41 protein-coding genes, 1 rRNA gene and 1 riboswitch are annotated in these 46,332 nt (G+C 39.1%); of the genes, 10 read left to right on the top strand and 32 right to left on the bottom strand.

Translation table 11 applies throughout. The annotated features are described in order from the left end of the window. Positions 1-75: ribosomal RNA gene (locus HNR53_RS21090) — 16S ribosomal RNA — on the bottom strand; the annotation flags it as partial. Between the two features lie 377 nt (positions 76-452). Here HNR53_RS21090 and HNR53_RS21085 point away from each other — a divergent pair. After that, a complete protein-coding gene (locus HNR53_RS21085) occupies positions 453-1,289 on the top strand; it encodes an SDR family oxidoreductase (protein ID WP_184529813.1) in 837 nt (278 codons plus the stop codon). A 93-nt stretch (positions 1,290-1,382) separates the two neighbouring features. Here the strand turns inward: HNR53_RS21085 and HNR53_RS21080 are convergent, their stop codons facing one another. The 15 genes from HNR53_RS21080 to HNR53_RS21010 form a co-directional block, all read right to left on the bottom strand. Continuing rightward, positions 1,383-2,711, bottom strand: coding sequence for an NCS2 family permease (locus HNR53_RS21080; protein WP_184529811.1), 1,329 nt, complete (start codon positions 2,709-2,711; stop codon positions 1,383-1,385). Between the two features lie 198 nt (positions 2,712-2,909). Further along, positions 2,910-3,011: riboswitch (purine riboswitch) on the bottom strand. A gap of 85 nt (positions 3,012-3,096) precedes the next feature. Continuing rightward, positions 3,097-4,635 (bottom strand): glutamine-hydrolyzing GMP synthase, encoded by a 1,539-nt coding sequence (gene guaA / locus HNR53_RS21075; RefSeq protein ID WP_184529820.1) that lies wholly within the window; start codon positions 4,633-4,635, stop codon positions 3,097-3,099. 262 nt (positions 4,636-4,897) lie between these two features. Next, the gene (locus tag HNR53_RS21070) at positions 4,898-7,090 is read right to left on the bottom strand and encodes a transglutaminase-like domain-containing protein (protein WP_184529809.1); all 2,193 of its coding nucleotides are present in this window, start codon (positions 7,088-7,090) and stop codon (positions 4,898-4,900) included. Continuing rightward, positions 7,087-8,304 carry a DUF58 domain-containing protein gene (locus HNR53_RS21065; RefSeq protein ID WP_184529807.1) on the bottom strand — a complete coding sequence of 406 codons (1,218 nt, stop codon included), beginning with the start codon at positions 8,302-8,304 and terminating at the stop codon, positions 7,087-7,089. The genes HNR53_RS21070 and HNR53_RS21065 overlap by 4 nt, the downstream gene beginning before the upstream one ends. Next, positions 8,301-9,242 (bottom strand): AAA family ATPase, encoded by a 942-nt coding sequence (locus tag HNR53_RS21060; protein ID WP_184529805.1) that lies wholly within the window; start codon positions 9,240-9,242, stop codon positions 8,301-8,303. The genes HNR53_RS21065 and HNR53_RS21060 overlap by 4 nt, the downstream gene beginning before the upstream one ends. A 214-nt stretch (positions 9,243-9,456) precedes the next feature. Next, positions 9,457-10,569: a 3D domain-containing protein gene (locus tag HNR53_RS23540; protein ID WP_184529803.1), complete on the bottom strand. Its 1,113-nt coding sequence runs from the start codon at positions 10,567-10,569 to the stop codon at positions 9,457-9,459. A 320-nt stretch (positions 10,570-10,889) separates the two neighbouring features. Next, on the bottom strand, positions 10,890-11,507 hold the full coding sequence (locus HNR53_RS21050) for a class D sortase (RefSeq protein WP_184529793.1): 618 nt from the start codon (positions 11,505-11,507) through the stop codon (positions 10,890-10,892). A gap of 139 nt (positions 11,508-11,646) precedes the next feature. Continuing rightward, positions 11,647-12,915 (bottom strand): LPXTG cell wall anchor domain-containing protein, encoded by a 1,269-nt coding sequence (locus HNR53_RS21045; RefSeq protein WP_184529791.1) that lies wholly within the window; start codon positions 12,913-12,915, stop codon positions 11,647-11,649. 32 nt (positions 12,916-12,947) lie between these two features. Then, positions 12,948-14,141 carry a hypothetical protein gene (locus HNR53_RS21040; protein ID WP_184529789.1) on the bottom strand — a complete coding sequence of 398 codons (1,194 nt, stop codon included), beginning with the start codon at positions 14,139-14,141 and terminating at the stop codon, positions 12,948-12,950. Between the two features lie 485 nt (positions 14,142-14,626). Continuing rightward, a complete protein-coding gene (locus HNR53_RS21035; RefSeq protein WP_184529787.1) occupies positions 14,627-15,595 on the bottom strand; it encodes an MBL fold metallo-hydrolase in 969 nt (322 codons plus the stop codon). A 184-nt stretch (positions 15,596-15,779) separates the two neighbouring features. Then, a complete protein-coding gene (locus tag HNR53_RS21030) occupies positions 15,780-16,028 on the bottom strand; it encodes a hypothetical protein (RefSeq protein ID WP_184529785.1) in 249 nt (82 codons plus the stop codon). Between the two features lie 200 nt (positions 16,029-16,228). After that, positions 16,229-17,629: a nucleoside recognition domain-containing protein gene (locus tag HNR53_RS21025; protein WP_184529783.1), complete on the bottom strand. Its 1,401-nt coding sequence runs from the start codon at positions 17,627-17,629 to the stop codon at positions 16,229-16,231. Between the two features lie 4 nt (positions 17,630-17,633). Next, a complete protein-coding gene (locus HNR53_RS21020; RefSeq protein WP_184529780.1) occupies positions 17,634-18,323 on the bottom strand; it encodes a FeoB small GTPase domain-containing protein in 690 nt (229 codons plus the stop codon). 2 nt (positions 18,324-18,325) lie between these two features. Beyond that, the gene (locus HNR53_RS21015) at positions 18,326-18,568 is read right to left on the bottom strand and encodes a FeoA family protein (protein ID WP_184529778.1); all 243 of its coding nucleotides are present in this window, start codon (positions 18,566-18,568) and stop codon (positions 18,326-18,328) included. A 196-nt stretch (positions 18,569-18,764) separates the two neighbouring features. Beyond that, positions 18,765-19,175 (bottom strand): acyl-CoA thioesterase, encoded by a 411-nt coding sequence (locus HNR53_RS21010; RefSeq protein ID WP_184529776.1) that lies wholly within the window; start codon positions 19,173-19,175, stop codon positions 18,765-18,767. A 375-nt stretch (positions 19,176-19,550) separates the two neighbouring features. On the opposite strand from HNR53_RS21010, the gene HNR53_RS21005 reads away from it, so the two are divergent. Both HNR53_RS21005 and HNR53_RS21000 read left to right on the top strand, forming a co-directional pair. Beyond that, positions 19,551-20,909: an arsenic transporter gene (locus HNR53_RS21005; protein ID WP_184529774.1), complete on the top strand. Its 1,359-nt coding sequence runs from the start codon at positions 19,551-19,553 to the stop codon at positions 20,907-20,909. A 509-nt stretch (positions 20,910-21,418) separates the two neighbouring features. Continuing rightward, on the top strand, positions 21,419-21,835 hold the full coding sequence (locus HNR53_RS21000; protein ID WP_184529772.1) for a DUF1284 domain-containing protein: 417 nt from the start codon (positions 21,419-21,421) through the stop codon (positions 21,833-21,835). A gap of 137 nt (positions 21,836-21,972) precedes the next feature. On the opposite strand, the gene HNR53_RS20995 is transcribed toward HNR53_RS21000, so the two are convergent. Both HNR53_RS20995 and HNR53_RS20990 read right to left on the bottom strand, forming a co-directional pair. Then, positions 21,973-22,740, bottom strand: a complete 768-nt coding sequence (locus HNR53_RS20995; protein WP_184529770.1) for a CsxC family protein — start codon at positions 22,738-22,740, stop codon at positions 21,973-21,975. Between the two features lie 200 nt (positions 22,741-22,940). Then, positions 22,941-24,134 (bottom strand): DUF7852 domain-containing protein, encoded by a 1,194-nt coding sequence (locus tag HNR53_RS20990; protein ID WP_184529768.1) that lies wholly within the window; start codon positions 24,132-24,134, stop codon positions 22,941-22,943. Positions 24,135-24,582: 448 nt separating this feature from the next. Here HNR53_RS20990 and HNR53_RS20985 point away from each other — a divergent pair, with 448 nt between their 5' ends. The 3 genes from HNR53_RS20985 (at position 24,583) to HNR53_RS20975 (ending at position 27,883) form a co-directional block, all read left to right on the top strand. Next, the gene (locus HNR53_RS20985; RefSeq protein WP_184529818.1) at positions 24,583-25,287 is read left to right on the top strand and encodes a CsxC family protein; all 705 of its coding nucleotides are present in this window, start codon (positions 24,583-24,585) and stop codon (positions 25,285-25,287) included. Between the two features lie 259 nt (positions 25,288-25,546). Beyond that, on the top strand, positions 25,547-26,773 hold the full coding sequence (locus tag HNR53_RS20980) for an ATP-grasp domain-containing protein (protein ID WP_184529766.1): 1,227 nt from the start codon (positions 25,547-25,549) through the stop codon (positions 26,771-26,773). A gap of 81 nt (positions 26,774-26,854) precedes the next feature. Next, a complete protein-coding gene (locus tag HNR53_RS20975) occupies positions 26,855-27,883 on the top strand; it encodes a YheC/YheD family endospore coat-associated protein (protein ID WP_184529764.1) in 1,029 nt (342 codons plus the stop codon). 254 nt (positions 27,884-28,137) lie between these two features. On the opposite strand, the gene HNR53_RS20970 is transcribed toward HNR53_RS20975, so the two are convergent. Beyond that, positions 28,138-28,668: a DUF6241 domain-containing protein gene (locus tag HNR53_RS20970; protein ID WP_184529762.1), complete on the bottom strand. Its 531-nt coding sequence runs from the start codon at positions 28,666-28,668 to the stop codon at positions 28,138-28,140. A gap of 561 nt (positions 28,669-29,229) precedes the next feature. Here HNR53_RS20970 and HNR53_RS20965 point away from each other — a divergent pair. Continuing rightward, positions 29,230-30,084, top strand: a complete 855-nt coding sequence (locus HNR53_RS20965; protein WP_184529760.1) for a malate synthase — start codon at positions 29,230-29,232, stop codon at positions 30,082-30,084. Positions 30,085-30,265: 181 nt separating this feature from the next. Here the strand turns inward: HNR53_RS20965 and HNR53_RS20960 are convergent, their stop codons facing one another. The 6 genes from HNR53_RS20960 to groES all read right to left on the bottom strand — a co-directional run bounded on the left by HNR53_RS20960 (position 30,266) and on the right by groES (position 36,130). Further along, positions 30,266-31,102, bottom strand: coding sequence for a protein phosphatase 2C domain-containing protein (locus tag HNR53_RS20960; RefSeq protein ID WP_184529758.1), 837 nt, complete (start codon positions 31,100-31,102; stop codon positions 30,266-30,268). A 534-nt stretch (positions 31,103-31,636) separates the two neighbouring features. After that, complete coding sequence (locus HNR53_RS20955; protein ID WP_184529756.1) at positions 31,637-31,954, bottom strand: DUF6241 domain-containing protein; 318 nt, start codon at positions 31,952-31,954, stop codon at positions 31,637-31,639. Between the two features lie 390 nt (positions 31,955-32,344). After that, positions 32,345-32,653, bottom strand: coding sequence for a hypothetical protein (locus tag HNR53_RS20950; protein WP_184529754.1), 309 nt, complete (start codon positions 32,651-32,653; stop codon positions 32,345-32,347). Between the two features lie 29 nt (positions 32,654-32,682). Beyond that, complete coding sequence (locus HNR53_RS20945; RefSeq protein ID WP_184529752.1) at positions 32,683-33,819, bottom strand: SEC-C metal-binding domain-containing protein; 1,137 nt, start codon at positions 33,817-33,819, stop codon at positions 32,683-32,685. Between the two features lie 328 nt (positions 33,820-34,147). Further along, a complete protein-coding gene (gene groL, locus HNR53_RS20940) occupies positions 34,148-35,776 on the bottom strand; it encodes a chaperonin GroEL (RefSeq protein WP_184529750.1) in 1,629 nt (542 codons plus the stop codon). A 69-nt stretch (positions 35,777-35,845) separates the two neighbouring features. Then, positions 35,846-36,130 (bottom strand): co-chaperone GroES, encoded by a 285-nt coding sequence (gene groES / locus HNR53_RS20935; RefSeq protein ID WP_184529748.1) that lies wholly within the window; start codon positions 36,128-36,130, stop codon positions 35,846-35,848. 330 nt (positions 36,131-36,460) lie between these two features. On the opposite strand from groES, the gene HNR53_RS20930 reads away from it, so the two are divergent. Next, positions 36,461-37,171, top strand: a complete 711-nt coding sequence (locus HNR53_RS20930) for a CPBP family intramembrane glutamic endopeptidase (RefSeq protein WP_184529746.1) — start codon at positions 36,461-36,463, stop codon at positions 37,169-37,171. Then, positions 37,168-37,374: a YdiK family protein gene (locus tag HNR53_RS20925; RefSeq protein ID WP_184529744.1), complete on the top strand. Its 207-nt coding sequence runs from the start codon at positions 37,168-37,170 to the stop codon at positions 37,372-37,374. The genes HNR53_RS20930 and HNR53_RS20925 overlap by 4 nt, the downstream gene beginning before the upstream one ends. A gap of 58 nt (positions 37,375-37,432) precedes the next feature. On the opposite strand, the gene HNR53_RS20920 is transcribed toward HNR53_RS20925, so the two are convergent. Beyond that, positions 37,433-38,080: a redox-sensing transcriptional repressor Rex gene (locus HNR53_RS20920; protein ID WP_184529742.1), complete on the bottom strand. Its 648-nt coding sequence runs from the start codon at positions 38,078-38,080 to the stop codon at positions 37,433-37,435. A gap of 95 nt (positions 38,081-38,175) precedes the next feature. Next, complete coding sequence (gene moaC / locus HNR53_RS20915; RefSeq protein ID WP_184529740.1) at positions 38,176-38,688, bottom strand: cyclic pyranopterin monophosphate synthase MoaC; 513 nt, start codon at positions 38,686-38,688, stop codon at positions 38,176-38,178. A 405-nt stretch (positions 38,689-39,093) separates the two neighbouring features. Here moaC and HNR53_RS20910 point away from each other — a divergent pair, with 405 nt between their 5' ends. Continuing rightward, the gene (locus HNR53_RS20910; RefSeq protein WP_184529738.1) at positions 39,094-41,016 is read left to right on the top strand and encodes an ABC-F family ATP-binding cassette domain-containing protein; all 1,923 of its coding nucleotides are present in this window, start codon (positions 39,094-39,096) and stop codon (positions 41,014-41,016) included. 259 nt (positions 41,017-41,275) lie between these two features. Here HNR53_RS20910 and tsaD read toward each other — a convergent pair whose 3' ends face one another. From tsaD to HNR53_RS20885, 5 genes are all read right to left on the bottom strand, one after another. Beyond that, positions 41,276-42,304, bottom strand: coding sequence for a tRNA (adenosine(37)-N6)-threonylcarbamoyltransferase complex transferase subunit TsaD (gene tsaD / locus HNR53_RS20905; RefSeq protein ID WP_184529736.1), 1,029 nt, complete (start codon positions 42,302-42,304; stop codon positions 41,276-41,278). Next, positions 42,304-42,747 carry a ribosomal protein S18-alanine N-acetyltransferase gene (rimI, locus tag HNR53_RS20900; protein ID WP_184529816.1) on the bottom strand — a complete coding sequence of 148 codons (444 nt, stop codon included), beginning with the start codon at positions 42,745-42,747 and terminating at the stop codon, positions 42,304-42,306. Before rimI ends, tsaD begins: the two co-directional genes overlap by 1 nt. Before the next feature lie 27 nt (positions 42,748-42,774). Then, positions 42,775-43,476, bottom strand: a complete 702-nt coding sequence (gene tsaB, locus HNR53_RS20895) for a tRNA (adenosine(37)-N6)-threonylcarbamoyltransferase complex dimerization subunit type 1 TsaB (RefSeq protein ID WP_184529734.1) — start codon at positions 43,474-43,476, stop codon at positions 42,775-42,777. Next, positions 43,473-43,928 (bottom strand): tRNA (adenosine(37)-N6)-threonylcarbamoyltransferase complex ATPase subunit type 1 TsaE, encoded by a 456-nt coding sequence (gene tsaE / locus HNR53_RS20890; RefSeq protein ID WP_184529731.1) that lies wholly within the window; start codon positions 43,926-43,928, stop codon positions 43,473-43,475. The genes tsaB and tsaE overlap by 4 nt, the downstream gene beginning before the upstream one ends. A gap of 131 nt (positions 43,929-44,059) precedes the next feature. Further along, entirely contained in the window at positions 44,060-45,835 is a 1,776-nt protein-coding gene (locus HNR53_RS20885) for a DUF4153 domain-containing protein (RefSeq protein ID WP_343065369.1), read from the bottom strand. Positions 45,836-46,332 lie beyond the last annotated feature (497 nt).

The raw sequence follows: 46,332 nt of genomic DNA, 5'->3' as shown, positions 1-46,332 counted from the left end.
AAAAGTCCGCTCGACTTGCATGTATTAGGCACGCCGCCAGCGTTCGTCCTGAGCCAGGATCAAACTCTCCAATAAAGAGTATGAGTTAGCTCATATATTTGTGTTGTTATTAACAACAAGAATTAACGTTGACGTTTTTGTTTGTTTAGTTTTCAAAGAGCAATTTATATGCCGCTCAAAGGCGACTATATTAATTTACCACATCACTTTCAGAAAGTCAACAACTTTTTAAAAGTGATTTTATCTGCCGCGATTTCATTTTCATACCGTCTCGCAGCGACGTTCATTAATATATCAGGTAATTATATAAAGGTCAACCTTTTCTTTGAAATAATTTGGACATTATACTTACTGCGAAAATCATTCCTAGATTGTACACTACAATTAAATTCAATTTTATTTATCCTGATTTCAGAAAACAGTAAGTATCAATAATAGAAAAGGTGATGCTCATGAACAATAAGATAGCTATTGTAACAGGTTCATCAAGTGGATTTGGTATGTTGAGTGCAGTAGAATTGGCTTGCGCAGGCTTTATTGTTATAGCCGCTATGAGAGATGTAAAAAAGTCGGCACCTTTATTGGAACTCGCAAAGAAAAAACATGCAGCGGAAAATATTCGTGTGTCTTCACTGGATGTTACATCCGCCGAATCAATCGAACAGTTTAGATCCACGCTTAAAGAACTTTCATCAGTTGATGTGCTTGTCAATAATGCAGGATTTGCCCGCGGCGGGTTTAGCGAAGAACTTACAGTTGATGACTACCGTTCACAATTTGAAACAAATTTTTTCGGAGTGATTGCAGTTACTCAAGCTGTTCTTCCTTTCATGAGAGCTAGAAAGCAAGGCAGAATTATCAATGTAAGCAGTATTAGCGGGAGAATCGGCTTTCCTGGATTATCCGCTTACGTCTCCTCCAAACATGCACTTGAGGGATACAGCGAGAGCTTAAGGCTGGAGCTGAAGCCGTTTGGAATTGATGTCTCCCTGATAGAGCCAGGTTCCTACCAAACTAATATCTGGTCGGGTATGGGTCAAATTAAACTAAGGGAAACATCACCTTACCTTCCCTATATGAAAACCCTAATAAATAAAATTGAAAGTGGAAAAGCAGACCACGGTGATCCTTTAGAAGTAGCTAAGCTGGTCGCTTCAATCGCAGCCCAGCCTGCAGTGCCAAATCTCCGTTATCCTGTAGGGAAGGGGGTTAAAAAAAGTATTCTCCTCAAAACCCTGCTGCCTTGGAAACGGCTCGAATCCGCTATCCTTAAAAAGTTACGTCCATAGCAATTGATTTGACTTATACTTTTCTCTGCATCACATCTGCATAAAAAAGAACCGGCATAAATTCTCCAGCCGGTTCTTCATCAATGAACGTATTTATTTTAAGAAGATAAAATACAAAATAAAGATAATAAAGAACAAATACATAATAGGACTGATTTCTTTGCGGCGTCCGCTGATAATCATGGTAATCGGGTAGAATATGAATCCGACCGCAATCCCTGTGGCAATGCTGTATGATAAAGGCATTGTAATCATTGTTAAAAATGCTGGTACTGCCACTTCGAATTTTGGCCATTGTATTTTCCCCAAAGAAGAAACCATCAATACACCGACGATAATCAAAGCTGGTGCTGTTACTGCTGATGTGACAACCTCCAATAACGGGAAGAAGAACAATGACAATAAGAAACATGCCGCTGTTACCAGTGATGCAAATCCAGTACGCGCACCTGCGGCTACACCGGCAGATGATTCTACATAGGATGTCACCGTAGATGTACCTAAAATTGACCCTGAAACAGAAGCAATGGAGTCAGAAAGCAAGGCATTACCTGCACGCGGCAGTCTATTGTTTTTTACAAGCCCTGCCTGATTCGCAACCGCTACTAAGGTTCCCGCATTATCAAAGAAATCAACAAACAGGAAGGTTAAAATGATCCCCATCATTGTTGTTGTATAAAATGCCGGGTCATTGAATGATGTGAATACTTGACCAAAAGTTGGAGCAATACTCGGTACTTGATCAACGATTCCTGACGGCTTATGAATCAACCCGAAAATCATTCCTACAATAACCGTAATAATCATTCCATAAAAAACGCCGCCTTTAACTCCCTTGGTCATCAAAATGACCGTAACTAAAATTCCAAAGATAGAAAGAAGTGTATTCGGCTCGGTTAAATCACCAAGGCCTACAAGAGTCGCGTCATTTTTCACGATAATTCCGGAGGTTTGCAGCCCAATAAACGTAATAAACAAACCTATCCCAGCACCTATCGCATACTTTAGTTCTTCGGGTATAGCATTAATCAGTTTTTCGCGAAGCCCTGTTAAAGTTAATATTAAAAAGAACATACTTGAGATAAATACAGCGCCAAGAGCGTGCTGCCATGGAATGCCGCTTCCAAGCACTACCGTATAACCGAAAAATGCATTCAAACCAAGTCCTGGCGCAAGCGCAAGCGGGTATCTGGCGATCAATCCCATGATGATCGATCCAATTGCCGCAGATAATGCCGTTGCTACAAATACAGCACCATAATCCATACGAAGTGCATCGGGTAAATCCGGAATATCGGCTAAGGTTAGCGTAATTGGGTTTACCACTAAAATATAAGCCATTGCAAGGAATGTTGTTAATCCGCCAAGTATCTCCTGGCGATAACTTGTTCCAAGCTCTTCAAATTGAAAATACTTCTTCATGAAGCTCCTCCTATAGTTAGTCATGTGTAAGATGACTTTTGATAAACATGAATTTTTTCGTCATAGTAATTAGTATGTATAATACCCACGAATCCGCGCTATAACGCATCATGTTTTCACAAAATAAAAAGAGCACCCCGATAGCATATCGAAGTGCTTGACCACAATAATGAGAAATATTCCAGACAGACGTCACGAATCTCCTCATCATCAACTCGTAGTCAAGCTATTTACGGCAGCTTGGTAGAAACTTTTGGGCCATATCCCCAAGATTATACGAAGTTATTTTAAAATAATATTACAAAAAACATTGTACCACAGGCTCTAGAGGTGTCAATAGAAAAAGCGAACAATTACTATGTTCACTTTTCCATTGTTCGCATATTTATTCCCACTCAATTGTTACAGGCGGCTTGCTTGTTATATCGTATACAACTCTATTTACATGAGCGACTTCGTTGACAATCCTTGTAGAAATCACTTCTAATACTTCCCAAGGAATACGTGCCCAGTCAGAAGTCATCCCATCAATAGATGTGACAGCACGGATGCCGATTGTATAATCATATGTGCGTCCGTCTCCCATTACACCGACACTGCGGATGTTCGGCAGGACAGTAAAGTATTGCCAAATGTCACGTTCCAAACCTGCATTTTTAATTTCTTCACGCAAAATATAATCTGACTCACGCACAATCTCGAGCTTATCTTCCGTAATCTCACCAAGGACACGAATACCAAGACCAGGTCCTGGGAACGGCTGGCGCCATACGATTTCATCAGGAATGCCAAGTTCTGTTCCAACTGCACGTACTTCATCTTTAAAAAGCGTGTTTAGCGGTTCAATTAAGGTAAACTCCATATCCTCAGGCAGTCCGCCTACATTGTGGTGAGATTTGATTGTTTGTGCAGTAGCTGTACCACTCTCAATGACGTCAGTATAAAGCGTACCCTGCGCCAAATAATCAATGCCTTGAAGCTTTTTCGCTTCATCATCAAATACATAAATAAATTCATTACCGATAATTTTACGTTTCTTCTCGGGATCATCGATGCCCGCTAATTTCGAAAGGAAACGCTCTTGTGCATCCACTTTGATCACTTTCATTTTGAAGCCTTCGGCAAAAGTTTTCATAACACTATCCGCTTCACCTTTACGAAGCAAACCATTATCGACAAAAATACATGTTAATTGATCTCCGATTGCTTTATGGATCAGAACGGCTACTACTGATGAGTCTACCCCGCCGCTAAGCGCACAAAGGACTTGCTTATCACCGACAGTCTGACGGATTTTTTCCATTTCAATCTCAATGAAATTCTCCATAGACCAATTGCCTGTACAGCCGCAAACAGAAAACACGAAGTTTTTCAATAATTCATTTCCATAAACGGAATGGCGTACCTCTGGGTGGAATTGAACAGCATAAAGGTTTCTTGATGCATCGCTCATAGACGCAATTGGACATGAAGCACTTGTAGCATCAACAGTAAAACCAGCAGGTGTTTCTACGACCAAGTCACCATGGCTCATCCAAACAATCTGCTCTTTTGGAAGTTCACCGAACAGCTTAGAGTCCGTTTTCACTTGAATTTCTGCCTTACCATACTCACGATGTGCCGCTGGTTCAACTTTCCCGCCGAAATGCTGTGTCATCAGCTGCATACCATAGCAGATGCCCATGATTGGCAGACCAAGGTCAAAAATGGCTTCGTCACAACGAAAAGCATTTTCGTCATACACACTGTTAGGACCACCAGAAAAAATAATTCCCTTTGGATTCATTTGTTTAATTTCTTCAGCTGTGATTGTGTGCGGATGCAATTCACTATACACGCCGAATTCTCTGATTCTTCTTGTAATTAATTGATTATACTGACTTCCGAAATCAAGAACGACAACTATTTCTTGATTCTCTAGCATGGCCTTCCCCATCAGATTATTCACCCCATCATCATTTAATAACTTTAGTTTTCTCTAAAAAATAAAAATATATTTTTTCTGTTAAAACTACAAACAATACAAATAAAGAATCCCCCTTCCCGCTTTCGAGAAGGCAGAATTCTTTAATGCTCGTTCTCTGTCCTCACAGTAAAATCGCTAATCATTCAATTCGTACGGAATTCATACACGAAGGAATATTTTGTATTTCCGAACAATATTGTAGGACAGGTTAATTTTCAGGTCAAGCTATTGTCCTTTTTATTAAATATTCCCATAATTCCATCATTTCACTCCAACTACCCATTTCCACTCCCGTTCCATAGAGATACTGCTCATATCGAACTGTTAACATCGTCATTTCATCCGTGGAAAAATGCTTATCAATCATTAAAGCGTACTCTCTTAATGTTTGCCCCTTGTTCCGTTTTAGTCCACAACGCTGCAATTGTTTTAGTAAAATCACATACGCTTCAGGAAAACTTTCATCATTAACAGCGCGTTTAAAGCGCCAAATATAATAGTACGGAAGCCATTTAACCCGGAAGCGGAAAAGAAGAAGAACGAGAACCGCTGCGGTGATTCCAGCTGCGGCAAACCATTTCCAGGAACGTTCCGCGGCACCTTTCCAATTATGCCAAATTTGTTCAGAAGAATGGTCCTCCTCGGTTTTTGTTTTCTCCAGCGGCTGCTCTGCCTCCTGCTTTGGAGCGTCTTTCTCCGGTGTTGGCTCAGTGTTTTCCGCAGGATTTTTACCTTGCTCATCAGATTGAAATGAGACATGATTGGAAAACCCCGGAGTCGGTTCAAACGAAACCCAGCCTGCATCAGGGAAATAAACTTCCACCCACGAGTGGGCATTATCATTTGTAATTTCATACAATTGCAGATTCCTGTTCGATCCGTTGAATTCCCCTGCTGTATATCCCTTCACCCACCTTGCCGGGATATCAATCGATCGCAGCAGCGCAGCCATCGAAGAAGAGAAATTATCGCAGTATCCCCGCCTCGATTCAAACAAGAATTGATCAACATAGTCTTCATTCTTACCGGGAATTTGTACATCCTTTGTATCATAAGAAAAATGGCTTCCCTGTAAATATTGCTCAATCGCTTTCGCCTGGTCAAACCAATTATCTTTTCCGGCTGTTATTTCTTCGGCCAATTCCCTTACCCTGTGCGGAATTGTCTCAGGCAGTTGAGTGTAGCGATTCATAAAATCCCGGCTGATCCCGGAAGCATTTTCGACAGATGTTAAGTCACTCTTTTGATAGGCTGCTTTTTCAAAGGTTACGGAATAGCTTGGCAAGGCCACCGATTGTGAATCATCAACCGAATAGATTTTTTCTAAAGCAGGATCGAATTTAAATTCTGCATGATAATCTGATTGAATGCTTTTGACACCTAGCGGATAGATGATATGCGGGTAATCTTTTAGTTGATAAACAAAGCTTGTCTCAGCCTTTTTGTCTCTTGTATTCCTTGCAGCAAAAGAAGATACAGGAGTATCACTGTTTTGCGAAAAAGAAATCGCCTCTGCATCCTGAATGGATTGGATCCACCCTTTACCTGTATAGACATCCTTCGTTTCCACCTTCCAATAATGGCTTGATTCCACTTCAGTGCGAAAAACAACCGTGCTGTCTCCTGTAAAAGGACCACCGAGCCTCGAATCATCTGTTCCATAGCCAACACGCTGAACAGCGGCATGTTGATTCCCTTCTGTCTGGCTGCTTAAGCCTTGCATATAAGGAACGGGATCAGGCCAAATCGGCGCCTGTTTCGGCAGGGCAAATCCAAGCATAACACTTAAACTAAGCAGGACAGCTAAGGGGAACAGCCATTTACGAAAGGAAGTGAATCCCCCGTCCATGCCTTCACTTTCCCTCATCCGGTAAAAAAGAAGAACACCTAAACACAAGAAACCAATGATCACTGTTCGGACAATCGAATTTGCTGCTTCATACGGAGTAAAGGTATCCAAAACTGTAATATAGGCAATCGTCATAATAAAAAACAAGAGAATTCTCCTGCGCTGAATCAGCCAATAATGAAGCAGATAGGTCATCAGCCACAGCAGGATGAATAATAGCAGACTGCGAAAAAGATTCGATACTTCTGGTATATTAGCAGAAAATATGAACGCGATATTTTGCTGGATGTCTTGGAAAAACACCATCACCCAGTCAAGCTGCAGGAAACTGCCTTCAAAATAGAGCCAATGAAGCAGATACATGATGACCATTCCTTTGGCAGCAAGACTCCATATTAATGGAGTTCCGAGATAAGTAAGCAAAAAGGAAACTGCGAGAAAAACGATAAATACCCATATATTCGCAGTATCCGTCAAAACCTTAACCGGCCAGATCCACTCCGTTACTAATACAAATCCGAAACAATACAATAAGAAAGAAGCAAAGCCGTGATGATACCTCATTCTTTCACCGCCTTTTTCATTCCGGCAGACGGCAGCGGTCCATAAACGAATTGCACACTTATCCCTCTTGTCCGTGCCATTTCCATCATCGATATTTCCAGTGCAGTGACATGCTCTGTTGTACTTTTAATGACAAAAATGGTCACAGGGCATTTTCTTACAGTAAACGCCCGAGCAGCCTTAACGAGTTCCGCTGATATTTGCGCCGTAACTAGCAATAAAGGTACCTTTTGCTGCAGCAAATAACGGTCAGTACTGAGCACCTGTGCAAATGATAGCGGACACGTATCTTTCATTTTCGCTAAATGATAGAACAGCTGCCTATGACTGCTCTCGCCTCCCTGAGGCGGAAGGACAACGCATTTCTCACTGATAGACATAAAGCCCACTCTTGCCCCTCTGCGCAATGCATCATGCCCGATTGAAGCAGTATACTGGACTAGCAGTTCGAAAAACATGTGCGGGGTACAATCGAGGATCAGCAGCAAATCCTGCGATCTACTCTGTTCAAATTCCTTCATCATAATTTCGCTGCGCTTCGCTGATGCCTTCCAGTTAATCCAAGATAACCTGTCCCCCGGCTGATACTCTCTGATCCCGACAGCCATAGTGGTATCCCGCTGTAAGCGGTCATTGACCACCATCGCATCTTGCTCAAAATCATTTTCTCCCGCTTTGTATACCCATTCGCCGTAAGCCGGATACACCAATATTTTATCCTCACTTTCTATAACCGCTTCCTGATGAATCAACCCCAGCACATCACTTGTTACAAGCCTTAGCGATGAAAAACCATGCTCACCCCTTGGTAGTTTTTCCAGGCGGTAATTGAAGCTGAAACTCTTACGAAAACCGGGATAAAGGAAGACTTTGTTTCCTTTTCGCAAAACATGTTCTGATAGTTCCATTGTGAAACAATCTTCCACAATCAGAAACAAAAGAGGATAGAAGGAATTTCTTTTTAACGTCACCGTTACAGTTAGCGATTCATTTGCATGAAACTCCCGTTTTGGGAAGTGCCTTTCAATAGAGAACTTTCCAATTGGATAAAACGCGAGGCATACGGCATAAAGCGCAAAAGGCAAAAAGCTGTAAAACAAAAACCAGCTGACAAATCCCCCTTGGAACATCGCATATGAAAAGGTGGAGAGGATTAACAACACTAAAATGAATAACTTCCAGACACTGCGAACGACCTGGAATTTATTTCTCATCTTTTCACCCTCTGAATCGGAACCGATACAAGCTCCATCATATGTTCGATGATTTCATCTACTGATATCGAGGCAAATTTCGCTTCCGGGTTCAAAACAATGCGGTGTGTGAATACCGGTCGTACTAACGATTGAATATCATCTGGCAGGACAAAATCACGTCCCGCAATAAAAGCTTTAGCTTGAGCTGCTTTCATTAACGCAATGGAACCGCGTGGACTTACTCCTAAATAAATACTGCTATGATTTCTCGTCTTATGGGCCAGTTCAATCATATACCGCTTGATCGATTCCGAAACAAAAACCTCTTTAACCTGCCCCTGTAATTTTCGTAACTCCTCTACGGTAATGACAGGCTTCAATTCATTGATCGGCGGCTCTTTCTGCACCCGATTCAATATCTCTATTTCTTCCGCAAAATCCGGATAGCCCATCTCTAATTTTAATAGAAATCGATCGAGCTGGGCCTCAGGAAGCGGATAAGTTCCCTCATACTCAATTGGATTTTGCGTTGCCATTACAAAAAAAGGTGATTCCAAACGGTGGGTAACTCCATCAATCGTGAGGCTCTTTTCTTCCATTGCCTCCAGTAATGCGGACTGCGTTTTCGGAGAAGTACGGTTAATCTCGTCAGCAAGGATAATATTCGACATCAGCGGGCCGGGTCTGAATTGAAACTCCAGTTCCTGCGGATTGTAAATCGAAACACCTGTTACATCAGAAGGCAGCAGGTCGGGCGTAAATTGAATTCTCTTAAAATCAGCTCCAATTGACTTGGCCAGCGCTCTAACCATCATCGTTTTGCCGACACCCGGTACATCCTCAAGCAGCACATGCCCCTCCGCCAGTAACGCGGTTAAACTTAATTCAATTGTATGGCGCTTACCAATCATCACTTTTTCTATATTATGAATAATCCGTTCAATGATAGGATTCATATTAATTCCTCCTAATAAAAAGCTTCTTCAATCCTCTATCAATATATAGCATTTCTATGTTATATTCTATCAATTCCAGTTGTTACCTGTCGTTGTTTTTAGATTTTTCTTAAAATTTCTCTACGACAACAAAGACCCAACATTGAAATCCATAAAAAATGCCTGACTCCATCGTTGTTCCAATTGAACAGACCCGAAGTCAGGCATCATTTATTTAGTCTAAGATTACTACTTTCACTGTTTTACGTCCCCATGCCCTGGCATCAGCACCAGACGGCATCAGTACATCGATTTTATGTCCTTTAATCGCTCCGCCAGTATCCCCGGCGATCGCTTCACCATAACCCTCAACCCATACTCTTGACCCTAACGGAATAACAGATGGATCCACAGCAATTAATTTCGTATTAGGATTTGCTTTAATATTATGACCTGTGGCAGTCATGCCGGTACTGGACTCTTCATGACTGTAAGCAGTTGCTGTCACATACAGCTCTTTTCCACTTTCTGCATTTGAATTAACTACAGCAGGCTGCACCGCTGTTGGCTGTGCCACTCGATTAACCCTTGCTTCTGCTTCTTGTCTTTCTTGTGCAATCCTCTGCTGCGCCTGAGCAAGCTGTGCTTGAATAGTAGCTTTCTCTTGCTCGGCAAGCGCCAGTTCATTTACAACTTTATTATACTTTTCCTGAACAGCTGCGACCATTTCCTGTCTTTTTTGCAAATTTTGTTCTAAACCTGCTTGTGCAGCAGCTAATGTTTGATATTGTTGATCTAACTTTTTCTCCTGCTGATCAATCGCTGCCTTCTCTTGTTCGATTTTATTTAAATCATCCTTTTGCTGCTGCAGCAAATCTTTATCAGCGCTGATCAGTGTCGAAACGGCTGTGGCTCGTTGAATCAAATCATCTACACTTTTCGCATTAAGCAGCATTTCAATAATAAGACTGGCATTATCCGTGCGCTGAAGAGAAACTAGTCTTTCCGCCATAACGCCTTTTCGGGCAAGAACCTTATCCTCTAATACAACGATTTCTTCTTTCTTCTTTTCTATCTCTGCTTTAATAGTTGTTATCTCTTTTTCAACGACTGCCATACTATCTTTATTTTTTGTTACTTCATTTTCAACGGACTTTAACTCATTTTGCAGATTTTGCAATTCTTTTGTAACATTCGCTTTTTCAGTTTGTTTTTGGTTAATCAATTCAGCTTTTTGTTGTAGCTCACTACCAGCTGCTTGACTTGTTTCTGCATTTGCCATGATTGTAGTCGACAGCATAATCATGCTTGCGATTGAAATAGCAACTACTCTCTGTATAAAACGCATAAAACAACCCCTTTCTCATGTTTAATTATGCCATAAGAAAACAGCTGTTAGATTACAAGACTATTAAATTCTCAATACAATTCTCGACGTTTATTAAAAAAGATCGTACTTTTCGACTGTCTAATTTGAAAAATATGACAAATGGGGGCATCCTTTACTACATGGAATTTGCGAAGAAGCGGGATATTTTCCGTAATTTGGAATGTTGGATAGCTTGGAAGTGTCAATATGACAAGAAAGAAAAAAATATGACAAAGAAAGTATAAGAGGAGGAAAACAATTCTCCATTGAAAAAAATTCTTCGCTCCTCGACTTTTCAGTTAGTTTTTTAGGAGTGCAGCAAATTCACTGCCATCCAGCGTTTTTTCTTCGACTAATTCACTAAACAGAACAAGTCTTTGGGCATCTGAATATTCAGGATAACAAGTAATTAGAGTCACGACTGATTTTCCTTTTATCGGATTCACAACATCTACATTGGTTGGCTGAACAATTTTTTTATCAAATACTTGATAGGTTAGAACTTTGTTTCTTGCGTAGACAACAATCTTATCATCATTTTCTACCTCATCTAAACGGTTGAAAAACTTTCCAAATGTATAAGAACGATGGCCGACAATTACAAAGTTATGATTTTCCTTGCCTAATTCATATAACGAAGCACTGAATGGAAGATGACCGACAGCAAACTTAATATTGTTCTGATCAGCTCCTTCTACCATGGCTGTTTTTAAACCAATTTTATCAATTTCAAGCATCCCGATGGTTTCGCCTTTTTTGACCTCCGTGGAGGCATCATCCGGATTATCCGCGAGATTAAGCTGTGTATACTCTTCCATCATTCTCTTTTGTTCCAAATAGGTCTGCACCTTCGCATAAGCAACAAATAGAAAGATTGCTATTCCTATAATTAAAAAGAGATTCCCCAATTTCTTCATGTTCTTAATCACTCCTTCACTTCAAAAAAAGGAGGGTGATGAGCCCTCCCAACCAAAATTTCTTATACGCAATGATTCAGATGAAAAAAAGTGAAAAATAACCAATTAATTATGCAATATGAAGTTTCCCGAAAATTAATTACGCACGATTAAGTTTTCTGAAAACGAATCCTAATACCATAATTAAACTTGCAGCAATTAATAGGATAGAAGTATCGAACGCAGAACCAGTTTTCGGTAATGAATTGTTCACTTTGTTATCAGATAACTTAGTTCCGTTGTCTTTGCTTCCATTATCAGTTTTTGGGTTGGTAGTCCCATTGCCGCCGTTATTGTTTCCACCGTTGTTATTTCCATCAGTATTGCCGTTGTTTCCACCATTATTGTTACCATCGTTGTTGTTTCCACCGTTGTTGCCGCCGTTGTTATTACCGCCAGTGTTACCAGTGTTTTTAGGAACATACTTTTCATCTTCTAAAACGCCTGCATGTAAATCACCAACAATTGGAGTACCTTTTGTATCAACAACAGCAACGCCGCCGTGAGTCCAAGTGTAATCTTTAGTCTCAATTGATTCCTTTTCAAGTACGCCTGCATGTGCGTCACCAACGATAGAACCGTTGATATCAACATTTACTACACCTTGGTAAGTTTGAGTGTAGTCTTTTGTTTTAACTTCTTTCGTTTCAAGAACACCTGCATGTGTATCGCCAAGTAATTGAGAATCAGTTAAGTCAGCTTGAACTAACCCTTTAGTGTTCATAGTACCTTTAGTTGTTTCAACTTTTGTATCACCAAGTACGTCTACATCAACATCGCCAGTAATTGGTTTTAAAAGATCACTTTGAAGGTTAACGTTTAACAAAGCAGATTTTTCATACTTTTTAACGCTGCCATCAAATTGCACATCTCCTGTAACTGCAACTGGTTTGTCAGGAATAATGGTATCTGCTGCTGAAGCCGCTGTTGCAGCATCTGCTTTCGTTACAGTTCCTGCTACACCTGTAACTGTGTCAAGAACTGGTGCTGCTAATCCTGCTGCCCCCGTAACTCCACCGACTGTTCCAAGTGCTGTTCCAACTACTCCATCAGCTACTCCTGCTACTTGTACAGCCGCTGCTGCTACTGTACCAATTGCAGTATCTTTAGCGCCTACAACTTGTGTTGCTGCAGCTACTGCTGTTCCACCAACTACAGGAACACCTTGAACTACTGGTGCTGCACCTACTACAACTCCATTTACAGCGTCATTTAAACTTGAAACTGCTCCAATTGCTGCTCCGCCTACTTGTGTAACCGGTCCTGTTGGTTCAGCTGCAGATGCACCTGTTCCTGCCAATAATAATCCAGCGGTTACTGCTCCAGTGAATACAATACCTTTTAACGATTGAACAATGCTTTTTTTCATGTTTATTTCTCCTTCTTCTTAAAATTATTTTTTTATGCTATTAAGAAGAAGGCAGCTTTCGGTGGATCGCCTGGTGGTGATGTTTGCCATTGATCGGAAAATTCATCAGATCTATTGATTACTTGGCTGCATGTCTCTATTTCTTTAAGATAATCGACTGCCAAATATCCGGCTAAACCTGTAACACCACTTGAATTAGCAGTACCGGCATTCCCGGTACTTCCTCCAGTAGATACGCTGCTTTGAGCAACGGAACCTGCTGAAGATACTAGTTTAATAGTATTTGAATCCGATTCATTTACTTGATTTATTATCTCTTTATATTTATCTAACTCGTTTTCTTTTTGTTGATTCAAGACCGTACTATTGCCGGCATCAGCCAAATTTGCAATGGCCAGGACATTCTCACTTAACGAAAGTTCTTTGCTATCCTTACTGCCAACTGCTGATTGATCGCTGCCATTTTTTTCAATAGAAGAATTAATGCCTTGTCCAGATGGCGATGCAGGATTCACCTGTTCAGCAAAATGATTATTAGTACCAGAAATTACATTAGAGATAGGATCATCGCTAAAATTCGCCAGCTTAACCCTTTGTAGACCACTCTTTTTGCTGTATTCCCCTACCCCGACACGTTTGTTTCCAAGCATTGAGTCTTTCGATTCAACAACTAAAAGGCTAGTGGAAATATTAGCTTTATCAGATGCTCCGCTCTTGTTTCCCTCGAGAACTCCAACGTGTGTTTGACCTAAAAGGGCACTATCTACATCAAGAGATACTAATCCGGATGAAGCATTGTCTTCACCCTGTTGGTTAGTTTTAAGCACTTCCAGGTTCACATCACCTAAAAGTTCGGAATTCTTAATTTCTACTCCTAATAAACTATTTTGTGATGAGGTTGTATTGTCCGAAACTGATTCAACTTTTCCCCCTGCAAGTAAATCAACTTTAACCTCTCCAACAACAGGCAAACCTAAGCCGATACTAAGCAGTCCACTGCTCTTTTCCTGATCCGTTATGGATACTTCAGGTGCTAATCCAGCCACCTGTACCTCAGTATCTGTATCAGATTCTGCTGCTAGAGACTCTAATTCTTGCACGGTTTCAGATAGAACATTCGTCCATTCTACAGGAAGCAGTGGTTTCTCATTTTCTTCTGCCTGAACAATAGCAGGTGCCGCAATCATCAATGAAACGAATAGTGCAGAAATAAATCCCTTTTTCACTCCTCTCACCTCCCCCCATCCAAAATATTACAACACATACATTATAGTGACAAAATTCGCATAATAAATCAATAGGTTACAAATAGTTCAAAAAATTGTAACATTGCAAATTAATTAATTGGACCCAATCTTATACACTGAATTACATAACTTAAGTATTGGTATAAAGCGGTTTTCATACCTGCTTTATCCGTCTCTATTTCTAATTGGCTACATTTTCACTATATGTGTAGTATTAGCCGTAATAATATCTAGGTATATCATACTGTTTTTTTTAATATTAAAAACAAAACTGTAATATAACAGTATTTGACAATTCGCTAAAAAAATAGTATTTTACATTGATTGGCGAGTCCAAACAGATTAGCAAAAGCCGGCATCGTTTCAAAACTCTTCCCTACTGAAATTTTATCCTTTCCAGCACAGAAAAAAAACCCCTTTTTCCGGGGCTGTTTTAAAATCTTTCCGAATCAGGGATTTAAAGTTCAATCTATTAAATAGTAATAATATTCTCCATTCTTTATTTTACTCTGCACTTTACCGATGGATTCAAGGTAAATTAAACGTGAGATGGTTGTCATTAATGGGGCAAAAAACTTATATATACTAAGTTCCCCATAAATATCCTGATATATTTGTCCTGCGGGTTTTGCTTCATCCTTTATCGACTCAAAGATTTGCTGCATTCGGCGTATGTGTCCTGATTTAATTGCTGCTGCCCGTGCCGGAAGATCTTCAATCAACCCGCCATGCCCTGGAAGCACAAGTTTCACCTTAAGCCCGCTGACTAAATCTAATGAATCAAAATAATCCTGCAGCGGATTTAGGTCATCAGCAGACCAAACTGCTATAATCGGAGATATTTCATCCAATACATGATCCCCTGCTACTAATATCTGCCTTTCCGGTTGATAAAAACAAATATGATCGGGTGCATGCCCCGGAGTCCGGATCACCTCATAGCTATCATTACCAAGCTTTATTTTTTCATTATTTTCGAATATAACATCCGGTTCGAAATCATATGATTTTGACTCTGACATTAAAAGGTCTTCTGAAATTTCAGGTCCCCCGTGCTGTTTAAAAAAGTGACACATCCATTGACCTGATTTCAAATTCCGAACTCTTTGAACTTCCTTATAGCATAAACCTGACATATGAACAGGTGTACCGTATGTTTTTTGAAACCAGCCGGCAAGACCTATATGATCAGGATGTGTATGGGTAAAGATTAGCTTCTCCACTTTAATCCCGGCATCCATTACCTGCTCCCATATCGCAATGGATTCCTTTGCGCAGCTTCCTGTATCTACCACCGTAAAGCCGTTATCACCTTTAAATAGATAGCAGTTTACCTGCCGCATTCCAAAAGGAAAATGGACCGACAGTTTATAAATATCTTCCGCTACCTTTTCCAGCATCGGAATTTGTAATAACTTTTCCGAATTCCTCATTTGTTCGACTTCCTCTTATTATCTGATTTTTTGCATATATCTGTTATTTCTCATCATATCACACATCATGAACAAACTAAAATAAAAGACTTTTCATTTGTCACTTGGACCCATGAATAGTCTTTTTTGTTATTCTCCTATCCTGTAAAAGCATAAAAAAAGAATGACCCTGTTAGTCATTCGTTTAAGCGTATACATTATTCAATTCTGTTTTAAAATAAACCCGATAAAATGTGTCTTCGCCGCAAGTCATGACCACATGATTAACGTATTCACAGCTTAAATATCTGTTGTCTTCATTTATCATGCTATAATAGGAGCCTTCAGGATTCTCACAGTTTTCAATAAAGAATGAAATAATTTCTGCATTATAAAATTCGTGCTCCACAATTATTGTTTTACTTTCAGTATCAACAATTTGCAACCGATACATACAGAATTTACACCTCCAAAGAATTCGCACCAAATATATTGTATTCTAAAAAGCACGAAAACCTTTATGATATTTATCACTGACGTCATTACTTTCCAAAGATATAAGTTGCCAATACTTAGTGCAAATATGCATTTAAAGATATTTTCATTGAAAAAGGGGTCAGCTGCATGCTTATTGCAAATGCTGACCCCTATTCATTACACCCATCCCATGAATCGAACCAATTGAGCTGTCAAGAAAGTGACGAGGAAAGCAATTCCTGTTGGAATCATAAAAGACCAAAAGGTCCATTTTATGCTTTTTGTTTCCTTATAAATATTAACCAGTGTTGTGCCGCATGGAAAATGCAGCAAGGAAAATAGCATCATATTAAGAGCTGTTAACCAAGTCCAGCCGTTATTTAGAAGTATTTGTTTTAAACCCTCAATCCCCTCTACATCTATTAATGCCCCGGTTGATAAATACCCCATCAACAGAATCGGGAGGACAATTTCATTGGCCGGCAGTCCGATTAAAAAAGCCATTAAGATATAACCATCTAAACCAATTGCCTGCCCTAACGGATCTAAGAAGTATACGATATGCAATAGAATACTAGTGTCCCCTAACTGAATATTAGCTAAAACCCACGTTAGGATTCCGGCTGGGGCCGCAACCTTTACCGCCCGCTTCAGAACAGATAAAGATTTCGTTAACGAAGAGCGGATGACCGTATCAAAAAATTTAGGTTTTCGATAAGGCGGCAGTTCTAAAGTATAATGCGTTGGCACACCCCTTAAAGCCGTTTTAGAAAGTACCCATGAAACGAGAAACGTAACGATTATCCCGAACAATACGATGCCAACAATGACCGATGTTGTCACTAAAGATTGCATCCCGCCTGTAAAGCCGGCGGCCATAAATAGGGATGCCAAAACAATCAGAGTTCCCCACCGGCCATTACAAGGAACAAAATTATTGGTCAGAATAGCCAGCATTCGCTCACGGGGAGATTCAATAATTCTGGAGGACATCACTGCTGCTGCATTACAGCCAAATCCCATGGCCATCGTCAATGATTGCTTTCCGTGCGCCCCTACTGTTTTAAATAAGCGATCCATATTAAATGCCACACGCGGCAAATAGCCATAGTTCTCAAGCAGGGCGAAAGCAGGGAAAAAGATAGCCATCGGCGGGAGCATTACACTAATCACCCAGCATGTTCCCCGATACAATCCTAAAACAAGAACACCATGAAGCCAATCAGGAGCATTTAACGCGGTAAAGGCTAAGGTCAAATACCCCTCAATCCAGCCAAAGAAACTGGCTATCATCGCAGAAGGTACGTTTGCACCTGCAATCGTTAAATAAAAGATAATCCCCAGCATGATAAGCATAATCGGAAAGCCCCAAATGGGAGATGTAAAAATCGCATCTAATCGATCCGTTCTTTGATCATGCTTTGTTTTTGTAAAGTTCACGCTTTCTTTAATGAATTCATTGCTTTTTTTATAAAGTTGTTCGACAATTTTATCGCGGACAACTGGAGTAGAAAGATGTTCCGCCTGCAATAACAATTCTTGTATTTCATTCTGTTTTTGATCTGCGGCAATATCCATCCCATTACACCTCCATATGCATGATTTTCTGCTCAATTTGCTGTAAAAGTTCTCGATCCCCATCTAACAGCCGCAGCGATAACCATCTTGCCGGAAATTTTTCACCCGCAATTTTTTGCACCTTTGGTAATAATAATTCGATTTTCCGCTCTGTTTCTTCATCGTAAACCATTTGATGCGGAGTACATTGAACTGCCCCAGATACGATACGGTCAATCGTATCAAGCAGCATGGAAATTCCGGATTTATTCCTGGCTGATATTTTAATGACAGGAACACCTAAGCGTCTCATCAATCGTTTTTCATTGATTTTTATGCCTAATTTCTCCGCCTCATCTATTAAGTTAATGCAGATGATGACACGATTGGTCATTTCCATCACCTGCAAAGCTAAATTCATATTTCTCTCAAGTGCCGTAGCATCCAGAATAACCAATGTAACATCAGGCTTTTCGAAAATAATGTAATCACGGGCAATCTTTTCATCGAATGAATTGGAAAATAAAGAATAGGTCCCCGGTAAATCAATCATTTCATATGTGTTATTTTTGAAAGAAAAAGTGCCCGTTTTCAAATCCACCGTTTTCCCGGCCCAATTTCCAGTATGCTGTTTTAATCCAGTTAACAAGTTAAACAGAGTGCTTTTCCCTGTATTAGGATTGCCTGCAAGAGCAATACGGAAGGACTCATTCATAACTAAATCAGCTCCCCTTGGATTCTTAAACTTTCTTCCTTTCTTAATGCAATGGAGGTTTGGCTTACCCGGAATGCAATAGGATCACCTAAAGGACTTTTTCTAATGACCTCAACAATTGCGCCGGGCACAAAGCCTAAATCGAGCAGTCTCCTTCTCATAATACCGTCTATTTCCAAATGGGTAATGCGAATAAAATCACCCTTATTCCCCTCAAATAATTTTATAATTTTGGACAAAGCCATTCCTCTTTCCTCCCCGCTTATTTTTTGCCCTTACTCAACATTTTATTTTTTATCATATGAACCTATTACCATATTGTCAATGTTATTTTCTAGGACAAAGTAAAAAGCCGCAGCAGTTTTTTATCATTTCTAAATAAAAAACGAGACTGCCCTGTTGATTCAGGACAGCCTCCAATACTTCTTTATCCCAATTTCATTAAATCGAAACAGGCTCAAGATGTTTCGCTAATTCTGTTTTGATAAACTCTGGTATCTTTACTGATTTACCGGATTCACGGTCGACAAACACATTTGTCAAACTTCCTTTAGCCACAAGTACATCCTCTTTGTAAAAGCCAAAAGATAGAGTATAGGAAGAATTTCCGATTTTAGATATGGAGACTCGTACCTCCAGTTCGTCATCATATTCAATATTTCCCAGATAATTGCACTCCACATGCACACGCGGTATATCTAAACCTAATGTAATAATCTTTTTATACGAATATCCGATACGTCTAAAGAAATCATGATCCATAATTTCAAAATAACGGAAAATGGCACTGTAATGGATTCTTCCTGACGCATCTGTATCAACAAATTGAATGCGAATTTTTTTTGTAATCATTGCCTTTTAAGCCCCCTTTTCTCAAAATAAATTGGATGAAGATATGCGTTGCGAAGAACGTTGAATCTGTATTTTCTCTTCGTAACTATTTAGCAAGATTGTATGATACTTTTAGGTGAAATTAAACTTGAGAATATTCGTAATTATATCAATCAAACTTAACGACGGATAGCCTTACACGTATAAACCATTGACTTGTGCGTAAGTTAGGTTAATTACTGCTAGAGGACATCTATCTCTAGTAAACAATCATACATATTAGTCAAATTGAGACTATCAACTATCTCCTTCTCCAGGAAAACGAATATACATATCATTAACCGGACATGCATGGAGATATGCCCTGCTTCCGTGAAAAAGGGAAGGAGAAGAAGTATGACTATTCAGTTTAGCTTCACCATTTTTGTCTTTATCGCCACCATACTTGTGATCTTTTGGCGGCCGAGGGGGATTAATGAGGCCTATCCGGCAGCCATTGGCGCAGGAATCATCTTTCTGACAGGGACTGTATCCCGAGCCGATATTGCTGATATTATCGATAAGATTGGAGGTGCTTCCATAACGATTATGGCCACCATCGTCATGGCGGTCATATTAGAAAGCTTTGGCTTCTTCCACTGGGCCGCTGCCAAGCTGGCAGCCTTAGCGAAAGGTTCAGGATATCACCTTTACTGGTACGTTCAACTGCTGTGTTTCCTTATGACCCTATTATTCAATAATGATGGGAGTATCTTAATCACAACACCAATTCTCATATTACTTTTGAAAAATCTGCAGTTAAAACCCTATCAGCAAATCCCATATTTATTGAGCGGTGCCCTCATCGCTACGGCATCCAGTGCCCCAATCGGTGTCAGTAATATTGTCAATTTAATCGCATTGGAAATTATTGACATGACACTGTATATGCATACTACCATGATGTTCGTACCCGCAACCATTGGATTAGTGTTCATGTCATGGCTCATGTTTATTGTAGTAAAAAAGAAGCTGCCGAAGAGATTACCCGATTCTGCTTACGATATCGAGGAAGTCTTTTTTACAAAAAATTTCCACCCATTAAAGGAAACGAAAATGTCGTTAGAAACAAAGCAGAAGCGCACAAAATTTATGATGAAAATATTGCTGTTTGTCTTTCTCATGCGCTGCCTGTTGTTTGTCGCCTCGTTTCTTTCTATCCCCATTTACATTGTTGCCGTGCTGGGTTCTGTTACCTTACTCATCTGGCGTTGGTACCACCTGCGTACGAACCCGGTTGACATCTTGAAAAAGACTCCTTGGCACATTCTCATCTTTGCCTTTTCGATGTATGTCATCATATACGGTCTGCATAATCTCGGGTTAACTGAAATGCTTGTTGCGTTCTGTGAACCGATTGTCAGCGGAAGCCTCTTTAATGCCAGCTTTATCATGGGAGGATTGGTTTCCTTCCTGTCAAACTTCTTTAATAATCATCCAGCCTTGATGATTGGAACGATCACTCTTACAGAAATGGGCTTGGATCCCGTCGCATTAAAAACGATCTATCTTGCCAATATTATCGGAAGCGACATTGGTTCGTTATTGCTGCCAATCGGAACACTGGCGTCCCTTATCTGGATGTTTATCCTAAAGCAGCATAAGATTCACGTTCAATGGAAGGATTATTTAAGCGTCTCCTTAATTGTCATTCCCATATCCACCATTGTTACTTTGCTACTATTATTCTACTGGGTACAAATGGTTTTCGCCTAAAGACACATACCAATCAAGATTTATTCCCCAAAATACATTTCCCTCCATATTCATATTACAGACATCTAGATGATTACTTTCTGATAATCCTGTAACAGCATTTCAATGAAAAGGAGAAATAAAATGGTAAACAGCGAACGCAAAAAAAGAGGCAACCATGATCGCCCCTTCAACAAAACTTTTGTGTAAATAACTTCCTAAACACAAAGAAATACTTTTTTACCCACTATAAATATATATGCAAGGTAATGAAAAAATGAACTATGTACCGATAAAAATAGTGTGAGCAACGAAAAAATAATCATCGCAAGAAACGCTAATCAAATTTTTAACAAGTGAAGGATAAAACTTTTCCTTCACTTGTTTTATTGTTATTCACATTACAATCAAATTGGTTTGACCTTCCATATTTTGCTGTAATAAGCGAGGACTGGCGTGTTATAATAAATGAGTTAACCCATCATTTAATTTAGTTAACAATAGTCATTATGTATAATTGGGGGAATGTTATGTTTAGGCTGCGAGGTCATCATATTTTTTGCCTGCTAGGCTATCGGGGTATGGGCTATTCTCAAGAATTCGCTGAAAATATGACACTTTTGCATCAAAGCTTGAGAGACAATCCTAAACAATGGATTCAACTGGTAAGCGGACCTGATCAGCTGTGCGAGAAATACCCCAACTCTGGCGAATACCACTGTCAAGATAACAGTATTTATGAGATGGATGCCGCTATTTTAGAGAAATTAGGACTCAAAATCGGGCAATTTCTGAAGTGGGAGGAAATTGAAACGCACATCAAAAAGAATGTTATCCCCTCAGATATTCAAACCGTGTGTAAAAATTGCTCCTGGCGATCTTATGGGGTTTGTGAAGAAGGAATTCAAGAGGTCCTTGAAGGGAAGGGCTTAAGAAAGATAAAATAGCAGAAATGACACACATAAAAGAGAAGCTCCTTCATCAGCTTGTGATGAAAGAGCTTCTCTAAACAAAAACTTTACATTTTACGGTTATTAGTGGTCAAGAACGGACCTCGGGTGCTGTGAAATCCTATAATAAATTATTAGCCTTGTCCAAGAAGTCCGCTTGCTGCAGCTGGGATTACACGGTTTCCTGTTACTTCAAATTGTTGAACTTGTAATACTTTAAGAGCCAGATCAAGTACGATCTTTTCACGTAAAACGTTAAATGCAGCTCCCTGTCTTACTGGGGTTGGTGAAAAATCGAGTTCAAAGAAATTCGCACTGACTAACTCACCAAAAGGCTGTTCATTAAAGTTGACCAAATTTTGGAAGAAAAATTTATCGAGTCTTGTAGACAGATCATTTTTATCACTTAAAAATTGCGCTGCAGCATCAGTAGTAGCAGCAAGAATCGGAGGTGTAATAAAGTCTCCTGCAGTTAGTTCTGCAAAGCCTGAAAAAGGGATATGGGCTATTCTATCAACTAGTGGTGCATTACAAGAAGCTGAAGCATACTCAATATTTTTACGAATGGTCCCGGCAACAAATAATTTTGCTCTCGTTACATTAAAAAAGTCGGTACCTGGAATAGGTGCAAAGGAAACAGGTACGAGTTTCACTTGATTGAGTTCCACATTTTTATGAACTCTTTTAATCTCTGTAGCTGCAGGGTTAAGAGGAACATTTGCCTCAACTACAATTTGCAAAGTTCTCTCGGCTACGACGACTGGAACCTTAATCGTTGCTGTAGCAGGGACCTCAACACGACCTACGGGAGAATCGATAAGAAACTCCTGTTGTTGTGAAGGAACTGGACAAACCACTGGCTGCTGATTGGGCTGATTTTGAGCCCTTTTGTTACCACACATGAATAAATCATCCTTTCCATTATTGTATCTTAAATTTGTTACACTGTATCTTATTCTAAATAATGTAAACAAGCATAGGCATTGAGAGTGGTGAAACAACCTCTTTTTTAACTATATTTAGAAGTATTCATGACAAATATTAAAAAACCTACTAATGAAGAGTAAGTTCACCAGTAGGAGGGCAATTGATTGAATCCATTTTAAAGTGATTGAACTTGAACAGATTGCTCTTGAAGTAAATGAATCGATAATTCCAGTACGATAAATTGTTTTAGTTTAATTCTAGGGGTTTTATATTTTTCTTCGGAATTGAGAATATTAATATTATTATGGATCCTGGAATAAATTAATTTCCCATGTGTATCTTCGGGATAATAGGTTGTCGTACTATATTGAATGGTTTTAGTTTTCGACCCTTGTTGGTCAAGATCGTTAGGAAACACGAAGGATTTACCTTCGACGGAGCCAACAAGTGGCGGGTGCAGGAAATTGTCAACTTTCACGATACTGGTAAAGGGAATGGTTTTACTTATGGAATTTAGCAACCGTTCGGAATACTGACCATGATTTGCGTCTAATTCAAAAGCTGGATTGGAGTTTTTGGCAGGGTAAGGCTGAGGCACATGACTATATCTGCCGAAATTAAGTTTTCGTAAGTACATTGAATTCTTTTTTTTCATTGGATTTGAGGCTGATGGATTTAACACATAATTTGAAGTTTGCCGCTTTTCAAAAACATACTTAATATCTTGTGTAATGGTCCCTTCAAGCTTTATATTTCCATTTAAGGCCTTGTAAGAACCGTTTTCTAATACAGGAGAAAATAGGGAGGGTATAAATTTACAATTTTTCAGTTCAACTTTATTTGAAATTTCTCGTATTTCTTTTACCTTTTCCTCAAAAATTTCTTCATCTTCTAAACAAATTTCAATATTATATTTTCCAAGAATAACTGGAATTCTTACATTCAATAAATGAGAGAACATATCGGTTTTATTTGTTTCCAAATCATGGCCGTAACAAGTTTCTTTAGGGAAGAACCGTGGTTCCTCGTTAGGATCATTAAACTTCTTTGCAGAGCCTTGGCGTGTTTTTACTTTGTCATCCGAATCATGTATTTGTTGATCCGTTTCATTTCCAGCAATGGATTCAACATAAAAGGGCTGTTCTTGCTTACATTCTTCTGAAAGTGGCATAATTGACTGACCATTTCTCTCTAAAGTAGGGGATACTTCCACTATCACCTTATTTTGTTGGAGTGCAGAGGGATCCTCTTTTATATCTGTTTGTACGTTCTTACCAGGAGAAGGAGTCAGTTCTTTATCATCTGCCGTCTGTTCACCGGTATGGTTATAATGTTTTTCTTCAATAACAGCCTCTTCCACTTCGCCCATGCATTCCCATACAATCCGCTTTATCGGAAATCTCATCTTTTTATTCATTTGCTTAGAAATGATTTCCTCCATTTTCCTTCTATTGATCCATGGAGTTTGCATTGATTATTCAACTCCTAAATTACAAAATCCCGTTTTAATTATGTATGCTTTTTACTCATTAATGTGCACGAATACCGTGCTTAACCAAGGGGGGAAAACTTTTTCCATTTTCCCATTTTGGGTAAAAGTCCTATTATAGCAGCCTATTCTTTATGATAAACGCGGAATACATTAACAATGTAAAAAGAAGTATGTATTCTAAATATAAAAAAGAAATGGGGGTTTTTTTATGGGAAGTTGTGAATCAGAACATCATCCAGAGCATCAACATCTTTCCGTGCATCATCCCAAGCCAGAACACCCACCGGCCCACGGAGGTCCATGTCCAATCGAAACAAAGCAACAAATGCCATTAACGGGTATAACCACTAACACAGTTAAGCACACTAGAACCCCAACAATTAAGGTTCCGGTTGTATTGGCAGAGCCAACACTTCAAATTGTATTAGAGGCAGATATTAAACTTCATCCAGCCGCAACAGAAATTAAAAGAGTGAAAAAAAATGTATTTCTAAATCAGGTTGAACTTGTCCCAATTGCATTTACACGTATTGACAATACTGACTTTTTTTACGTGATAAAGGCCAAATTATTTGTAGCAGGGCATATTCGTAAAAATATAGAATATGCTACGCATGAATGTAAAGGAACCCTTCAAGATCGAATTGTAGATATTCCGTTTACTGGCTTTGCAGACCTGAATGGTGACTTATGTGAGTACAATAACGGATTTATTCAATTCCCCATTATAGGTTTGTCTGAAAGCGCCGAGGCTAATTTTCTAAATGATCGAACGATGTTAGATGCTCGCTTGGATAAAGCTTTCTTTCAAAATCTCGTCAAATACAATGAACAGCCTTATGGTGAGTTAATCAGTGCGAATTTCTTTGAACTTGACTTTTCACCGACTATGACACCTCCCAAGGGAACCTTTAGCAAGTTGCGGGAAAAAATCGTTTTGGACCTTACGGTAAAAGTATTACAAGTTCAACAATTCAAAATTATTGGTGCTCAACAAGTACTTCCTAAATCTGGTCATCACCTCCCATAAGTCCGTAACGAAGAAAAGGGGCTCTGTTTTTTTAAAAGAGCCCTCTTTCTTTGCCAACATGATTACTGGATCCATGTAATCCTTTTCTGCATATTTTCCATATTTCTAATTTACATATCTTAAGTATTATGACAATTGTCTAAGCAATTCGTGTCTTAAGAAAATATATTAGAAATATAAGTTGTCTGTTTTTTTAACTCAACAAAAGTGTTCATTCTAAGTCCTTCATCAAACCATCAAAGAAAGGATAACAAAGCTTATGCGAACCATTGTATTCATTGAAACAAATAAATCAGGATCTAGTAGAGAGGCAATTAAAGCTGCAGAACGACTCGGCTATTTTACGGTATTATTAACCAATAAAAAAAAGTTCATTGATCAAAGAACAGAATTCCCAGATGTCCATCAAATGATTCTAGTTGAATTATTTCACTACGATAAATTAAAAGAAACCATTATAACTTTGCAAAAACAAGGTAAACAAATAGGGTGCGTATTGAGCTTTGTACATTCTTACGTGTATTTAGCTGCAACCTTATCAGAAGAATTTTGTCCAGGTGTTGTTTCAAGTGATCCAATTTTTATCATGGAAAATAAAATATTAAGCCGCGACCTTCTCATAGACCTCCCAACTTCTCCTCATTATGCCGTTTATACTCCAGATCGTTCCTTAGAAAATTTTATTAATAAACACAAGGGCTATTTACCTCTTATTGTTAAGGCTCCCACATCTGCCGGTTCAAAGGATGTTCTGTTGGCGAATGACGAGAATCAGTTGAAGCTGGCAATACAAAAATTACTAAACCATCATGAACAGATTTTGCTGGAGGAGTATCTAACTGGCCCCCAATATTTAATTGAAGTATTAGTACACAATGGAAAAGTTCATATAATCGCAATTATCGAACAACAGATTACGTTTTTTCAACGGTTTATTGTAACAGGATACTGTTTACTGCGTGATCCCGAAAAAAGTTTATACGATAGTATCCTTGAGACAGTAACTTCCATCTTAGAAGTTTTTCAACTAAAAAATGGCGCCTGTCACTTAGAAATGCGCCTAGTAAATGGTGTGTGGAAATTAGTTGAAATCAACCCAAGGATTTCGGGCGGTGCGATGAATCGAATCATTGAAGTCGGATATGGAACTAATTTAGTAGAGGAAACCATTCAATTAATGTTAGGAAATGAGCCTTGTCTTACTAGAAAACACAGTAAGTTTGTATATGCACATTATTTAACCGTGGATTCAAAAGGAGTATTAATTAAGGTCACAGGGAAAAATCGGAGCTCTAAATATCCCGGTGTCGAAGAAGTGTATATCAAACCCCGACAGGGACAGATCTTACGTCCGCCTTTATCAATGGGGGATCGATACGGATACGTTTTAGCATCCTCCGATGAAAAAGAGGAAGCAATAAGAATTGCCGAGAAAGCAGCTAGCGAAATACGTTTCCATCTTGCTCCAATTGTAAATACGGAATGAAAAATCATGACTTTTATATTCTAAGCAAAAACGTTCTTATTATTTTTGATAAATATTTTAAAGAGTGGAGGAAAAAGGATCATGACGCTAATTGGCATGCTTCATCATCGTGCAGATCCGAATAATGTAAGGAAGTCATACGCTTATGCCGCTGTAGCCAAAGCGGAAGGAGTAAACTTTTTTTACTTTACCCCAGGGAAGGTAATGATAAAACAGCAAATAATTTTAGGAAAAGCCTATGAAAATGGCCAGTGGATTGAAAAGGAATTTCCCTTTCCTGATGTCATCTATAATGCAAGTTATCCAGTAAGTGATAAGGCCGAACGCATCGTTGATTATCTGTTTGATAGGATTCCGTTTACAAGTCATTCTATCGGGAACAAATTAAGTGTATATAACAAAATTGAAAAGGCCAAAGAATTTAAGCAATACCTTATTCCTTTTTCTAATTTAACTAATGAACAGATTTTTTACGACATGATCAAACGTTATAAAAAAGTTATTATCAAACCATTAACTGGACATCAAGGCGGGAGCGTTGTTTATATTGAAAATTGCGGGCCAAATCTTTACAAAGTTAATGATTCGGGATCAGTATCATCTATTAATAAAAAACAATTGTTAACCTTGATATCTCAGAAAATACTAGAACAAGATTACCTAATTCAACAGTTTATTTCAAGTCAAACAAATTCTGGACATGTTTTTGATTTCCGATTGCATGTACAAAAAAATGGAGAAGGAAAATGGGTTATTACTTCTATATATCCAAGGATTGGGCGGTTGGGGACCATAACATCTAATATGGGTAGTGGCGGTTATAGTACTTACCTCGATGTATTTTTAAAAACAGAGTTTGGTAACTCTTGGTATGATATGAAAAGGTATCTGGAACAGTTTGCGTTAAGTTTTGCAAATCATTTTGATTCTTTATATGACAGCGAATTGGATGAATTAGGGGTTGATGTTGGAATTGATGAAAATCAAAAACTATGGCTATTTGAGGTAAATTGGAGGCCCGGTCCGCCTAATATATTCAATGTTGAATTAGATGTAGCCAAAAATACGATTCTCTACGCTAAATATTTAGCGGGGACAAATGAACATTAAATTTAGTGCTATCGGGCTTTGATGAATGCACAAGGATTAATGATCCCAGTATTCCCCAATACTGGTTTAAGCAGCAAATTAATTCCTCATTCGGATTATCCTATTTTGTTCCTTGTTGCGATTGTTGCGACATCCCTTACTTCCCCTCTAGCAAAAACGTTGTTAAGTAAAAAAATAAAGGTGAGGATATAAATCGATTAAAAAGGCGCTAGTCACTTGTTGAAATCGACGAGCGACTGGCGCCTATTGGCACGTTATTCAAAATACTCTTCAATATATTTCTTTTCTTCTTTTGGAGATAACAAACGCTTAGCCTCCCCTATGTTCCCACCTTGTATTTCCCATAATTTATTATGATCGGATACTGCTGAAGAAAAATCGTTTTCCTTCCATCGATTTAATATATTTATATATAAACTCGGATAATCATATTCTTGTTCATTGACTTGCACCACTTTGATTAGACGATCGATTCTTTCCGGTGTTATTTGTAGTTGCCCCCATTTCTTATCAGCTTTGACCTTTTGGTGGCTCATATGATGAATCGCATATTGAATTTCTATTTCGCTCATATCTAATGGGAATAATCTTTCCGTTGTACCTTCACCATCTGTAACTCTCCCTTGCTCGTCTCGCTCTTTGACAATGTCAGCAATTTGTCTCTGTTCAGAGTTCTTAGAAGCAGCAGCCCAAAACCGATATCCCAGAAAACTAAACATGATAAAAATAATTAGTACTGTTATTTGACCCTTTTTAGATTTGAGGAATATTCTATTTTTCTTCAAAAATGATTCACCCCGCTTCGTAGATTGCTGAATACCTTTCATCTATCATTCATGTTAAATAGTTGGGATGACAATCTCATGGATATACGTTGATGCTTTGTCGAAGGAGACGGTGACATATACATTTTTCCATCTATATATCCCCATAATCCATCAGAAAGGAAAATAAAATTTTATTTTACACCATAAAAAATTATACTGTCAATACCAAATTTGTGATATCCTTGAAAATATGTTACAATAAAATTACAATATTTTTTAAAATCGTATTTCAAATTCTCATGTAATCTTTTTGTAGATAGAATTTGGGTACGTTTTTTTTTATATCCCTTCTTCATCAAATCGAAGGAACTTAGGAAAAAGGAAAGTTGTAATGGAACTGGTAGTTAAAGTATTGAAAGTCACCTGTGAAGGGCATCAACCAGATAGGAGAAAAGGCACTGCAGAAACTTCGGCTTCAACAATAAGAGAGCTATCTCGAAATACACGGTAGTTGAATGGGACTCACAAGTGACTCTAATTGAGTGAATAAAGTTCTGTATTACAGGGAGGATAAAAATAATGAATCTAATCAATAAGGAAGTAACACACAAGCGTTTCGGCAAAGGAAGTGTTGTGAAACATAATGGATCCATCATAGAAATACATTTCGCAACGGAAAATAAAAAGTTTGTTTTTCCCGATGCATTTGGAAATCACCTAGAGCTGCATGATAAAAGTTCTGCCGATTCACTTGAAAAGGTTTTACAAAAAAGGAAAATCGAACGGGAGAAGGAAGAACAGGAAAAAGAAGAAGAAAAAAGACTACAGCGTAAGGAACAGCAACTTCGCTCGGAACATGAAAAACTCATGAAGAATCATAAACTTCATCCCGAATCACAAATGGCTTTTTGGTGTGACGCCGAAGAACTTAGCCAGATTTTCACAGAGTGGAAAGTGTTTACAGGCGCAATAAAAAGCGGTAATAACAAAGGAACGCCAAAAATACCTAGCCGCATCTATCAAAATAGTGTTGTCCTTTTAACAGCAAGAGAATCCAGTATGCCTGAAAAAGACAGACGTATCTTAGGTGCTTTTATGGCGAATGAAAAGTTTATCGGTAAGTTTTGTGAAGATGGATATATTCCTGCTCATTCGGAATACAGACTACAACTCACAGAACAGCAATCTGCCGGCATGCCCTTTTGGAAATACTATTTAAATGAAAAATCCCCTCGTAGTATGACTTGGAATACAGGTAAATTCCGTTATTTTGATAATGTATGGATGACTCAAATTTTACTCGATATGGTTTCTTTGAAAAGCGACACACATGAACGAGAACTAGCACAGAACTTTTTTGAACATTTTTGCAGAATGAATCGAATCAGGAAAGAAGATTTACCAGAGCCAAATGGCGCATTAATGCGAATATAAATAAAAGGTGCTTGTCACTAATCAAAATCGATAATGACAGGCACCAATTGTGATATTAGTAAATATAGTAACATATTTGAACCTTGAACTAGTCCCCATTTTGCAAAACGTTAGCGATCAAAACCCACTTATATCAAAGGTTGGGGACTTTATTCCATCAAAGGACTTCTGCTGAATGAAGTTAAAAACTGAGATCCAGATAAACAAGTGTTGCATCATCGTGGGTTTTCAGTCTGCCTATGTTTCTTTTGTCTATGTCCGACTTCTCCAGATTTCTCAATTCTTTAATAAGCTCTTGGGCACCTTTTTCTCTAATCCTATCAAGAAGGCTCTTTTTTGAATACCTATAACTTAAGGGTCCCAGTCCATCTGTGGCAAGCAGGCATCTTTCAATAGATTCAACGGGTATTGTTTTGTATATACCCCTGTCAACTGCTTCTTTCTTGTGGCTCAATATAAAGTAGCCTCTCGGATCGTTCATTTTAGATCTGTTTAATCTGAGAATGTCAAGTTCCTCCTGCGTAAATTCCTTGAAGACATACTGGTCCTTTCTTTTTTTGTTCCGTCCCATTATCTGTATGACCCCATTATCAAGGTTCTTAATTGAGTTATCTGTAATAACAATAAACTCCCTATCTTTGCCCTCAATTGTAATCTCAACATCTCCCAACACATAGGATTCAAGAAAGTCTCCGTTTTTCCTGACTATGGCAATTCCTGCTGACAGCTGCTCATAGGCCTTAAGTGTTGAAAGGTCTACAAATTTTCCGTACCCCTTGTTAAAATGGTCTATTCCTTCCGCTAAAATCTCTTGAATAGAATAGTCTGTATTATCAAGGTTCTTTTCAAGATATTCCTTCCACCAATTAACCATCCAAGTTACATCGTTTCCAGATGATGTGTAGTTTTTGTCTGTAAGGGCGGATGCGCCATCTAATACAAATGCTCCACTCTTTGTTATTCCGTATATATCTTCATTGCTTTTCTTTACTGTATCTGTATAAAAATCAATTTTCATTTTGCTTACGCCTCACTTATTCCACTATAGCTTAACAAAGGATAGCACAACTATCATCATGATTGGCGGAAAAATTATAAATATTGCAACAGTGAACATAACAGCTTTAACAAAGGGATTCTTAATCTTTACAGGCCATATTGGTTTATCTCCTATGATCTGTCTGTAGGGATATCTTTGTTTTCTCAAAATGCCATGAAGGGAAAATCAAAAAAGTGTACGAAAATGGCTCAAAACGCCTATGTGAAACCGCATACATTGACAGTCATCTTAAGCTAATTGCTACGCATACCTTACCTAAATTATAAACAAATGTTATTCTAATATGAGATTATTTTATCGATACATTTTATTATTAAATATCTACTTTTTAGATACTAACGCCTAATGGCGCATTAATGCGTATATAAATACTCCCACCACTTAATTTTTGAATAAAAATTTGAAGTAGGGGTTTCTTTCGTATCGAACATTACTGAAAAAGGTGCCTGTGTCACTTGTCGATTTCGACAAGTGACAGCACCAAATGGCATGTTATTCAAAATATTTCTCAATATATTCTTTTTCTTCTTTTGGAGATAATAAACGCTTAGCCTCCCCTATGTTTCCAGCTTGTATTTCCCATAATTTATTATGATCGGATACTGCTGAAGAAAAATCGTTTTCCTTCCATCGATTTAATATATTTATATATAAACTCGGATAATCGTATTCTTGTTTATTGACTTGCACCACTTTGATTAGACGATCGATTCTTTCCGGTGTTATTTGTAGTTGTCCCCATTTCTTATCAGCTTTGACCTTTTGGTGGCTCATATGATGAATCACATATTGAATTTCTACTTCGCTCATATCTAATGGGAATAATCTTTCCGTTGTACCTTCACCATCTGTAACTCTACCCTGCTCGTCTCGCTCTTTGACAATGTCAGCAATTTATCTCTGTTCAGAGTTCTTAGAAGCAGCAGCCCAAAACCGATATCCCAGAAAACTAAACATGATAAAAATAATTAGTACTGTTATTTGACCTTTTTTAGATTTGAGGAATATTCTATTTTTCTTCAAAAATGATTCACCCCGCTTCGTAGATTGCTGAGTACCTTTCATCTATCATTCATTCGCTCCTCGAGAGGTTTCCTTGTTAATAAAAGAATTCGTTCTCCCTTTCGTTACGACACTTTTTACATCTTTTTGGGTACGAAAGCCCTTTTTCTTATAATACCGCCGCTCTCTTAGATTTCTTCAAAATGGTAAGTCCTCCTCATCAATCCAGCGTTCAGAAATAATCTGCTCTTCTTGCTTTTTGGTTTTTCTTTTTATTTCTTCACTGAGAACGGGCTTAACTGTTAGAACCCTATCGAACTTCTCCTCATATAGATCACGAATCCATACTTTTACAGGTGCTTTCCATTGCTGATTAGGTGCAGGGATATTTTTAATTAAACTCTTCGGTGTCATCCCTAACTCCTTAGCCATTTGGATATCAGCCTCATTTAAACGGCAGCGTTTTTTAGCCTCTGCCCAAGCTTGTGAATTCCATTTTACCGCCATCACCATATTCTCCGTGTCCTTCTAGATTTTCAATTTCCACAACATTTCTTAAATTTCTTTCCGCTCCCACAAGGACAAGGATCGTTTCTGCCAACCTTTTGACGAGTTTGGAGACTAATGACCTCTCCTTTTTTATTGGGAAAGGGCAGTAATTCCTTCTTCTCCTGCGCGAATAACTCTTCTGATGTAAATCCCTTTAAATACCATTCCCTCGTATTATTCATTATTAGAACAACAGCATCCATCAATCTTTGCACAGCTTCTAAGTTTTCGAATATGAGTTCCGTCTGTAAATATTGAAGAAGCTGACCAGGTTGAGCGCCTAATTTCACATTCATTATACAGTCCTCAACAAGCTCCATTGCCTCTTGTTTTGGCATTCGATACTCCTGTGTAAATAGCGATAAAAGTTGTGAAAAACCCTTTGGACGCTCCACAAAGCCCGTTTCACCTGCTTCAAGAAGCTGTTTCTTCGTGAATGGATAGTAGTCAATAGTCTTTCTAGATGCCTGCTCCTCTAAAATAACTAAAGGATCTAGCACTTCCCAGTAAGAATAGCCATACCCGTCAATGTATATTTCTTGGTAGTATTCCATCGCATCAAAAATAGCATGATTGAAGTCGAGATAATGTGGGTGAATAGGCATATATTTCTCAACTAAATCGACTAACTTGTTATGCGGCACTGTTCCATAGTAATAGAGTAATCCTCGAGTAATCTTTATCCAATCCGTATTCCGCTTAACATCTGCAAGTATCGTTTCGTCTCGAACGATCTCCTCTAGAGAAGGCAATAATTCCAAAGGAATCATGACGACTGGATCGCCATTCCGAAAACCAGTAAACATAAAACCAGTTTTAGGGAAATACTCCATCTCCTCTATTTCTTTATCCTTTGCGCTAATAACTCCACTATTGGCAATGATACTTTTTATTAAAAATAATCGCCGCTCATCGAACTGTCTGATAATATTACTGACAAGAATAGGGACTTCCACCGCCAAATATTGAATTAACTCCGCTTTTTTCAAGGAACTTATATTTTTGATTTGCAGCTTTTTCCGAATATCATGAAGATCTGCGACCTTTAAAGCAGATAGCCCTTCCTTTAAGGAAGCGATTCCTATGATTTTATTATTTTGATTCTTGTTTTTATTAACTGCCATTTTATACCCCTTTCGCAAGGAGTCCACCATTGACTGACAACATCAGATGCCAAAGTACCTCCTTGCTAACCATCTCTTTCATTTCATATATATTTTTTCAATTGTATCACGCATGTACCTAAATTAAACATATGAAACTAGGCTGCCCTACTCTAAAAGGAACTTTCTTATTACATCAATTTTACTTTTACAAATAATAAAAGAGGCTTCCCCCAAGTTCAATGAACTTATGAGAAGCCTCGATTAATATCCTCAATATTAGCAAAATGTTAACAATCCACTCTCATCTTACATAAAACCCTTATATATCAAGGGGTGAAGCGGCTTATTACATCATGCCGCCCATTCCACCCATGCCGCCCATGTCAGGCATTGCAGGGCCGCCTTCTTCTGGTTTGTCAGCTACAACTGCTTCAGTTGTTAAGAACATAGCTGCAACAGATCCAGCGTTTTGAAGTGCAGAACGAGTTACTTTAGTTGGGTCAACGATACCAGCTTCGATCATGTTTACCCATGCGCCAGTAGCAGCGTTGAAGCCAACACCTGGTTTTTCATTCTTTAAGCGTTCTACAATTACAGAACCTTCTAAGCCAGCGTTTTGCGCAATTTGACGAACTGGTTCTTCGATTGCACGTAATACAATGTTCACACCAGTTGCTTCGTCGCCATCTGCTTGAACGGCAGCAATTTTATTATAGATTTCTACTAATGCAGTACCACCACCGGCTACGATACCTTCTTCAACAGCAGCACGAGTAGAGTTTAAAGCATCTTCAATGCGAAGTTTGCGTTCTTTTAATTCAGTTTCTGTAGCAGCACCAACTTTGATTACTGCAACACCGCCAGCTAATTTAGCAAGACGCTCTTGTAATTTTTCACGGTCAAAATCAGAAGTAGTTTCTTCTAATTGCGCACGGATTTGCCCTACACGTCCAGAAATTTGTGCGCTGTCGCCAGCACCTTCAACGATTGTAGTATTTTCTTTAGAAACTACTACTTTCGCAGCGCGGCCTAATTGTTGGATTGAAGCAGTTTTCAGATCAAAACCAACGTCTTCTGTAATCACTTGACCGCCAGTTAAGATAGCGATGTCTTCAAGCATTGCCTTACGACGGTCACCAAATCCAGGAGCTTTAACGGCTACTGCATTGAAAGTACCGCGAAGTTTGTTCACTACTAATGTAGCAAGTGCTTCCCCTTCAACGTCTTCAGCAATCAATAATAATGGTTTGCCTTGTTGAACAACTTGTTCAAGAACTGGAAGGATTTCTTGGATGCTTGTGATTTTCTTATCTGTGATTAAGATAAATGGATTGTCAAGAACAGCTTCCATTTTCTCAGAGTTTGTTACCATGTATGGTGAAGCATATCCACGGTCAAATTGCATACCTTCTACAACATCTAATTCTGTTGCAAAACCTTTAGATTCTTCAATAGTGATAACACCGTCGTTTCCAACGCGTTCCATCGCTTCAGCAATTAATTGACCTACTGTTGCATCATCTGCAGAAATAGCAGCAACTTGTGCAATCGATTCTTTGCCTTCGATTGGTTTAGAAATAGCTTTTAATTCGTCCAAAGCTGCTTGGATAGCTTTGTCAATCCCTTTACGGATTACCATTGGGTTCGCACCGGCAGTTACGTTTTTCAAACCTTCGCGAATCATTGCTTGCGCTAAAACAGTTGCAGTAGTTGTACCGTCACCAGCAATATCATTTGTTTTGCTTGCTACTTCAGCAACTAATTTTGCACCCATATTTTCAAATGCATCTTCTAATTCGATTTCTTTTGCGATTGTCACACCATCGTTTGTGATAAGTGGTGAACCGAATTTTTTCTCAAGAACCACGTTGCGTCCTTTTGGTCCAAGAGTTACTTTTACTGCATTCGCAAGAGCATCTACCCCGCGAAGCATTGCGCGGCGCGCATCTTCACTGAACTTAATTTCTTTTGCCATGATGAATAACCTCCTCAAATTTTCATATTCTAAGTAAAAACACTAATATTGTTATTTTAATGATTGTTATTATTGAACGATTGCTAAGATATCACTGTCGCGCAGAATTAAATATTCTTTGCCGTCATATTTTACTTCAGTACCAGAGTATTTTGAGAAGATAATGCGATCGCCAGCTGAAACTTCTAGGGCAAGACGCTCACCATTCTCAAGAACGCGGCCGGAACCTACAGCAACAACTTTACCTTCTTGAGGCTTTTCCTTAGCAGAATCCGGTAAAACAATACCGCTTGCAGTTTTTTCCTCTGATTCAACAAGCTCGATTATAACGCGATCACCTAATGGCTTTAACAAATGAAACAACCTCCTCAAATGATATGTAAGTTTTTAGTTTTTTATTAGCACTCACATCACCTGAGTGCTAACACATTTATAATATTAATAAATCTGACTTCTTTTTGCAAGCCGCAAATAGAAAATTTATTAAATTTTTTTAACCCGAATGTAGTATTTCTTAAAACAAACTTTTTTAATCCATATTCATCAAGAAAGTTATTTTAACATGGCTAAATGTGTTCTATTTGAAGATTGTGTACATTTATTGTTAAAATATTGTGGGGCGTTAAGTATGAAAAGAATCATAACGGCTGCAAAAGTAAGACAGTCTAATAAGGAGACTTACTATTGAAAAAGGAATATGGATTCATATTAATTACGTATATCGTCATGCAGCTTTCCAGTTTTATTGGGGTTCCGCTGATGTCCATGATTGGCGCAAGGTTTGGACTGGAAGAAGGCTTCTCTGTTTCAGCATGGCTGGTGCTCAGTTTTATAGCCGCCTTAATCATCACTCTTTTTCTTTTGCGCAAGGAAATGAATGGTTCTGTACGAAATAATGGGGCCCTTCCTCTGAGTAAGTCTGCTGCCTGGGCAGTCGGGGGAATCTTTCTCGCCTTAATGGCGCAATCCATTGCGGGCAGCATTGAGTACTTAATGGGAATTGAGATCGGATCGGAAAATACTCAGCAAATCATTAACCTGATCAAGACGGCTCCGATCATTATCATCATTTCGTCCATCATCGGACCTATATTAGAGGAAGTGGTTTTTCGAAAAGTGATTTTCGGCAGCCTTTATAAGCGATTCAATTTCTTCCTCGCAGGACTGATCAGTTCGCTTATCTTTGCCTTTGCCCATGGTGAACCGGAACATCTTCTATTATATTCCGCAATGGGTTTTACATTCGCTTATCTTTATGTTAAAACAAAGCGGATACTTGTCCCGATTTTTGCTCATGTATCGATGAACACGATCGTTGTCGTATTACAGCTAAACCAGGACAAGATCCAGCAATTTCAACAGCTGCAAAGCTTTATTGGGGGATATTTTAATTGAAAAAAACATCGCTGTTTTCCGGCATCATATATCTTCTTTTAGGAGTCTTATTTATCTTTTTTGCGGTTCAAAATGTCAATGATGAGGGCGGCTGGGGCTTCTTTAGCTATTTATTAGTCGTCCTGGCAACCTTCGATTTAGGCTCCGGAATCCGCATCGTTTGGTATCATTTCCAGCCCAAAAATGAACAGACAAAAAAATGAGTCCATGGCGGGCTCATTTTTTGTCTTACAGAAGAATTTGAATAAACGCAGTAACATCTTATTCTGCATAGGTCGGATAATGTTTTAGGAAATAAACAAGTGCCTGCAATTCTACGGCTAAATCAATATGATGGACACGGATATTTCCCGGTACAGATAATCTTGCCGGTGTAAAATTCAAGATCCCTCTGATATTAGCCTGAACAAGCCGGTCTGTTACAGACTGAGCAACAGGAGCCGGAATAGTTAAAATTGCCACTTGAATATCATGTTCTGCTATCACCTTTTCAATATCATCCATATGGTAGACAGGGACATCACCGATCTCTCCCCCTACCTTTTGCGGATCCACGTCAAATCCTACCTCGATTTTTGTATTATTATTCTTCAAGAAATTATAATTAAGAAAAGCTGTACCAAGATTTCCCACTCCGATTAATGCAACCTTCGTCAATTCATCCTGATCCAAAGTTTTACTGAAAAATGTCAGTAAGTACTGAACATTATATCCATATCCTTTTTTACCTAAAGCGCCAAAATACGAAAAATCCCTTCGAATAGTGGCCGAATCGACTTTAACCGCCTCACTCAATTCAGCAGACGAAACCCTTTGTTTGCCCGAGGCATGCAGATTTTTCAAAAAGCGATAATACAACGGCAGTCTCTTTGCCGTCGCCTGTGGTATTTTTGTTGTTTCATTACTCATAATTTTTATCCCCTCTGTCCCATGCAAAAGTATTATTTGTATTCTTTTCAGAATTTTTTTTATTTTGTTATAATTTATTGTATCCGCTCAGCGGTCTATTTGTCTATTGGAAACGATTCCAAAATACCCTCCCTTTTGAAATCTCCATTCTTCCCGCCCGTCTTTTCCAGCAAATAGGTTTTTCCGATGATCATTCCTTTATCAACTGCTTTACACATATCATATACCGTCAATGCGCATACAGATGCTGCCGTTAATGCTTCCATTTCGACCCCTGTATTTCCTTTCGTTTTCACAGAGGCCTGGATAAATAAAGTTCTATCCGCTTTTGTCTCCTCCCATGAGAAAGTAATATTAATCCCTGTAAGCGGAATCGGGTGACACATCGGGATGATTTCCCATGTTTTTTTTGCAGCCATCACTCCTGCAACTTGTGCCACTGCCAATACGTCCCCTTTTTTCATTTGGTTGTTCGTAATTTTATCATATATTTCCTGACTGACTGTGATGCTGGACATCGCAATGGCCGTACGGAAAGTTTCCGGTTTATCACTAACATCCACCATCTTTGCCCGGCCTTCCTCGTTGAAATGCGTAAATTCCGCCATTAAACCACCTCTTTTATTCTCTTTTTCAGCGACAAAAAACTATAATGATATTAGTAACTTTCACAAGCGTATATAGTTTACTTATCTTGTTATTACTGGATTCCATAAAAATCAAGTTTGAAGTATGTGAATTATCTAAACAAATCATACACTATTTTCTTGCAGATGTCTCACACTTTGTATTTTAATTCACATATATTATTTACAATTTTAGTGAATAACATAATATTTTCAAATTCCAATTTTCCCCACCTTTCATCCTCATTCTCCCCCTTTGTCAATTATTTACAGCCCCTCTCTTCTCTTACTGCAAATGTACAGCGAAAAGCCTCACGATAGAAGTCTTCTTATATTGCTGTTACAAATTGAATCGGTTAATCTATTAATACAGGGGTGAACATGAACATGATATTACTGCAAGTTAATCAATTATGTAAATACTATGGTGCAGACCAGATTTTATCGAATATAAAGCTTGAAGTCCAAACCCGTGATAGAATTGCTCTTGTCGGCAGAAATGGAGCAGGGAAATCTACTTTATTAAAAATAATATCCGGTAACCTGTCCTATGATTCGGGAGAGATTATCAAGCCGAAGGAAGTTAAAATGGGCTACTTGGCACAAAATACCGGACTGGAATCCCATTTGTCGATCTGGGAAGAAATGCTGACTGTTTTTTCTGAACTCCAGGCACAGGAAAAACAATTACGGGCATTAGAAATGAAAATGTCTGACATGTCTGTGATGGAAAATGAAACTGAATACACCAAGGTCCTAAAGGAATATGATCTTCTCCAGGTTCAATTTAAAGAGCAGGGAGGCTATCAATTCGAAGCAGATATTCGTTCTGTTTTACACGGCTTAAGCTTTGCTTCATTTGATTATGATACCAAAATCTCCAGCTTAAGCGGCGGTCAGAAAACTAGACTGGCACTTGGAAAACTCCTGCTATCCAAACCGGATATTCTCATCCTTGATGAGCCGACAAACCATCTTGATATTGAAACTCTGTCATGGCTGGAGCAATATTTACAAGGCTACAATGGTGCTATCCTTATTGTGTCCCATGACCGCTATTTTCTTGACAAGGTTGTTAATCAAGTGTATGAAATTTCTCGGCAGCAAATCACTAAATTTCCTGGAAACTATAGTAATTATTTAGATTTGAAGGCTGCTAACTATGAGCGTGAAATGAAAATGTATGAAAAACAGCAGGATGAAATAGCCAAGCTGCAAGATTTTATTCAGCGCAATCTTGCTCGTGCATCCACAACCAAACGGGCGCAAAGCCGGCGAAAACAGCTCGCAAGAATGGAAGTCATGGACCGTCCTTTAGGAGATGAAAAGTCAGCTAGTTTTGGCTTCAATATTGAAAAGCAATCGGGGAATGAAGTTTTAAATGTTCATTCATTAGCCGTTGGCTACGACGCTAAGCCCGTCTCGGAGAATATCTCCTTCCGCCTCACCCGCGGGGAAAGTATTGCCTTGGTCGGTCCGAACGGAATCGGTAAATCAACACTTTTAAAAACGCTCATGGAAAAACTCTCCCCCATACAGGGTGACATTCAATATGGCACAAACGTTGCGATTGGCTACTATGATCAGGAGCAGGCTGAATTGACATCAAATAAACGGGTGCTTAATGAATTATGGGATGAATATCCACTGATGAGCGAAAAGGATATTCGAACCGCTTTAGGAAACTTCCTTTTTTCAGGCGATGATGTGTTAAAGATTGTTTCCAGCTTAAGCGGAGGAGAAAAAGCACGACTTGCACTATCCAAGCTGATGCTGCAAAAAGCAAACCTCCTTATCCTGGACGAGCCGACAAACCATCTTGACTTAGACAGTAAAGAAATACTGGAAAATGCGTTAATTGATTATCCGGGAACCCTTTTATTCGTTTCCCATGACCGTTATTTTATTAATCGCATTGCCACTAAGGTCATTGAACTGGACAAAAATGGTGCTGTCGAATACTTAGGGGATTACGATTATTATGTGGAAAAGAAACTTGAGCAAGAGGAGTTAAAAGCTCTGGAAGAAATAAAAAGGCTGGCAACTTCCCCGGTTACACAGGAAAAAAACAGCTACCAGCAGGATAAAGAGGCGAAGAAGCTAGAAAGACAGCGGCAGCGCAGAATCGAAGAAATTGAAAATAAAATCGAAGAACTAGAGCAAAAAATGGAGGAAAATAATGAGCTCCTTTGTGATCCGCAGTTTTTTCAGGACCACGAAAAGCTGATGGAGCTTCAACAGGAAAATGACAAGTTCAAACTTGAGGTTGAAGTACTGATGGAGGAATGGACAGAGCTTGCGGATCAGTAGGTTTTTGCTCCAAAGCAAAATGAACCAGAGCAAAACAAAAGTAGGCGGTTTCCAGATATCAATGATTGAATCTGGGAATCGCCTTTTTTTATCCACAAGTATATGCACAACTGGATAACTTAATTATGGGCTTTCCACATGTTTTTCCACATTATCCACATCATATCTCTTTTTTATCCACATAATACACACTTATACACAAAGTTATACACATTATCCACAACACAAGAGCCACAGACAAATGCCTGTGGCTCTTTTTTTAAAGATCATTATAAACCGAGATTTCCAAGCCTGGATTTGCGTTTAAATCCAGTCCGGTCCGATGTCCTTTTTCAAATAGCACACTGCCTGCAGCGGCAATCATGGCTGCGTTATCTGTGCACAAATTAAGCGGAGGAATCACAAGTTCTACTTCTTCCATTTCTGCAAAAGCTGTGGTTAATGCTGCGCGAAGTCCCTTATTCGCAGCAACTCCTCCAGCTAATAAAACCTGCTTCACCGGATACTCCTTCGCCGCGCGTACAGCCTTTGCCACCAACACTTCAACGACACTCGCCTGAAAGCTTGCAGCAAGATTCTCCGGGGCAATCACTTCGCCACGCTGCTCTGCATTGTGGACAGTGTTAATAACTGCCGATTTCAAACCGCTGAAACTAAAATCATAGGAGCCCTCTTCAAGCCAAGCCCGCGGTAGTTCAAGCGTATCAGAGCCTTCATGCGCCAACCGGTCGATATGCGGTCCGCCCGGATATGGCATATTCAGCACTCTTGCCACTTTATCATACGCTTCCCCTGCCGCATCATCTCTCGTTTCACCAATTACCTCAAAGTGACCATGTTCCTTCATATAAACGAGTTCGGTATGGCCTCCAGAAACGACTAGTGCCAGCAAAGGGAATTCCATTTCTTTCACTAAACGGTTAGCATAGATGTGCCCCGCGATATGATGAACCGAAACAAGAGGAATTCCATGGGCGAACGCTATTGCCTTAGCCGCATTCACGCCAATTAATAGGGCCCCAACCAGACCCGGTCCTTCGGTAACCACAATAGCATCTAAATCACCATACGAAATTCCCGCAGCATTGATGGCTTCCCCCAGCACGATCGTTATTTGTTCCACATGATGGCGCGATGCGATTTCAGGCACTACCCCGCCAAATCTTTTATGGCTCTCTATTTGTGAGGCCACAATATTTGAAACGATTTCTCTTCCGTTTCTCACGATGGCAACGGCTGTCTCGTCACAGCTTGTCTCGATTGCCATTACTAACAAATCTTTTTTCATTATAAATTCACCCACATCACTAATGCATCTTCATGATTATCTGTATAATAGTTTTTCCGGAGGGCTCCCCCTTGAAAACCAAGTTTACGATAAAGAGACTGCGCCACACTGTTGCTTACGCGAACCTCCAAGGTCATTGTTTTCGCCCCATTTTCCCTGGCAAAATCCATCATCTTCACAAGCAAGGCTTCCCCGAGCTTGCGCCCCCTGTATTCAGGAAGGAGCGCAATATTCGTTATATGAGCCTCGTCAATGACAAGCCATGCTCCGCAATATCCTGCTACCTTTTCATCAACCTCTAATACAATATATTTAGCATACTGATTTTGCACCAGTTCGTTATAAAAGGCAGCCCGGCTCCACGGCAGAGTAAATGATTGATGTTCTACGACCATTATTTGGTCCAAATCATTAAGATTCATCAAGCGAAAAGAAAAAGTCATCTCCATTTTGCTCCCTCTTCCCCGTTCCTATTTCAACTCTCTCTGAGCCTCAAGCCATTTTGCTTCTGCCTCTGCTAAACGAATATAGTTCGGTACAAAGGTATGAACATCCTCTCCCGGCAAATCATGACCCAGTAAGGCCAGCTCTGCTGGACGCGGATTATGCTCTGTTATTTCGGCAAAAACGGCTCTGTCTCCTAATGATTCTTTGATTGCCCCGCGATGTATCGGCAGATCACCGCCAACAAAAAGAACCTTTCCCTCAAACGATTGCAATTGTTTTACCCAATCAGTCGTAAGTATTATTTGATCCTGTGCTAACGTTTGCAGCCCACCATTTTGAAACTGATAAAGACCTGTATAAATCTGCCCTCTTCTCGCATCAAACAGCGGGGATACTCCTCCGCCAAAATAGCGGCCAACTCCTGCAGCCAATACTTGCAAGCTTGAAATCCCTACTAATGGTATTTTCAGCGTCCACGCCAGTGTTTTAGCAATGGTAACTCCGATTCTTACCCCTGTATAAGACCCCGGACCTTTTGCCACCACAATCTTTTCAATATCGACCGGTTTCATTTCACAATCCTGCAGTAATTTTTCAATCGCCGGCATAACCCGGACAGAATGATTTTTTTTCAAATTGGTTATATATTCACCGATTACCTGTTCCTCATTTATGACAGCAACACCAAGTGAATAATTTGATGTATCAATCGCTAAAACTTTCATGCAAAAAACTCCTTACATAATTGCTCATACCGTGCACCTAATGGCTTGAGAACAATTTTCCTCGAATCATTACCTTCATGATAAAGATAAATATTCAGCCGCTCACTTGGAAGCTGCTCGTCAATGATATGAGCCCATTCAATCACGGTTACCCCATTACCGGAAAAATATTCTTCAAACCCCAGATCCTCATAGGAATCCTCCAGCCGGTATACGTCCATGTGATACAGCGGCATGTTCCCATGATATTCTTTAATAATCGTGAAAGTCGGGCTGTTGACCGTTCGACTGACACCCAGACCAACAGCCAGCCCTTTTGTAAAAGTCGTCTTCCCGGCTCCCAGATCGCCTTCTAACGTGATGCAATCTCCCGGCTGCAGGAAAGAAGCCAGCCTTTTAGCAAAGGCCTGTGTATCCTCGGCATTTCCTGATAATATTTCATATTCTTTCATCTAACTGTTTCCCCTTAATTCCGTCATTTTCCTTTTAATAAGTTTACATGATTTTATGCTATAGAGCAAAACAGGAAGAGCCTAAATGCAAAAACAAACGAAACAATAATGTTCCGTTTGTTTTTGCAGAACTATTTAATCTGAACAAACACGTAGAATAAGGCGTTATTATAACCGTTTTGTTTATCAATACTGACATCCTGAGTGACTATCGTCATTTTTACCTTCTCATTTTCTACCGTAAATGTGGCTTCCTCAGGGGTGATCATTTCTTTTATTGAATGATAATTCTCGAATTTATCATAAATATCCTTCGTCTTAAATCTGATAAGCTCTTCCTTATTTTCCCCGCCTAAGACAATATCTATTTCATCTTTACGAAAATCTCTTAATAAGGAGTACTTATTACCAGCCTTTTCAATCACTGCAATTTTTTCGTTTTGACCTTCGTTTTGCATTTGCGAATAAATATCCGTTTGAATAAAGGTATCATATCCTGCAATATTGATTGGATATGAAGGTTCGAGATGTACATAAACGGACTGATTCCTATCAGTCTGCTCATAATACTCTTTAAAGCCAAATGTTTCATAAAAGTCCCTATAGGCATCGAAGTCTTTTGGGAAATACTCGGTCCTTTCCATATATCCCATCATCTGCAAGTAGTAAACGATATTAGTAATCTTCTGTTTATCCGCATCGGAGATGGAGCCATTTGGTATAATCTTTCCGTTACCAAGCATCTCATTTTTCGCTAATACTTCTTCCAGAATGTTAATCTGGTTATGTTTACTGATCGTAAAAGCGTCCACTGGCGGCACGACTGAAATCATGGCGAAAACAATTAAGATTGCGGCGATTATTCCATTTTTCCGTACCGGCAAAAAGCTTAATAAGACCCCGGCAATCGCAGCGAAAATACCGAACAAAATTACATAATAACGGGTATGCGTTATCCCAGTATCTTCTAAACTTAAAATCGATGATATGATCTGGAACACGACTATTGGGACAAGCACTTTCGGAAAGACCTTTCTAAAAAATGCCGCAAACTTATTTTCAATTTCACTGGCTAGAATATAGACTAAGATGACTGTAATCGCATAGGATACAAGCATCGGTTCGAGAAGATTATCGCTCCAAAAATCTCCGCCGATATTTTGCACAATGTAAATGACAAGTATTAAAGTAAAGACGGCAATTAAAGGAACTATAATATAGGATATAAGAATTTCTAAAAATTTCGGACAATTCGCAGCACGCCTAATGTTTTTTAACTGTTCATCATTGTCCTTATTCTCTTTCCCAAGGTATACAGGAATAAGAGATAAGAAATACAAGGGTCCAAATAGGAGGAATATCAAGTTGGCTGCATGGGAAAAGACTTTATAATCAATTGGAAAAATTAATGTATCTGTCGCACTAATGATGAGCGAGACTCCGCCAAAAATAACCCCGGAGAAAAAAACAGCGATAAAGAAGGCTTTAAAGGAAATCATAAAGCTTTTATTAAAACTGACCTTGCTTTTAATGGCTGGAATCCAAATGAAGGCGATCAACAAAGCAAATAGGACCACTCCAGTTCTGATATTTACAGACATGCTGTATTCAGGTGCCGATTTAATGATGAAATAATAACCTGCTGTTAATAGGACAACAATACCCATCAGCGTGAATCGGACCAATCCTTTAGTAAAGAATCTCTCATAGGCACTTTCTGCCACTGCGCTCAGAAATGCTCCGACTACAAAGGCAAGGAGATAATTCATAAAATGGCGTTCTGTTAAGTTAATATCATAAGCATTAATAATGGCAGCCGCTAAAAGAAATGCGGTGGTCAAAGGAAAACGAGCAACAGCATCAATCAAACCTCTTAGCCTTTTATTCAGCCAATTCACCACTCTCACCTTTTCCATCCCCCTTTTTCTCAGTAATAATATAGCTAATAAAAGAAATACCCAGTGTGTAACTACTTTAGACTATTACTCTGAATATAGGTGAAATCTCTTGCAGCAAGCGGACTTTTTATATGACTTTGGTGTCCTTCTACTTTCAGAATAACATTTGCAAGGGGGTCTGTCGACAGAATATGAGTGGCATATATTTGACAGAAATAAGGAGACAGGTGTGGGTATTAGAGAGAATTAAAATCTGCGGCTTTTTAGATTCTTTAGTGATATTGCCCTCTATAGTGACCAGTTTTACCATCAGCTTTGGGTTTCTTGGTCCACGGGCACTATCAGCCCTTTATAGTGACCGTCGGCTCTCGGTTTCTTGGTCCACGGGCACTATCAGCCCTTCATAGCGACCGTCGGCTCTCGGTTTCTTGGTCCACGGGCACTATCAGCCCTTCATAGCGACCGTCGGCTCTCGGTTTCTTGGTCCACGGGCACTATCAGCCCAT

It is taken from the genome of Bacillus benzoevorans, assembly GCF_014207535.1.
GTDB classification, from domain to species: Bacteria; Bacillota; Bacilli; order Bacillales; family Cytobacillaceae; genus Bacillus_BD; species Bacillus_BD benzoevorans.
Note: the sequence above shows the minus strand (reverse complement) of the source record. Positions and strands in the feature narration are given on the sequence as shown.

Coding starts and splice junctions, on each gene's coding strand:
- HNR53_RS20955 (WP_184529756.1), bottom strand. CDS start 31,954: ATGAGCGAAGTAGAAATTCAATATGTGATTCATCATATGAGCCACCAA.
- HNR53_RS21070 (WP_184529809.1), bottom strand. CDS start 7,090: ATGAGGTATCATCACGGCTTTGCTTCTTTCTTATTGTATTGTTTCGGA.
- HNR53_RS21085 (WP_184529813.1), top strand. CDS start 453: ATGAACAATAAGATAGCTATTGTAACAGGTTCATCAAGTGGATTTGGT.
- HNR53_RS20990 (WP_184529768.1), bottom strand. CDS start 24,134: ATGGGCGAAGTGGAAGAGGCTGTTATTGAAGAAAAACATTATAACCAT.
- HNR53_RS21050 (WP_184529793.1), bottom strand. CDS start 11,507: ATGAAGAAATTGGGGAATCTCTTTTTAATTATAGGAATAGCAATCTTT.
- HNR53_RS20985 (WP_184529818.1), top strand. CDS start 24,583: ATGCCATTAACGGGTATAACCACTAACACAGTTAAGCACACTAGAACC.
- guaA (WP_184529820.1), bottom strand. CDS start 4,635: ATGCTAGAGAATCAAGAAATAGTTGTCGTTCTTGATTTCGGAAGTCAG.
- HNR53_RS21005 (WP_184529774.1), top strand. CDS start 19,551: ATGACTATTCAGTTTAGCTTCACCATTTTTGTCTTTATCGCCACCATA.
- HNR53_RS21045 (WP_184529791.1), bottom strand. CDS start 12,915: ATGAAAAAAAGCATTGTTCAATCGTTAAAAGGTATTGTATTCACTGGA.
- HNR53_RS20965 (WP_184529760.1), top strand. CDS start 29,230: ATGAATCTAATCAATAAGGAAGTAACACACAAGCGTTTCGGCAAAGGA.
- HNR53_RS21060 (WP_184529805.1), bottom strand. CDS start 9,242: ATGAATCCTATCATTGAACGGATTATTCATAATATAGAAAAAGTGATG.
- HNR53_RS23540 (WP_184529803.1), bottom strand. CDS start 10,569: ATGCGTTTTATACAGAGAGTAGTTGCTATTTCAATCGCAAGCATGATT.
- HNR53_RS21010 (WP_184529776.1), bottom strand. CDS start 19,175: ATGATTACAAAAAAAATTCGCATTCAATTTGTTGATACAGATGCGTCA.
- HNR53_RS20920 (WP_184529742.1), bottom strand. CDS start 38,080: ATGAGTAATGAAACAACAAAAATACCACAGGCGACGGCAAAGAGACTG.
- groL (WP_184529750.1), bottom strand. CDS start 35,776: ATGGCAAAAGAAATTAAGTTCAGTGAAGATGCGCGCCGCGCAATGCTT.
- HNR53_RS20980 (WP_184529766.1), top strand. CDS start 25,547: ATGCGAACCATTGTATTCATTGAAACAAATAAATCAGGATCTAGTAGA.
- HNR53_RS21025 (WP_184529783.1), bottom strand. CDS start 17,629: ATGGATATTGCCGCAGATCAAAAACAGAATGAAATACAAGAATTGTTA.
- moaC (WP_184529740.1), bottom strand. CDS start 38,688: ATGGCGGAATTTACGCATTTCAACGAGGAAGGCCGGGCAAAGATGGTG.
- HNR53_RS21030 (WP_184529785.1), bottom strand. CDS start 16,028: ATGTATCGGTTGCAAATTGTTGATACTGAAAGTAAAACAATAATTGTG.
- HNR53_RS20950 (WP_184529754.1), bottom strand. CDS start 32,653: ATGGCGGTAAAATGGAATTCACAAGCTTGGGCAGAGGCTAAAAAACGC.
- HNR53_RS21000 (WP_184529772.1), top strand. CDS start 21,419: ATGTTTAGGCTGCGAGGTCATCATATTTTTTGCCTGCTAGGCTATCGG.
- HNR53_RS21035 (WP_184529787.1), bottom strand. CDS start 15,595: ATGAGGAATTCGGAAAAGTTATTACAAATTCCGATGCTGGAAAAGGTA.
- HNR53_RS21065 (WP_184529807.1), bottom strand. CDS start 8,304: ATGAGAAATAAATTCCAGGTCGTTCGCAGTGTCTGGAAGTTATTCATT.
- HNR53_RS20995 (WP_184529770.1), bottom strand. CDS start 22,740: ATGTGTGGTAACAAAAGGGCTCAAAATCAGCCCAATCAGCAGCCAGTG.
- tsaE (WP_184529731.1), bottom strand. CDS start 43,928: ATGAAAGAATATGAAATATTATCAGGAAATGCCGAGGATACACAGGCC.
- HNR53_RS21015 (WP_184529778.1), bottom strand. CDS start 18,568: ATGGCTTTGTCCAAAATTATAAAATTATTTGAGGGGAATAAGGGTGAT.
- HNR53_RS20960 (WP_184529758.1), bottom strand. CDS start 31,102: ATGAAAATTGATTTTTATACAGATACAGTAAAGAAAAGCAATGAAGAT.
- HNR53_RS20910 (WP_184529738.1), top strand. CDS start 39,094: ATGATATTACTGCAAGTTAATCAATTATGTAAATACTATGGTGCAGAC.
- tsaB (WP_184529734.1), bottom strand. CDS start 43,476: ATGAAAGTTTTAGCGATTGATACATCAAATTATTCACTTGGTGTTGCT.
- tsaD (WP_184529736.1), bottom strand. CDS start 42,304: ATGAAAAAAGATTTGTTAGTAATGGCAATCGAGACAAGCTGTGACGAG.
- HNR53_RS20945 (WP_184529752.1), bottom strand. CDS start 33,819: ATGGCAGTTAATAAAAACAAGAATCAAAATAATAAAATCATAGGAATC.
- HNR53_RS21080 (WP_184529811.1), bottom strand. CDS start 2,711: ATGAAGAAGTATTTTCAATTTGAAGAGCTTGGAACAAGTTATCGCCAG.
- HNR53_RS21020 (WP_184529780.1), bottom strand. CDS start 18,323: ATGAATGAGTCCTTCCGTATTGCTCTTGCAGGCAATCCTAATACAGGG.
- HNR53_RS20975 (WP_184529764.1), top strand. CDS start 26,855: ATGACGCTAATTGGCATGCTTCATCATCGTGCAGATCCGAATAATGTA.
- rimI (WP_184529816.1), bottom strand. CDS start 42,747: ATGACTTTTTCTTTTCGCTTGATGAATCTTAATGATTTGGACCAAATA.